The sequence below is a fragment of the Chloroflexaceae bacterium genome (genome assembly GCA_025057155.1).
Lineage (GTDB): Bacteria > Chloroflexota > Chloroflexia > Chloroflexales > Chloroflexaceae > JACAEO01.
In genome coordinates this window covers 229,917-287,367 of record JANWYD010000003.1, presented here as the reverse complement: position 1 = coordinate 287,367, position 57,451 = coordinate 229,917, and the positions used below count along the sequence as shown (strand labels likewise).

The window sequence follows — 57,451 nt, the reverse complement described above, 5'->3', positions numbered from 1 at the left end:
GCCCTGCGGGTGCAGAACGCGGCCCTGGATCTGTATGAGCAGTTGATCGCCGCTGGCAAGACCCAGCGGGCCGAGCGCCAGCGACACCTGCTCGAGGCCGATATTCGCCTGGAGCAACTACGCCTGCACTGGCGCCTGTGTCGCGCGTTCGAGCTAGTCGAGCCGGGGCGCTATGAGCACGGCGCCCGGCTGATCGACGAGGTGGGCCGGCTGCTGGGAGGGTGGCTCGAAGCGGCGGGGTGAGCGCGCGGTCGTCCTCCGCGCGCGAATGGTATAATCTGCGCAGTGGATCGGCGCGACGCCGCGGCGGTTCGTGGAACGATCAACCGATCAACCTGCGCGCGGCCTACCGCAACCACAATACGCCCGACAACTACAACGACAACGTGGGTTTTCGGCTTGCCACGCACCCGGCTTGCCCGGCCAGATGCCGCGCCGTAACCGCTCCGGCGGTGCGGGGCGGTTACGCCTGCACGAGGAGGGTGCCAGCGCCGGTCCCGGTCGCGCCTTCGGGCGCGGCCAAAGAGTCCCGCGCCGCGCCCGGGCCAGTAGGGACGACCGTGGCGGTCGTCTCGAACATCAGGGCGCGGCGCGCCCCTCGGCGGAACGAGTTCCTGGTCTGTAACCAACGTTTGTCACTCTACTCTGCCCCCTCCCAACGCTCCTCCGCCTGGGGAGGGCGCCCGGCTCCTCCCCCCCAACGGGGGGAGGTTGGGTGGGGGGCGGAAAGGCAAGGAAACTTCGTTCACAGACGAATTAGTCGTTTCCTTCCAACGCGGGCTTCCCTTGCGGAAAACGCCCCTCTCGACCGACAAACCCTGCGCCTGAGCGCGCAGCCGCTCCCCGGTTGCGCGCCGCCGGTCTTCGCGCTACCATCCCTACGCGGAGCGGGCCGTTTCGACACGGGGGCGCAGGTGGAACACGGGGAAATGGTGGCGCTGATCCGGGGCGGGGCGCCGGAGCCGGGCGGGGTGTGGGCCGACCTGGGCGCCGGGACGGGCAACTTTACCTGGGCGCTGGCCGAGGTGCTGGGACCCGCGGCGACGATCCACGCCCTTGACCGCGACGCGCGAGCGATTGCCGCCCAGCGGGCGCGCCTGCATACCGACCCGCCGGCGGCCACTATCCTGCCGCAGCAGGCCGATGTGCTGCACCCCCTTGACCTGCCGCCCCTCGACGGCATCATCTGCGCGAACCTGCTGCACTTCGTGCGCGACCAGGCCGGGCTGCTTCGCCGGCTGCGCGCGCACCTCCGGCCCGGTGGCCGGCTGCTGGTGGTGGAGTACGAGCAGTCATTGCCGATCCCCTGGGCGCCGCATCCGCTGCCCTTTGCTCGTTTCATGGCCCTGGCGCAGGAGACGGGCTTCGAGGCGCCGGCCCGCGTCGGCGCGCGGCGCTCACCCTCGTCGGGGCGGGTGATGTACGCCGCGGTGGTGCGAATGCCGTGGAGATCCGGCGGTGTACAATGAGGAGGGCGGGGAAACCAGGTTTCCCCACCCTCCTGCTGGCCCAGCCCGCACGGGCGCCCTGCAAGCTGCGCAGCGAAACCTTGCCTTTTACCAACTTCTGTTGATACAGCGTGCACGCGGATTATCGGCAGGTCTTATTGGATATACACAATCCAAAATCCAAAATCCAAAGAGGTCAACGATGATCATCCGCTCACTGCTCGTGCTGGCGCTGCTGCTGCCGTCCCTTGCGACCTCCAACCTCGCCTTCGCCTCCCCCGCCTTTCGCCGGGTGTGGGAGCGCACTGACTATCCGGTGCAGCAGGGTCGGGGCGACCATGCCTGGATCTGGGGGCCGAGTCCGTTTACCGAGGGGATCAACGAGGCGTTCCAGGGCGACGCCCAGATGTCGCGCCTGGTGCAGTACTTCGACAAGGGGCGCATGGAGATCAACGACCCCTCCGCCAATCCGCGCAACCCCTGGTTCGTCACCGGCGGCCTTTTGACCCGCGACATGATAGATGGCCGGGTGCCGATCGGCCTCGCTGAGTATGTCGCCCTGCCGCCGGCCGGCATCCCTGTGGCCGGCGACCCCGATGCCGCCTTTCCCACCTACGCCGACCTGCGGCCCTACACCCGCGCCCAACCCCGCTTCGGTCTCGGCGATGCCGTGGCCGAACGCCTCACCCCGCAGGGCCGAACGCCGGCCCCCGAGTTTGCCGATCTCCCCGCCACGCGCATCGTGCAGGTCTCGAATGGCTATGGCATTCCGCGCGCCTTCTGGGAATTCCTGACCCGGAGCGGCGTCGCCTACCGCGATGGGCGCTTTGTGCGGCAAACGCCGCTCTTCGACTGGCTCTATATCGCCGGCTACCCCATCGCCGACGCCTTCTGGGTGCGCGTGCCGGTCGCCGGTACGCCGCGCGACGTGATGGTGCAGCCCTTCGAGCGCCGGGTGCTGACCTACAACCCCGCCAATCCGCCGCGCTTCCAGGTGGAGATGGGCAATGTGGGCCGGCACTATTACCGCTGGGTCTACGAGTTGCCCTTCGCCGACGGGCGGCAGGCTCTCATCACCGCGCCCGCCCGTGACAGTGTGGTCGGGAGTCCCCTGGCGGTGCAGGGCTTCGAGCGCGGCTTCGCCTTCGAGGCGGCCATCGGCGTGCGCCTGCGCACCGCCGCCGGCCAGGTGCTGGCCAGCGCCTATACGATGGTGCAGCGGCCCGACATCGGTATTCCCGGGCCGTTCTCCGCCACCCTGGTCTTCAGCGAACCCGAAACGGCCACCCCGGGCACGGTTGAGGTGGTGGTCGAATCCGCGGCTGACGGCTCTGAGCGGATCATTGCCAGCCAGCCGGTGCTCATCGGCGGGCTGAGCGGCGATCTGGCCCGCGCCGTGGCCCTGGCCCGCGAGGATCTGGCCGCGCGCACGGAGATCTGGCCCGAACGCATTGGCGTCCGTTCTACCGAGGACGTGACGTGGCCCGATGGTTCCCTAGGTTGCCCGGCGCCGGGCCAGCTCTATCCCCAGGTGCTCACCCCCGGCTTCCGCATCATCCTCGAAGCCGCCGGACAGCCCTACGACTACCGCGCCGACCGCCGGGGCAGGTTGATCCTCTGCCGCGATCTACGCCCCCAGGGGCCGATTGGCGCGCCGTTGAGCCTGCCGGCCCGCGGCGCGGTGAGCACCCTGCCGCTGCACGTCGAGGCGCGCCTGGAGCGGCCAGGCGAACCGGTCACGCTGCGGCTGGCATTTGAAAGCGGCCAGAGCCTGAGCCGGACGGTCACACCCCTGGCGGCGCCCGATGGCGCGGGTCTGGTCCTCGATAGTCTCTGGCCGCCCGCCGAGCCGGCGCGGATCAACACCCAGCGCGCCATCGTGCAGATCCGCGACCGGCAGGACCGGCTCCTCGCCGCCAGGCTGGTGACGATCCTCGGCCCGGACGATCCGCTGGTCCGCCCGGTGGAACTCTACTGGCTGGCGGGCGAGCAACTGCGCGTCGAGCAGCGGCGCATTCCGCGAACGTTGCAGATCGGCGCCGCCACGCTGGAGCAACTGCTGTGGGGGCCGCCGCCGGGCCTGGGGCTGAGCACGGCCATCCCCACCCCCGCCGAGGTGCTGAGCTACCCCGGTCGCCAGCCCGACTGGGGCGCGCGGGTGCGCCTGCGCAGCCTGGTGATCCGCGATGGCGTGGCCACCGCCGACTTCTCGGCGGAGCTGCGGGCCTACGGCGGCGGCGCGGCGCGGGTGACGGCCATCCGCCAGCAGATCGAACGCACGTTGCGCCAGTTCTCGACTGTGCGCGACGTGCGCATTGCCATCGAGGGGCAGACTGAAGGGGTATTAGAGCCATAGGGCGCAACCTTCCAGGTTGCGCCACATTGACCATCTGGCAGGGGGAACCAGCATGGAGCCACGCTACGAACGGATCTCGCGGAGCCTGGTGGCGCGCCACCCGAACCCGATCGGGGTGGTCGAGTTTTACGGCGGCCAGTTCTTCGGCCAGCTTCCGGCAACGAGTTACGACTACTTTCTAGGCACGCTCTTTCGCGCCGGGTACACCATCATCGCCGTGCCGTTCACCTTCGGCTTCAACCACGCCGAGATCGCCGAAATCCTGCTCATCGAGCGCGATGTGGTGCGGGCGCAACTGCCGGAACTGGCCGGCGTGCCGCATTTCTGGGTCGGCCACAGCCTGGGCTGCAAGTTCATCGCCCTGCTCGAAGCCGGCACCGATCCGATCAGCGGCATGTTCGCGCCTCCCGGAATCATCACTGCCAGCGTCCGGCGCGGCATTCTCGATGAACCTTCGCTGCTCATGGCCCCCGACATCGGCGATACCGACTCGGCGCTGCCATTGCCCATTCTGCCGGCCATCCTCGATTGGCTGGGCCTGGGCGTGCGCCCCACCCGCGCCGAAATGCAACGGCTGATCGTTGAAAGCAACCTGTTCAACCTGACGGCGCTGATCTCTTTCGAGCGCGACCGCGTGGCCGGCAACGCCTCCGAGCCGCCAGAAACGAGCGATGTGGCCTGGTTCCTCGAAACCCTTGGCGCGCGTCCCGAAGGGCGGTTGCTCCACGAAGAACTGCCGGGCGGCCATCTGGTCCCCTTTGGCATTCGCTTCGGCGACGTGGTGTTCGAGTTAGACCCGCGGCCGGGATGCCCTCCGGCGGAGCCGCCAGCAGAGCTGGAAGCCGCCGCGCTGCGGCTGCTGCGCGAACTCGACCAGCGCCGCGCCGTAGCCGTACAGCAGCGCATGGGGGCCAGGGCGGTATAGGCTTCGCGGCTTTTAGCGCACCGCAGAGGTTGCAGAGAAGAGCGTCAACCGCGTCCTCCGCGGTTATAGAGGTGAACATTTCAGGAGCGCCAGGTTCTCGGACGTGTCAAGGCGGGGTGGGAGGCGGAAAGAGAGCCAGCCACCACAGCCGCCAGTTCTCGATAGGCGGCGGCGCGGCTTCGGAAGCGGGCGTTTCGGCGCTCTCGGAAGGCAAGGCCGAGGCGGGAGCTTCGCGGGCAAAGATTACGACGTCGCCCTCACGGGCGTAGCCGAGCTGTTCGCGGGCGATGCGCTCGGCGTACACGTCGGACTCGGTGAACGCCACTGCGCCCTCGAGGACCGCATTCTCCGCTTTGATGCGCGCGACCTCGGCCTCCAGTTCGGCGCGGCGGCTCTCCAGGCGGGCGCCCTGCAACGCCTGGCCCACGAAATTGACGGCCAGCAAGGCGATAAGGAGAAGCATGATCCCGCCGAGGGCCAGGGAGAGCACCGACACCTCTTGTAAGCGAAACAACCCGGTCAAATAAGGGAGAGGAGGCGGCCCCTTGCGGGCAGCCGGGCGACGCCGCGGCGGCGGACCGAAGATGCGACGGGTCGCGTGCTGCAGACGTCGTTTCATAGGCATGCCAGGGAGCCAGGAACACAGGTGTCGGTCTGTAGACAAAGTTTCCCGCCGGCTCCCGCCCCCTTCCCAACCCTCCCCCGCCGGGGTAGAGCATCCCGCGCCTTCCCCCAACAGGGGGCGGCTGAGAGGGAGGCGAAAATGCCAGGAAACCTACGTTACGGGCCGATCAGCCGCCGGGCGAGAACGAGCGTGCCAGGCGTTCTATCCGCCCTGCTGTCGCGGAAAGCGGCTCCCGGCATCACTTTCCAGTGGACGGAACGTTCGGCCTGAGGCCAGAGGAACGGCGACCGCACCCGCTTCAACTTTCGCTCGGTCGTGGCGCTTCGAGCAAGAGCGGCTCGTCAATGTTGGTCGTCATCGCGCTCTGGCCACGGAAGAGACCGCCAGGCTCGATATGCAGCGCCGCAGTGGTGATATCGCCCCACACCTTGCCGGTCGGAGAGATCTCCAGTTGTTCGACGGCGGTGATCTCACCCTTGACCGCGCCGGAGACATGGACATTCTGGGCCTTAATGGTCGCGATCACCCGGCCGGTCTCGCCGATGATCAGGTTGCCCAGCACCTCGATATCCCCCTCAACCGACCCGTCAATACGAATATTGCCATCGGACGTCAGCGTGCCCTGAAAGCGGGTGTTGGCTCCGATAATCGTCTCAGGTTTGCCATTCATCGTCGGGGGAGCAGGCTGGGATCTCTTATTGCTGCCGAACATGCTTGCGCGTCCTCCTCAGGTTGCCCCACAAATGCTTGAGTGATTATAAACCACCTGGGGGCCAGAGGCAAATGCTCAGGGCGCCAGACGTTCAATCAGCCAGCCCCCTTCCGGCGCACGCCGGTAGCGAATGCGGTCGTGGAGGCGATTGGGGCGCCCCTGCCAGAACTCAAGGCACTCCGGCTTCACGCGGTAGCCGCCCCACCAGGCCGGGCGCGGCACCGGCCCCTCGCCGAAGCGCCGGGTCACCTCCTCCAGCCGGGCCTCCAGCTCTGCGCGCCCGGCAATCACCCGACTCTGCGGCGACACCCAGGCCCCCAACTGCGCCCCCAGGGGCCGGCTGGCGAAATAGGCGTCGGATTCGCTCTCGGCCACGCGCGCGGCCATACCCTCGATGCGGATTTGTCGTTCCAGCTCCGGCCAGTAGAATACCAGCGCCGCCAGACCCGTGGCATCGAGGTCGAGGCCCTTGGGACTTTCATAGTTGGTGTAGAAGACGAACCCCTCGGCATCGAAGCCTTTGAGCAGCACCGTCCGCGCCGTGGGACGCCCGTCGCGGCTCACCGTGGCCAGGGTCATTGCATTCGGCTCTATCAGTCCCGCACTGACCGCCTCGTCGAACCAGAGCTGAAACTGCGCGAAGGGATCGGGGCTGACCTCGCGCTCATCCAGCCCGCGCAACTGGTACTCTTTCCGCAGTTCCTGGAAATCCATGGCGGCCTCCGCCTCTGTGTGACACTCGTTGAACAGGAAGATCTGAGGGGGAGCGACGCTCCTCGAAAACTCCTTTTCCCTCGTTCTATATTCTGCCATAGCTTTGCGATTACCCCGCCGTGCGACAGTCCGGCTCGTGCTACAATAGCGCGGTTTTATCCGCGGCTGCTGTGAAAATAGCCGATAGCCAATAGCTGCTCGCCTGTGTCTTAGCGCCTATCCGAATAACTCCTGCAGGAAGGCGGGGAAACCGGGTTTCCCCACACCCCTCTTCCTGTTGCATACCGCCCATGCACCGGCGTCCGATACGGCAATCCAAAATCCAAAATCCACAATCCAAAATGGTATAACGGGGGCTCGCCCACGATGGCCTACACCATCCTGATGATCGCCTCAACCAGCTTCTTCTCAGACTACGGCAACCACGTGCGGATCTGGGAAGAGGCGCGAACGCTGCAACGGCGCGGCCACCGCCTGGTGCTGGCAACGTACCACAACGGCGACGATATGCCCGACCTCGATATTCGCCGCTCCTGGGACGTACCCTGGATCAAGCGGGCAGTGGTCGGCTCGTCGCGTCACAAGCTCTACCTGGACGTGGGGCTGGCCTGGCGCGCCCTGCGGGTGGCGCTGGAGGTGCGACCGGATATTCTGCACGCCCATACCCACGAAGCGGCGGCCATCGCCCTGCCGCTGCAGCGCCTGCTCAACCGGCCCCTCATTCTCGATTATCAGGGGAGCATGACCAGCGAGATGCTCGACCATGGGTTCATCTCGGCACGCAACCCGCTCTTCCTGCCGCTGACGCGCCTGGAGCGCATGCTCAACCGCCGCGCCGACGCGGTCACAACCTCGACGCGCAACGCAGCGACGCTGCTGCGCCGCGACGGGTCGGTGGCCCCCGAACGGCTGCACGTCATCCCTGACGGGGTAGACACCGAACGCTTCCGTCCCTACGACGGCTCGCCGGCCTGGGCCGCCCAGCGGGCCGAGCTGCGCGCCCAGCTCGGCATTCCCGAAGGGCGGCGCATCATCGTCTATATCGGCCTGCTGGCCCCCTACCAGGGCACCAACCTGCTCATCGAGACCGCACGCATCCTCGCCGCCCGCCGGCCCGAGGTGCACTTTCTGATTATGGGCCACCCCGACCCCCACAGCTACCGCCGCTACGCCGAGAGCCTGGGGGTTGCCGGCCACGTGACCCTGCCCGGGCGCATCCTCTATCGCGACCTGCACGCCTACCTGGCGCTGGGCGAGGTGGCGGTGGCCCCCAAGATGAGCCTCACCGAGGGCAACGGCAAGATCGCCAACTACATGGCCATGGGGCTGCCCACCGTGGCCTTCGACACCCCCGTGGCCCGCGAGATCCTGGCCGACACGGGCCTCTACGCCCGCCGCGGCGACGCCGAGGACCTGGCGGCCAGACTGGAACTGGCCCTCGATGACGGCGACCTGGCCGCCCGGCTCGGCGCCGCCGCCCGCGCCCGGGCCGTCGCCGAACTCTCCTGGGAGAGCTCCATCCGCGCCCTGGAAGCGATCTATGCCGAGGCCCTGGAACGCCGCCAGGCCCGACATAATAGACAGAGGCTTCCAACGTGAAAACCAGGCCGGTGAGGGAGGGGCTGGGAGGGCATAGCCCTCCCAGGAAAACTTCTCTTCATCCTGTGGTTGTGCGGCGCAGCCACACGAGAGGGTTTGAGAGGGCGCAGCCCTCTCCGGAACATTTCTACGGGCGCACGATCAGCGGCACGGTAGACCTGCGCGCGCGGGGGCGCGCCGCTGTCGTTGCTGCGGTGGCTCCACTTTATCCCATCTTGAAGCCCTGTGTAAGCATTCTGTCACTTGCCAAATCCGCGAAGCGGATCTATACTTTTCCTGAGCCAGGTAGTGGCTCTTTCCGTGCGCCTGACGGCGCGACGAGCGCCTGAAGCTCGTCACTCGACCTGCGGGGCAACGTAGCCATCAAGGTCGTGGCCGCTGGCGCGTTCAGACAGGACCTATGGAAGGCAGTCATCAAGCGAATCGAGAGGGCCCGAGGCGGCGCGTGATATGCGCTCTGTCGGGTGCGCTCAAGCCGTTCGCGGCATGACCTGGCGCCTCGCTATGCAGGGCGCTTTCGCCGCGCCTTGCTTGTCGCCCCCGGCAGCCTCACCGGGGGCGTAATTATTCCCCCCTTTGCGCATCGGGCCTCGTCCATCGTCGCGGGTTCCGCGACACTCTACACAGGAGGCACCGATGATCGCAATCCGCACCGCCCCTGAAGGGATGGCGCTGCGCATGGCGCCGGTACGCCCAACGCTTCACAATCTTCCCGCTGGCGGCGAGGTGGTCTATGAGCCGGCCCTGAGCTTCCCGAAGCACGCCACGGCGCAGCAGGTGATTGACGCCCTGCGCATGATGCGCCCTGGCGATGAGAGCGTCTACTACCTCTTCGTCACCGATGAGCACGGACGGCTGGCCGGCGTCGTCAGCCTGCGGCAGATCGTCACTGCCGCGCCCGATACGCGGCTCGACGCCATCATGACCACCGACGTGGTCAGTCTTTCCGCCGCCATGCCCGCCGAGGAACAGGCGCGCATCCTTGGCGACTCGGGCTTCCTCGCTCTGCCCGTGGTAGACGAGGACGGACGCCTGGTGGGCAGCCTGGACGCCACCGAGTTGCTCGACACCGTTCAGGAGGAGGCCACCGAAGACATGTACCGTCTGGCGGGCGTGGCCGCCAACGAGGAGATCGAGCGCCCGATCACGCGCGCCGCCCGCGACCGGGTGTTCTGGCTGGTGATCAACCTGGCCACGGCATTTCTAGCCGCGGCAGTGGTCAGCCAGTTCGAGGGGGTCATCGCTCAGGCGGCCATGCTGGCCGCGTTCATGCCGGTGGTCGCCGGACAGGGCGGCAATGCCGGCACGCAGACGCTCACCTTCATCGTGCGCTCCCTGGCCCTGGGCGCGGTGAGCTTCCACAACGCCCGCCGCACCCTGCTGCGGGAACTGTTCATCGGGGTCTGCAACGGCGTTTCAATCGGCCTGCTGGTCGGGCTGGTCGGCTGGCTCTGGCAGGGCAACCCGGCCCTGGGGGTGGTGATCGGCCTGGCGATGCTCGGCAACCTGATCATGGCCTCGCTCGCCGGGGTGATTGTGCCCCTGACCCTCAAGGCGCTCAAAATTGACCCGGCCCTGGCCTCCTCCATCTTCGTCACCACGGTGACCGATGTCTGCGGCTTCGCCTTCTTCCTCGGCCTCGGCGGGTTGGCGCTGGGGATGGGGTATTTGTAAGCGGAGCTTTCGCAACCGTGTGCGGCAGGAGCGACCAGCCGGTCACCCCTCCGCTAGTTCACCCCCACGGGCGTGGGGACAACTCGTTCTTCGAGGATGGCGGCGCCACATCTTTCGGTTCACCCCCACGGGCGTGGGGACAACGCCAATGCTCGCACAAAGGAATCTCGCGCCGACGGTTCACCCCCACGGGCGTGGGGACAACTTCCTCGGCTGAGGCCTCCTCAGCCGAGGAGACGGTTCACCCCCACGGGCGTGGGGACAACTCCAGGGGGGGGATGCTCGTTCCCCCCCCCTCGGTTCACCCCCACGGGCGTGGGGACAACCCGCCCTCCAAGAGGCCGGGCTGGACAACGAGCGGTTCACCCCCACGGGCGTGGGGACAACCGCCGCATCATCCAGGAGGGGATATGCGGATCCGGTTCACCCCCACGGGCGTGGGGACAACGGCCGACTGATCCTGTTCGGAGGCCGAGAGGGCGGTTCACCCCCACGGGCGTGGGGACAACTGTGGTGACGTGACGCAAGCCTGCTGGCACCCCGGTTCACCCCCACGGGCGTGGGGACAACCACTCGTAATCCCCGCGCATCGCGTACTGTATCGGTTCACCCCCACGGGCGTGGGAACAACCCCCGTAACCGCGCGTATGAATAATGTCGCGGCGGTTCACCCCCACGGGCGTGGGGACAACTGCCGCGTCTCATATGCGTCCAGTTTGCCCGTCGGTTCACCCCCACGGGCGTGGGGACAACGTTCGGGCCGCGGAGCGATTTGATGAGCTGGTCGGTTCACCCCCACGGGCGTGGGGACAACGCGGTCGGCGGGGGGAAGGGCCAGCAACTGCCCGGTTCACCCCCACGGGCGTGGGGACAACCGCGTCACCGTTTTGACCTGGTCGGGAAACACCGGTTCACCCCCACGGGCGTGGGGACAACAGCAGGTACGTATTGCGGCGATCTCCGAATCGCGGTTCACCCCCACGGGCGTGGGGACAACCGCCGCACGTAATGGCTCCGGTGAGGGATGCGCGGTTCACCCCCACGGGCGTGGGGACAACGCGGGGGCATCCCTCCCGACGGCCCACGGCACCGGTTCACCCCCACGGGCGTGGGGACGACGAGGGAGGAGGATTGGTTAGCGCCACAGATCTCGGTTCACCCCCACGGGCGTGGGGACAACCTCTCTCCACCCCCCCTCGGCTTCGAGGGGGGCGGTTCACCCCCACGGGCGTGGGGACAACATGCGGCGCCGCCCAGGAAAAACAGCGCAAACCGGTTCACCCCCACGGGCGTGGGGACAACGCCATGTACTCGCCGAGGGCCGAGGCAAGATCCGGTTCACCCCCACGGGCGTGGGGACAACAACAATTCCGCCGGCCTGAGCCGGCGGAATTGCGGTTCACCCCCACGGGCGTGGGGACAACGGAGATAGGGCCGACGCGCCAGACGGAGGCGCCGGTTCACCCCCACGGGCGTGGGGACAACACCAGATCTCTCGGCGTAGTGATGCAATCCGTCGGTTCACCCCCACGGGCGTGGGGACAACCAGGTATGTCCAACATGTTGACCGCCGACGAACGGTTCACCCCCACGGGCGTGGGGACAACACCGGCCCCAGCGTTTTGCTTGCCGGTTTCGGCGGTTCACCCCCACGGGCGTGGGGACAACGAGGGCCGAGGCAAGTTCCATGTCCAGACCGGCGGTTCACCCCCACGGGCGTGGGGACAACTCCTGACCGCCGCCCGCGCCCGCGGCGGCCAGCGGTTCACCCCCACGGGCGTGGGGACAACGGCATCGCTCGTCCGTCTCATCGCCCGGCTACCGGTTCACCCCCACGGGCGTGGGGACAACGGACGAAACCGGCATGTAAGCCGCCCCAACGGCGGTTCACCCCCACGGGCGTGGGGACAACCCGAGCGAGGTCAACCTGCCACTCATAGATCTCGGTTCACCCCCACGGGCGTGGGGACAACCGTCTCGCCCGTCTGAGCGGCGGCGGTCTGGGCGGTTCACCCCCACGGGCGTGGGGACAACCCCATCCCCATCCCCGTCTCCTCTCGCCCCCTCGGTTCACCCCCACGGGCGTGGGGACAACGAGCGCGCCGAGGCATCCCTCGCCGCCGGCGACGGTTCACCCCCACGGGCGTGGGGACAACGACACTCAGAGCGAGCATTCTGTCGCGAACTACGGTTCACCCCCACGGGCGTGGGGACAACGTCTGGATATGCAAGGTTTGCCGCGTCTGGCCCGGTTCACCCCCACGGGCGTGGGGACAACTCCGAATGTCACCTTCGAAGGTCGGTAGGCTCCGGTTCACCCCCACGGGCGTGGGGACAACGCCGGAGATACCCGTTGGCCACAGACCAACAACGGTTCACCCCCACGGGCGTGGGGACAACCCACGGTTGTCCTCAGTCCGAGATTGGGGCGTCGGTTCACCCCCACGGGCGTGGGGACAACTGGGCGCGCTACGTGCTGTTAACGCCGAACACCGGTTCACCCCCACGGGCGTGGGGACAACCCTGTGTAAAGGTGCGCTGCTGTCCCTCCCCGCGGTTCACCCCCACGGGCGTGGGGACAACGTAGGCGCTGGCGACCGCGTGCAACAGGTGTGCGGTTCACCCCCACGGGCGTGGGGACAACCAGAGCGAGACGTTCGACGGTATGCTCTCCAACGGTTCACCCCCACGGGCGTGGGGACAACCCCTGGAATGTCCCCTCGAGGCCGCCAGTGAGCGGTTCACCCCCACGGGCGTGGGGACAACGTGGCCTCCGCCTTTGACATGACCCTGACCGACGGTTCACCCCCACGGGCGTGGGGACAACGCCCGGGCGCGGTTCGGGTTGCCCGATGATGCCGGTTCACCCCCACGGGCGTGGGGACAACGAGTTGAGCCAGCGCAATGCCATCCGAACGGCCGGTTCACCCCCACGGGCGTGGGGACAACGTCAATGGCCGTCGCGCGCAGGGCGGCCATCTCGGTTCACCCCCACGGGCGTGGGGACAACGCGTCGCCCATCAGTTTGGCAAGGAGCGCCTGCGGTTCACCCCCACGGGCGTGGGGACAACTGCTCCAGCTCCGCGCCTCGCTGCTCGGCCAGCGGTTCACCCCCACGGGCGTGGGGACAACGCGCGAGCAAGCGCAAGAGGCTATCAAGCGTGCGGTTCACCCCCACGGGCGTGGGGACAACACACGCAAGAGGAGAACCGCCATGCCATTTGGCGGTTCACCCCCACGGGCGTGGGGACAACGTATTGGTCACATCGGGCCGGAGTTGCACCGGCGGTTCACCCCCACGGGCGTGGGGACAACCATTGGCGTGGCGCAGCTCCCACGCGCCGCCACGGTTCACCCCCACGGGCGTGGGGACAACGGTGAGGCATGACTGCCCCCGACGCAACTGCCCGGTTCACCCCCACGGGCGTGGGGACAACACTGCCTTCCACCGCATTCTACTGCGATCTCGTTCGCCGAACAAGTCCCGAAGTCATGTAGCGCATCAAGACGGGATCCGGACCAGGAACAGCCCTTCGACCTGCACCAGTTTGCGACTTGTGGGGCCGCAACTCCGCAGCGCAAAGCCCTGCTCGTTGTTCGTCTGGTAGATCAGGAAGCCGGCGCCTTCACGCATCTGGTCGCAGACATGCTCCCATAGCAGGTCCCGCACCAGCGCCGAGAGGCTGCCCACGAAGACGCCGGTGTGGATCTCCAACATCCAGCGGGTGAGTTCGCCCCGGACGCTCACCGGTACGCGCTCCAGGATGATGACCGTCATGCGTTGTCGTCTTCCTCCTCGTCGCCTGCGTAGTTGATCCCCCCGGCGACTTCGCCCTCGTCAGGATCCCATAACCCTCCGGGCCGGGCATAGAAGCGATCAAACAGTTCCGCTTCCCGCCGGTCCAGGCCCTCGCTGGCGAAGAGGCGCTCCAGATCTTCGATGATCCGCCCCAGCAGCCGTTGCTCGCGGATGGTGTCACGGCAGAGATGCCGGACCCGGCTTTCCAGGCGGTTCTCGCCGGCAGCGGTGCAGCGGAAGGCGACCGGAATGGCGATCTCGGCTTTGTAGAGATCGGCGACGTCGTAGACGAAGGAGAGCATTTTGCCGGTGTGGATGAACCCTAACGCCGGTGAGTATCCAGCCGCGACGATTGCCGCATGGACGACGCCGTACAGACAACTGTTCGCCGCCGATAATGCCCGGTTGATCGGCTCGGCCCGCCGCCAGTCGTTCTGTTTGTAGAAGCGTCCCGACCACTTTACCCCTGTCTCGCGGCTCCATTTCGCGTAGGTCTCCCGCACGCGCACGCCTTCTTTGCCGCGGATCTGTTTGATGCTTAGCCCTGGATCCAGTTGCTCCGGGAAACGCAGCTCGTACATGCGCCGCACCACCCGTAACCGCAACTCCGGGTCGCTGTGCATGGCAGCCTGCCGCAGCAGATTGGCCGACGACCGGGTCTCGCCCATACCGACCGCGTAGAAGCGCACCGCTTCTTCGCCGCTCCACGCCACCAGGCAGCCGTTTTCGGCCAGGGTCTTGATGGCGCTGTGGGTGATTTTTGTGCCTGGCCCGAGCATGAGCAGGGAGAGTGCCGCGCACGGAACCGGTGTCTTGCCTTCTTTATCGAAGATGGCAATGGCTTTGTCGTCTTGTTCGATCACGGCGTGCTCAACGTAGAGGTAGCTCCAACTGTCGCGTACTTTGGGGAGAATGTGGAGATCGCGGATAGGCATGGTACGCTCCTTGGATAAAGTTTTCGCGGCGCGGCCTTGCGCCTGACCGTTTGGGGAAGGCGTGGAGGGTGCGGCCCTCCGCTGGTTCCGCCCGCGGCGGCAGACGTGCGCTGGCTGCGCCAGGGCCCGGGCCCGCCCCGGGCGCAATGAGGGTTGCAGGGAGGTGCAGCCTCCCCAACCCTCTCCAGTGACAGCCGGCCGGAGGGGCCGGCATGGCCTCGCCCTCGCTTCGGTTGTTAAGGTGCGATCGGGTGCGCCAGTTAATGATGGCCCCCCCTTATATCATTTCGGATTGCGGATTTTAGATCCCCATATCGGGCATCTCATGGCGACCTGGCGATGATGCGAGTGCACTCTGTTCAACCGGAATTGGTATTATCCGTCGCTTCCCGCGATTCGCTCCTGATACGCGGCAAGCGACAGGAGCCCGAAGCCAAACGCTTTGCCGCTGCCGATGCCGCTAATGAGCGCCCGCCGAAAGCTCTCCGCGTCGGTCACCTGAAGGCAGCCGGTAAACAGGGTGGCGCCAAAGGTGAGCGACGCGGCCTCACCACCCTCTGGCAGACGGCGCCGCCCGCGTTCGGTCGCCTGGGTCGCCGCCTGAACTGCGGGGATCTCCGGGTGCAAGGCCGTGTTGAGCAACCGGAAGCCGTGCTGCGCTCCTTTGCGCACCAGCCATGCGAGTTGCTCGTCTTCGCGCAGGAGCGCCACTCGCTTGCCCAACAGCCGATCCTCGCGCCCGGGACGGTGCGTGTGCAACCGTTTCGTCGGGTTGGCCCGCAGACGAAAGATGAACCGCATATCATTGGTGATGCGGGCGTATTCCTCGTCTACCCGCCGCATCGCCGGGTTGCCGCGCTCGTCGGGCGCCGGGCCAAACGCCCCGCCCGGCAGGCGCGACCAGTCGGGCAGTTCGGTGGACTGGACCAGCAATCTGACCAGCAATGGCGCGCGTTCCACCGCTTCGGCGCGGTAGAGGATGCCGAAGTGTTCGCGCGCTGGCGCTCCAGCCGGAGCCCGGGGAAAGGCCGCCAGGATGGCGCGGTGCAATTGATGAACATCGCCCATGCTCCGCCGTACCGCCGGATGGCGCAGATCGAGGATCAGCCGCGAGAGGTAGATGGCCATCTCATCCCTCCAGGGTGTTGATGCTGCCCGAATCGGCGTCCAGCGGCAGCCATACTTCCCGCACGTAGCGCGGGCGAAAGACCCTGCACCCCGGAACGCCGATGTTATCGTACTGACGATTGCCCTGGCCAGCCACGGTCTCGATCAGCGCCCGCAAAGCGTTCGGGCGGCCTCGCTCCCACGCCTGCAGGACCCGCCGGGAGAAGGTGCGCTCCGCCAGGGCCACCTCCAGGTCGTCAAACTGGCCCGCGCCATCGTAGACCGGCGTGGCCGGAACGCACGCCTTGCGCCCCAGAAAGAGGGGCCAGACCGGGTGTTGCACGGCGCGGGCCAGTTCGTCGATGAGGGTATCGGGGCCTTGCAGCGCCACCCGAAACGAGGCGTCGGCGAGGTAGAAGCGGGTGGACACGTCGGTCTCTGGCTCGCCCGTGTTCGCGTTGATCTTCACCTTGATGCGCCCCTGGTTGTTGACCTCGGCGGAAAGGACGCCGCCGATGTAGGGTTCATCGTGGAAGCGTGACTTGCTCGTAGCCGGCGCGTCGCTGAAGCGCCCGCCACCGGTGGTGTGGTAGTCGCGCAGCAGCGTGCCGGGCAGGTCAACGCGCACCCCCATGCGCACCTGGTCGCTCAGGTCGCGCAGGCGCGCGTCATCGCGCCGCAGGCCGAGGGCGCAGCCGAGCAAGCCGATGACGCCGGACTTGGTCGGCGCGTCGGCGGTGTCGCGTTCGCCCCAGCGCGCCCGCAATCCCCACGCTTGCAGCGGTCCTTCCAGACGGAGAAAGAGGGTTTGCATGACGCTACTCCTTCGCCGCAAGCGGCAGCCAGTTCACCAGCTCGCCGAGGTTGTTGCAGCGAGTCGCGCCTTCAAGCTCAAACGGCACGCTGCTCAGGAAGGCGCGCTGCGCCTGCAACCCGTACATGCCGTTGATGGCGGCCACGTACTCCTGCAAGGCCCTGGCCGATGCCTCGATCAGCGACAGGTTTGGCGTTGTCCGCACCGGCTTGACAAAGGCGTTTGCGTAGCTCAGGGGAACCTTGTCGGTCCGCACCTCGACCAGGGCCAGATCGGGCGGGTTGTGGGCGGCGAAACTGTTCTGCTTGCCGCTCGGAATGGCGAACATCGCCGCCTTGAGCAGGGCCTGCACGGCCGTCGCTGCGATGCCGGCCTCACCCTGCAGGTTCTTGACCAGGCCCTCCCAGTCGATTGAGAAATACTTGTAGTAGGTGGCGCTGTTGAAGGCCGTATCGCCGATGAAGCCGGCTCCGGCCTCGCCGGAGATGTCGTCAACCGCGGTGTAGAAGTCGAACTCCATCTCAACCGCGTGGGTGGAAATGGCGTGGGCCACCTGCACCGCTGCCTCAACGTCCTTGAAGGGGCTGGAGGTGGTCATGCGCCCGAACATGGCGATGTCAACCGAGTGGGGTTCGAATTCGCCAATCTCCGCGACCAGCTTGTCGCCCTTCAGGTTGTTCAGCGCCTCCGCTCCTTTATCACGCACAATCGCGCTCAGCCGTTCGACGAGACGATCCACGTCGGTGGTGGTCAGGAACATGAGCTGCGCGGTTTTTACCTTCTCTTCACCACCGCTGTCCGTGGTCTTGCCTCTGCCGCGCTTGCCCTTCTTCTCGTCCTTGGCGCCGGTCTCATCAGCGTTGGCTCCGCCCGCCGCCCGTTCGCCCTTGCCCAACCGCTCCGCCGCCTCAATGATTGCCTGCTTCTCCGCGTCCGCCAGTTCCACGTCGGCCAGACGCTCACGGACCAGTTCCGGCAACAGTTGGGTGCGCATGGCCAGCAGGTGGCTCAGGCCCCGATCTTCAAACGGCTGGCGGAAATGCTCCGACCAGCGAATGCTGCGCTTGAGGGCCTGGCTGGAGATGCGCGCCCGCCGCACGCCGCCGAAGATGGCGTCCTTAGGTTCGTTGTTGTCGTCGCGGTTCAGGTTCGAGGGAGCGTGGTTCTGGAGCAAATGGATCGCGATGAGCATGATGGTGTCCTTTCTGTGGTTGAAATGACGTGATGCCCTGTCTCTGCGCTGGCGGTTCGCAACCACGTCGCCAGAAGGCGGGGCCTGCGGCTCCCGGACAGAAATCCCTTTCGGAGGGGCTGCGCCCCTCCGAACTTCCCCGCAGAGGAGCAATGCCAGCGTCGAGTTATGACGAAACCGTCGCGGGCTGGCCGACAAAATAGTCCCGCGCCCAGCGCAATTGCACGTAGCGATCAGGGTGTTCCCAGGCCAGCAGATCGCTCAGCAGTCGCCCCCAATCAATCCGCTGCTCGCTGGCGGCCGCCAGCCGGACAGCCTGCCGGGCGCGGAAGCGTAGTTGTTCCGCGTCGCTGTCAAGCAGCGCCTGAAAGCGCCGGTCAAGGCTCTCGTTCCCGCGAAGCTGCCGCACGGCGCGCAGGGTCGCGCCCAGACTGGCGCCGTCGTCGCGGGCCTTCGCCAGCGGGTAGAGCGTGGCGACCAGAAAGTAGATCTCCTCCTCGGGACGCCCGGCGATCGCGGGAGGCAGGGCCTGGACGAAGACCCGCTGGACATCCCGCGCCTCGTGGAGGGCGCGTCCGGCGTTGCGTTTGAGCCGCGCGCGCCCGGCGTTGTCCAGCCGCTCAAGCGCAGCAATGAAAGCAGCCACCTGCTGCTGCCGCGGGGTTGGTTCACTCATACAGCCACTCCTTTCTCTTTGCGTACAGCCATCGTTCACAATCGCTTTCCGCTTCGACCCGCGCCCGCAGGGCATCGGCGCGCGCGCCAACCTGGTCCAGCGCCGCGTTGAAGCACGGCCGCACCACCTCGATCACTGCCCTGGCCCAGCCCCGTTCGGCGTTGTCGCGTTGTCGCGGGTCACGGAGGTCATTGATGAAGCGGCGAAAATGCATGCCCATGCGCTGCCAGTAATCGGCGAGCATACGTTCGCGCACGCTGTTGAAGCGGACGAAATCCTGTCGCGCCCCTCCGCGCTCGGGCCGAAAATGGCGATCGAACACCTTTCGGAGCACGGAAGCTCCCTCATGCGCCTGCTCCAGCGCCGCCTGGACGTAGCCCGCGGCGTCGGGATCGGTGAGCACGGCCGGCGGCGCCTCCAGCGCCTCGTCGAGCCACTCGAAGATCTTTGCCTTGCCATCGGTGCGAACACCAATGCAGCGGAACCGCAGTTCCTGGCGCTCGGCAAGCGTCCTCCGCTCGATTAAGAGCGAGACCTGGCGCACAACGCGGGGGCGTATCCCTGCCTCATCTTCTTCCAGCAACAGATTGGCATACTCGCGCCAGAGCGCCTTGCCCGCCTCCGGACGCACGGGCCGCGGGCCCGCGTCGCTGCTCCTGGCGCGCCCTTGCGGGTTGCGAAAGGCGACGAACGGGTCATCCCAGATGCCTGCCTCCTTGTTGAGCCAGTGTCCCATTTCAAACAGCATATGGGTCACAAAAACGGCTGCCGGCCGCCCGCAGTGGGTGCAGAGGGTCGAGCCGGTGTGCGGATACAGGCGCATGCGCCGCGCCGGAAAGGTGAGACTTTCGAGGTACCCCACCGCCTCCACCGCGTGATCCTTGTTTACCACGGGCGGATCGCTCGTCCAGATGGCCTGGTCGCCGCGCCCGGGATCGGCGGTTCGCGGCTGCAAATCCCGGCTGATGAGAGAGAGGGCCAGGGTCTCGAACAGGTTGTCGCCGGCAGGCAGGACGTAAATGGGAGGCATGCCGTTGATCGATGGGTGCATGCCGGAGCCTCCAGAAGACACGAACGCGGGCACGGTGACCAGGCCGCGCGCGCAGCACGCCGGGCACAGGCGGTGGCCCTCATCAGTGACGTGGTTGAAATGCGTTCGTTCGGTCGCCACCGGCACTTCGGCGAAGAGCCGCGCCACCGGTTGCGGATCGCCCCACGCCCGTTGTCGCCCTTTCTCCGGCTTCCGGTAGCCGTCGAGGGGCACGTCGCCGGTCTGCAGAAAGGGGGCTTCGGGGTGGAACAGGTCGAAGCGCGCGGCGTAATCGCGCTCGAATTGTCGCAGGCGGGCCTCATCGAACCGCCCGGCGCCCAACAGGGCGGCGATGTCGCCGACGTCGCCTGGTTGATAGATCGCCTGCAGGATCGCCGCCAGCAAGCGCTGCGTCCCGCCAACTACCAGCGGGGAGGGATCGCTCAGCACCGCCAGTTCGTGGGCCCGGACCAGGCAGTCGCCGATGCTGACCTCATCATCGCCCCCATCGCCGCGGATCACGCGGATCCACGGATCGGTCCAGAGATTAAATCGCGGGGAAAGGGTCATACGTCCTCCTCGAACCAGCCATCTTCGGTAGCAGCATCAGCCTGTTCAATCACCAGTCCCAACTCGTTGTCGAGCCGCAGGCGCCGTCCGTTGAGCGTGGCGCTGTGGGTCCGGGGATCCAGCGGGAGGGGGTGCAGCCCGCGCAGCGGCGCCGGGATGGCGCTCCAGGGCCAGCGCAAGGCGCGGACGCGGCGCTCATCGCGATAGGCGGCGATGACGGCCCGGTCACTCACCGGCACGGCATAGGCGATCAGGTCCTTCATCTGCTCAAGCGTCGGCGGCGCGTCGGTGGGAACGCGAAAGGTGCCGCCAGCATCAAGCGAGAGCTCACCATCAATCGCGTAGACCGGCACAAGGGTTACTTGATCGCCCAGGCGCGTCTTCGCCAGTTGCCAGCTCGCCGCCTCACCCGTCTCGTCTTCAATAAACGCGCGACCGCCGTCCTCGACGATCGGCGCGCGGCTCATCGCGTCGGGCGCCAGCGGATTGCGCGCCCTGGCGGTTTGCAGATTGATCGTCTTGCGATACGCCTGTTCGGCGGCCGCGATCGCGCCAGCATACGGCCCGGAGAGCGGCGCGTCGCCGTAGACGGCCTCGATCAGGGTCCGGTAGTCGCGGGGGAGGGTTACGAGACGCTCGTCACCGGCCATGCCGTCGCGGAGGGCCGCCAGCGTGCGCCAGAGGATGTACGGCTCGTAGATCGCCCGCCAGCGCCGCCAGTCGGGGTTGCCCTGCTCATCGTGAGGGAGCGCCACTTCCAGCGCCGGCTCGCGGTGGCGCTCGGGGCGCGAACGGCTATGGCGATGGAGCCGCCCGGCACGCTGGAGGAGCAAGTCAATCGGCGCGAAGTCGCTGATCATCACATCAACGTCGTAGTCGAGACTCTGCTCCAGTACCTGCGTGCCCACCACGATGATCGGTTGATCAGGGGCGCGCTGTGAGGTTTTCCCCAGGAGATCGCCGATGCGCCGTTCACGGCCCTGCCGCTCGTGCAGCGGAAAGCGCGCATGGAGCAGCACGCGCGCCCCGGCGGCGTCGAGCGCGCCCAGGGCCCGGTAGATGGCCTGCGCGTCGTCTACCCGGTTGCAGATGCGGGCCACGGCCCCGCCGCCGCGAACCAACTCAACCAGACGGTGCGCTTCCTCCTCAGGCGTCCCCAGGCGGCGCACGCGCAGCGTGAAGCGTTGCTCGGGGCGAAACACGTTGAACTCACGCTGCTCGCTGGCTGCACGACGATAGATCGCCAGCACTGGATACGGCGCATCTTGCGCGGGATCGGTGGCCTGCCCGCCTCCCAGACCGCTAAGAAAGGCCCGGGCCAGCGCCCGGTGGCGCGCCCGGGGCAGGGTGGCCGACAGCAGAATGACCGAACACCCCAGCGTCGCGAGCCAGGTCAGGGTATGCTCGATGATGACGCTCATGTAGGCGTCATAGGCATGCACTTCGTCAATGATCACCACCTTGCCGGCCAGACCAAACAGGCGGAGGGGATAGTGGCGAACGTTGAGACCGGCCAGTTCAACCTGGTCCACCGTACCCACGCCAAACGGCGCCAGCATGGCTCGTTTGGGGCCAACGAACCACTCCAGGAGCGCGTCGGCGCTCCGTCCCCCGGCATCGTACCGATCCGCGTCGGCGTGGAGGGCTACCTGTCGGCGCAGATCCTCCTCGACTACGATGGCCTGACCGTGGATCAGACGCACGCCGCCATCCGCGCCGTAGAGATTGCGGTAGAAGGTCTCCAGACGGGAAAACATCTGGTTGCCGGTGGCCATCGTCGGCAAGGCGAAGAAGATCTCGTCAATTCCACGTCTGGCGGCGATGCGTCGCGCGAGGGCCAGCGCCGCCTCCGTCTTGCCCTCGCCGGTAGGGGCTTCAATTACCGCCAGCAGCGGCTCGGCCAGGGCATCGTCGGCGAGGATGTCAATCAGCGCCTGCAACGGGCGGGGCGCGGTTGCGGGAAAGAGTTTCTGGAAGCCGGCGTAGCCCGGAGCGGCGCGCCGATGCGTCAGATGATGGGTCGTGAGCGCGTCCCGCGCGCGCTGGCGGCTCAGGTTGAGATAATCCTCCACACGCATCGCGGGGGTGAGCGGAAAGTCGCGTTCATTAGAGCCGATCCAGTCGCACCAGACGATCAGGCCGGTCAGCGCCACCGTCGCCGGACGGAGGGCGGCAGGCGCGCCGATTGCCGCCAGGGGGACATCCCTGGGCGCCAGCAGATTGCGCAGCAGGCGATAGGCCTCGTTGCGCCAGTCTTTCCAGCGCGGCTCGGCGCGTTCCGCATGGTGCAGGCGCTTGCGAATATCGCTCATGGCCGCTTCGGCGAAGCGCCCGTGGTGCCCGCCCATGGCATCACGAATGATCCAGAGCAGTTCATGGGCGATGCCCGGCTCTATGGCGGTGAGGCGGTCGTGGAGCCACAGGGCGCTGACCTGGGCGTGATAGAGTTCAACCTGCCGATTGTCGAAACGCACCCCCGCCCGCTCCAGACGATGGCGTTGCGCTTCGTCTTGCCCCTGGAAGACGGCGGAGATCTTGCCCAGATCGTGGATGGCGACCAGAAAAGGCAGCCATTTGAGCAGAGCTTCAATGTTCGCGCCGCGCCAGGCGTGGGCGAGCGCCTCGCGCGCCCGTGGCGGACCGTCGCGCGCGAGCGCCTCGGCGACACAGGCAACGTCGAGCATGTGGAAGATCGCCGGATGAAAGCGCTCGACCGGCAATTCCGGGCGCGGAGTCTTGCCCCAGAATTGCAGCAGGTCCAGATCAGCCATCGTGACCCTCCTCCGCTGACACGGCATACAACGCGGCTAATGCCCGCGCCTCCGCGGCTAGCTCCGCGCGCAGATCGGCAGGGGCGAGCACTTCCACGTCCGCGCCCCATTGCCGGATCCAGGGCTTCATCTCCACTGTGCTTCCGACACGCACAGTAAACAGGCACGAACCATCGGGGCAATCTTCAAGGCGCTGGCTAATGTGCCAGACACTCTCTTTGAGACGCCGAACCACCGTCGGGGCGAAGCGCAGAACCACCTCGATGCTGCCCTCATCGCGCCAGATCACGCCCCAGGCCGACCTGAGCAAGCGATCAGGATCGAAGTCGGCGGGGATGGTAAACCCCTCATCGGTCAGCGCCGCTTCGCGAATCCGCTCGACTTTAAGCGTTCGCAATTCGCCGCGCAGATCGTCAAAGCCAATTGCATAACAGGCATATCCGATCCCGGATGGTTCAATGAAATAGGGGGCAAACAGGCGCTCGGTGGTCTCATCTTTGCCATAGGAGTGGTAGCGCAACCGCACCTTGCGCCCGGTCGCCCACCCCTGGGTGAGCGCCTCCAGCGCCTCGACATAGGCGCGCCGGATTGGACGTTCACGCACGGTCGCCGCGGCGCGCGCGATATGGTCGGCGATCAGCGGTGACTTGGCTTGCAGCGCATCGCTCAGCTTGTCGAGGGCGCTCACAACGTGGGGGTTATGCTCGTCGCTGTGCCGCGACAGCAAACGGGCGGCCAGGTAGAGCGCCAGAGCTTCGTTGTTGGAAATCTTCAGCATATGCAATGCCCGCCGATGATCGATGACATAGCGCCGTCCCTGTTTGACCAACCCCGTCCCGCGGGCCTCCAGCAGATTGAGATCGCGCCGGATCGTGTCGGGGTCAACCCCGAATTCGCGGGCCAATTCGCTGGTGGTCAGGCCCTTGGGATTACGGGCCAGACGCCGCTCGATGGCATCCAGCCGTTCGTAGCGGGTTTCTGTTGTAGGCATGATCGGTCTCCTGGGCTGAGGATAGCAGGCGATGACCGCAGATCGTGCGGTTTTTTTCCCGAGATCGCATAGGTCAAAGCATAGGCAACGGTCGTATCGGGCACGGCACCAGCAAGGTTCTATCTGAATTAACGGCAAGGGCGCAAAAAAGGCCCGGAGGCTATGCCTCCGAGACCGTGGTGAAATCCAAGGGCGTGCCGGCAACCGGGCGTGACACCTTCTCAGGTGTAGGGGTTTTTCCGGCACATCCGCAGGTCACATTCGCCATCCGGGGCATTGGGACGCCTAACTCCCCCTCTCCACCTACGGTGGAGAGGGAGGCAGGGGGGTGAGGATCGCAAGCGCAGTGGAATGCCGAAAACCCCTTCGCGCTCGAAAAACCCTGCACCTGAGATGCATGACTCCCCGGTGGGCATCGGTGCGCCTATGCTTCGGATTACGAGGGGCGACATCCTACCGAACCACCCCTCGGTCGGTGGCACGGGGAAACCTCCAACCTCTCCAGCCGGCGCTGGCAGCCATCCTTCTCCACAAAAGAAACCACACATATAATTCCTGAAAAGATCTTCCGCCCATCCTCGCGCATCGCCCGCGCCGAGGCTTTGCACAGCCACTGACTCCTTTGACATTTGCGGATCGGGGCGGTATAGTTGAAGCGCCAGATATGGGCGCGAGCAAATAGGAGGATCCCCGATGACCAAGAAGTGGGTGTACCTCTTCCATGAGGGCGATGCCACCATGCGCGACTTGCTCGGCGGCAAGGGCGCGGGCATTGCCGAAATGACGCGCACCGGCGTGCCGGTGCCTCCGGGTTTTACGATCACCACCGAGGCGTGCAACGCCTACTACGCTAATGGCCAGGTGCCGCCGGAGGGAATGTGGGAGCAGGTCTTCGAGGGGCTGAAGGAAATTGAGGCCCAGACCGGCAAGAAGTTCGGCGACCCGTCCAACCCGCTGCTCGTTTCGGTACGCTCGGGCGCGAAGTTCTCGATGCCCGGCATGATGGACACCGTGCTCAACCTCGGTCTCAATCGGGAGACCCTCGAGGGCCTGGCGAAACTGACCAACAATCCCCGCTTCGCCGCCGACGCTTACCGCCGCTTCATCCAGCTTTTTGGCAAGATCGTGCTGGGCGTTGAGGGCGAACGCTTCGAGCACGTCATGGATCGCTACAAGGGCCACGGCCAGCGCCAGGATACCGACCTGACCACCGAGGAACTGCTGGCCATCGCCGATGAGTTTAAGGCGATTATCAAGCAGGACGTGGGCGTTGATTTCCCTGAGAACCCTGAGGAGCAGTTGCGCGAGGCCGTGATGGCGGTGTTCCGCTCCTGGAACGGGCGTCGCGCCCGCGATTACCGCCGTATCAATAAGATCCCCGATACCCTCGGCACCGCCGTGAACGTGCAGGCGATGGTCTTCGGGAATATGGGCAATGACTCGGCCACCGGCGTGGCCTTCACCCGCAACCCCGCCACCGGCGAGCCGGAGATCTTCGGCGAGTACCTGGTCAATGCCCAGGGCGAGGACGTGGTGGCCGGCATCCGCACGCCCCAGCCGATCAGCAAGCTTAAGGAGGAGATGCCCGAGGTCTACGAGCAGTTCCACCAGATTGCCAAGCAACTCGAGCATCACTACAAGGATGTCCAGGACGTCGAGTTTACCATCGAGCGCGGCAAGCTGTGGATGTTGCAGACCCGCGCGGGCAAGCGCACCGGCGCCGCGGCGGTGAAGATCGCCGTGGATATGTGCCGCGAGGGAGTCATTGATAAGGCTACCGCCGTGCAACGGGTGGACCCGGCGGCCCTCGACCAGTTGCTCCACCCCACGATTGACCCCGAGGCGCGCAAGAAGGCCGCGCCGCTCACCACCGGCCTGCCCGCTTCGCCGGGAGCCGCCAGCGGCAAGGCCGTGTTCGACCCCGATGAGGCCGAGCACCTTGGCAACCTGGGCGAGAAGGTCATCCTTATCCGCGTCGAAACCGCGCCCGAGGATTTCCACGGCATGGTCGCCGCCCAGGCCATTCTTACGGCCAGAGGGGGAATGACCTCGCACGCCGCCGTCGTTGCCCGTGGTATGGGCAAGCCCTGCGTGGCCGGCGCCGGCGATCTGCGCATCAACTACGCCGATCAGTCGGTGACCGTCAATGGCGTTACCATCCGCAAGGGCGACTGGGTCACCCTCGATGGCAGCACCGGCGAGGTCTTCGCCGGCCAGATGCCGACGGTGCAGCCCGAGCTGTCGGGCGATTTCGCCGAGTTAATGTCCTGGGCCGACGAGTTCCGCACCTTGCGGGTGCGCGCTAACGCCGACATTCCGCGCGATGCCGAGGTGGCGCGCCAGTTCGGCGCCGAGGGCATCGGCCTCTGCCGCACCGAGCATATGTTCTTCGAGGGCGACCGCATTGACGCGGTGCGCGAGATGATCATCGCCGATACCGAAGAGGAGCGCCGCGCCGCCCTGGCCAAGATCGAGCCGCTCCAGCAGGGCGACTTCGAGGGCCTCTTCCGGGTGATGAACGGCCTGCCCGTCACCATCCGCACCCTCGACCCGCCCCTGCACGAGTTCCTGCCCCACGAGGAGCATGAGATTGAGGCCCTGGCCAACAAGCTCGGCGTAGACCCCAGGAAGGTCAAGAGCCGCGTGGATAGCCTGCGCGAGGCTAACCCGATGCTCGGCTTCCGCGGCTGCCGCCTGGGCCTGATCTACCCTGAGATCACCGAAATGCAGGCCCGGGCGATCTTCAGGGCCGCCGCGAAGGTCAAGAAAGAGGGCATTGACGTGCACCCCGAGGTGATGATCCCCCTCGTCGGCCACGTCACCGAGTTGAAGCCCCAGGAGGAACTGGTGCGCCGCGTGGCCAGCGAGGTCTTCGCCGAGGAGGGGGTCGAGATCCCTTACCTGGTGGGGACGATGATAGAGTTGCCCCGCGCCGCCCTGACCGCCGACGAGATCGCCGAGGTGGCCGAGTTCTTCAGCTTCGGCACCAATGACCTCACCCAGACCACCCTCGGCCTCTCCCGCGACGACTCGGGCCGCTTCCTGCCGCTCTACGTCGAGCGCAAGATCCTCCGTGACGACCCCTTCCAGACCATTGACCAGCGCGGCGTAGGCGAACTGGTGCGGATAGGCACCGAGCGGGGCCGCAAGACCCGTCCCGACCTCAAGGTGGGCGTCTGCGGCGAGCACGGCGGCGACCCGGCCTCGGTGGAGTTCTTCCACAAGGTGGGTCTCAACTACGTCAGTTGCTCGCCCTTCCGCGTGCCCATCGCCCGCCTGGCGGCGGCCCAGGCCGCCCTCGGCGAGGCGAAACGGGATAAGTAGCCGGAAAGAGCCAGGGAGGGCCTCAGGCCCTCCCTGGCTCTCCTTTAAGGACGGTGAGAGGGTCAGGCCCTCTCATTATCTACCCTCACAGGGGGTGGGGAAACCAGGTTTCCCCGTATCTACCTCAATCCGCTGCGTCGGAGAAGTCCGTCCGCCGCAACGCCGCGGCGTTGGTCAGGACGGGCAGCCGGACCGTGTAGCGCACGCTGAGGCGTCCATCCACCCGTGGGTTGACGGTCTTGTTCGGCTGAGCCTCGATGTACTCCTGCACCACGTCGGCGTCAATCAAGAAGGTGTTGAAGCGGTTCCTGCCGCCGCCCACCGAGGGGTCGGCCAGATCGCCAGCAGCGGTGAAGACGCTGTAGCCGTCTCCCCCATTCCACATGAAGCTATTCGTGACCACCCGGTAGGTCCGTGCCGGATCGAGCGGCTCGAAGCGGTCGCCCACCTGCACCTCCACGCTGCGCACGCGCGTGCCTCGGCGGGCGGGGATGGCCGGCTGGGTCGAGGTGGCGGGCTGCGGCGGCTGGGCCGCGTCGCCGGAAACATCCACCACCACCCTGAGGCCCGAAACCTGCGCGAAGCGTCCCGTGCCGACAGGGTTGCGATCGGCGCCCAGCGCCGCGCCGGGCCGCAGCGCCGAGTAGCCGTTCTCCAGGGCGGCCTTGAGCTGCGCGCCGGTCAGGTCTACGTAGCACAGCGTGTTGCCGAAGGGCATCACCTCGCGCAGGCGCCCCACAGTGAGCGAGCCTGCCGGGAGGCTCGTGCGGATACCGCCGCCGTTGATAATCGCCACAATCGGCACACCCGCGGGGTTGCCCCCGGCCCTGATGATGCGCTCGCGGAAGGCATCGGCAATCAGGTTGCCCAGGGCGGTCTCGCGGGCGCGCACGTCGGCGCTGGGCAGTTCCACCAGCGAGGCGCCGAAGATCTGGTTGTTGAGCGCGTCAATGCGCGGCTTGAAGGTGCTGGTGATAGCGGTCTCGAAGGCGGCGAAGGGAGCAATGGCCGTCGGCGGCTCGCCCGGCAGCGGCGAGCGGCTGGAGGGCACGTCGTTGGCCCAGACGGGAATGACCCGGCTGGCCGAACCAACGCTGCTCACCCGCCCATCGGCATCGAAGCCGATGATCAGGTCGCCGATCCACTTGCCCCACTCCCAATCCTGCACGATTACTACATTTTCGTTATCGAGATCCCTCACGAGCTGCGGATAGGCCGCCACCGGCGTGGCGCCAGGGATCAGGCTCGCTCCTTCAGGAAGCAGCGGCGTATGCGAGTGCCCGCCAACGATGATGTTCAGCCCGCGCACAGCGGCGGCCAGGGCGCGGTCGCCTTCGTAGCCGATGTGCGACAGGCAGATCACCGTGCGACAGTTATTGGGCGCGCCGCGCAGGGTGTTGATCAGCGGCTGGATAATCGAGGCGTAATCGGCGCCAAAGGCCACGTCGCGCGAGGGGCTGGCAATGTTCGGCGTCTCGGCGGTGGTCAGACCGATGATCCCCACGCGCTCGCCGCTGGGCAGGGTGCGGACGACCGCGCGGGCCCAGCGGCCAGGGGTGCTCCAGAGATCGCCCTCAAAGAGGGGCGCCAGGGGCGAGGAACCGCTCGCGGTGATGTTCGCGCTGACAATGGGGAAGCTGGTGGTCGTCGAGTTAGGATAGCCCACTCCTCGGATGAAATCGGCCAGGGCCTGATCGCCCAGGTCAAACTCGTGGTTGCCAATGGTAACGGCGTCGTAGCCCAGGTTGTTGTAGAAATAGTGATCGGCCTCGCCGCGCCAGGCGTTAAAATACAGGGTGCCCTGGAAGATATCTCCAGCGTCAACGAAGATCTTGTCCTGCTGATAGGTGGCATTTGACGTCCAGCTCGTATCGGCGCGGATCTGGTCGAAGATCGTGCGCCGGCGCGACACGCCGCCGAGGTTACGGGCGCCGCTGGCGCTTCCGGCGCGTATGGTAATGCCGGTGGCCGGCTCGATCCGCGAGTGATGGTCGTTGGTGTGGATCAGGCGCAGTTGCCGCACTTCGGGGCCAGCGGCCAGCATGATCTTCCAGCCACCGCTGTAGCGATACAACACCGCTCCGGCCCCGAGGGCGATCGCACCCTTGAGAAATCGCCGACGTGACAACGTGGTCATCGTTCCTCCTTGCAGGCATGGCTTCGCACGCGAGGCAGGACTGGCGCGGGGATTGCCCTCGCGCGCACGAGATGCGTTGAGAGCCCGGCCAGATATGTCCTTCAGAAGCGCAACCCTCCGGGTTGCAGCAGGGAAACGTGATCTTCCCCGACCCTGACTCAAGGCGGGATCAGGCAGGGCTGCGCCCCTCTGGAACTCAATTGGATAGGCTCGCAGAACCGCGCGAGGATTGTACCGTCTGACCATCAAGAGTAAGTTAAGGGATTATCAAGCCAGGATTGGCAAACAATGAAGGAGTCGCCAATGGACCGCACGCCAGCCTCGATCCTCGCCGCTTTCGTGGAGCGCGCCCGCGCCGACCCCGGGCGGGCCTGCGCGCGTTGGGACGATCAGGTACTGACGTATGGCGCGCTGCTGCGTCTGGCCCAGGACTGGGCGGCGCGCTACGCCGCACCGGGATTGCAACGGGGCGACCGGGTGGGACTGTTCCTGCCGGGGGGCGCAGCCTTCCTCGGCGCCTATCTGGGCGCGCAGTTGCAGGGCGGGGCAACGGTGCTGATCAACACCCAGTACCGGCAGCAGGAACTGCGCCATATTCTGAGCGACAGCGAGCCGCGGGTCGTGGTCACCGATGCGAATGGCGCCGCCCTGCTCCGCCAGGTGCTCGGCGAGGCAAGCACGCCGGCCCTGCTGCTGGTCCCCGAGGGGGCGCTGCTGCCTGCTGGCCCGGCCCCGGAGGAAGCGCACCACGCCACTCTTCCCCCACTGCCCGCACCGGAAGATCTGGCCGTGCTGGCCTACACCTCTGGCACTACCGGGCGCGCTAAAGGCGCCATGCTCACCCATGGCTGCCTGACGGCTAACAGCGCCGCCGTCACCGCCGCCTGGCGCTGGACGGCAGATGATCGGCTGCTGCTCGCCCTGCCGCTGTTTCATATTCACGGGCTGGGGGTAGGCGTGCACGGCACCCTGCTCACCGGCGCAAGCCTGACCCTCTGGCCGCGCTTCGAGCCTGAAGCAGCGTTAGCGGCGCTGGCCAGCGGCGCCCACACCCTGTTCTTCGGCGTGCCGACGATGTATACCCGGCTGATCGCCGCGGCGCGGGCCGCCCCGGAGCTGGCACGCCGGGCCGGTAAGTGCGTGCGGCTCTTCGTTTCAGGCTCGGCCCCGCTGGACCCCCAGACTTTCGCCGCCTTCGAGGAACTGTTTGGTCAGCGCATCCTGGAACGCTATGGCATGACCGAAACGGGGATGAACATGACCAACCCCTACGACGGCGAGCGCCGCCCCGGGGCGGTAGGGCTGCCCTTCCCCGGCCAGGAGGCCCGGGTGGTGGATGTGCAGACGCGGCAACCTGTGCCTGACGGGGTGATCGGCGAGATTGAGGTGCGCGGTCCGCACGTCTGCGCTGGCTACTGGCGCAACCCGGAAGCCACCGCCGAGGTTTTCCACCCCGACGGCTGGTTCAGCACGGGCGACCTGGGCTGGCGCAGCGCCGACGGCTACTACACCATCACCGGGCGGGCGAAGGAGTTGATCATCAGCGGAGGCTACAACATCTACCCGCGGGAGGTGGAGGAGGCGCTGCTGGCGCATCCCGCAGTGGCCGAGTGCGCCGTCTTCGGCCTGCCCGACGCGGAGTTTGGCGAGCGTGTGGCGGCGGCGATCGTGCCGCGCGACCCGGCGGCTCCGCCTGCCCCGGAGGACCTGGAAGCCTTCTGCCGAGAACGCCTGGCGGCCTACAAGCGCCCGCGAACGATCCGCGTCGTCGCCAGTCTGCCGCGCAATGCCATGGGCAAGGTGCAGAAGCATATGTTGCGCGAACAAATGACACACGAGAGCATGTCTCAGAAAGGTTGACGCAAAGGCGCGAAGGCGCGACGTGGCCATTCCGTCCCGGCGGTCACTGGTGATCGGCAAGCCTCGGTTCGAGGTATGCGAGAACTGTTGTAGGGGAATCTGGTCTCCATTTTCCCAGGCGCATTTGCGCCCCGCCCTGGGTGTACACTGGTGGAAAGACATGGTTCCGGAAGGGTCAGGTTCATGTCTCAGTTTTATGCGGATCGGCCCCCCCTCCCACCCTCCCCTCACCGGGGCTTAGGGCGGACAGAACGAATCAGGTGTGATTCATTGGGATGCGCCGTTTCACCCTCACCCCCTGCCCCTCTCCCGCGTGCGGGAGAGAGGCGGCCAGAACTGCGCTCGGGGCCGTCCTAATGCGGTAGCGACGGTGTTCATTCGGGTGTTCTGTCCGCCCTTAAACTCGCCGGGATGAGGAGCCCTGGTCCTTTACAGCGGGGGACAGTGAAAGATTGGGTGGAAGTCCGTGAACCGTAAGGCCCTTGCGACGTGCGCCGGAGGAGCGTTTTAGCGTTGCTTGCCCGGAGACGATGGGAGGACGCGGGGAAGGCAAACTCTCCCCGCAAGGAAACCTTGTCCTGACGGAGAGAACATTTGTGAGCAAGCCTATCGAGGATGTGGCACAGCGCCAGCGGTTGCTGGAGGGCTGGCTGCCCCTGGCCCAGGAGGCCAATCAGCGCTACGGCTGGGAGCTTGACGCGCCCGCGCTGGAACGGCTGATCATCAGCGCGGCCCCCGCGCTCGGTCTGGCGCGTAGTTCGTTCGAGGCGTATGCTATACTTTGGGGAGCTTATACCCGTCTGCGACGCGATGATCTCAACCGAGGGCCATGAATCACCCCACTGGCGGCACCAAGCGCAGTTCCTGGCTGACCTTCCGGCGGCGCTTGCTGCTGGTGCGCACGCTTCTGCGCGGCCCTGCCAGCAGCGCCGAACTGGTGGCGCGCATCAACGAAGAGCTGGGCGAACAGGGCTACCCGGCAGCGGCGGCGGCAGCGCTCAAGCACGACTTCGACGCGTTGAAGGGGGAGTATGGCTGCCAGATCCGCTACGACCGCCGGATGCGCCAGTACGTGCTCCACGATCTGGGTGAACTGGCCCTGCTCGACCTGCCCGACGCCTGCATGGAGGCCCTGGCCTTCCTCGACGCCAGTTTTCCCCCTGGCAGCGGCTTACCTGAACACGTTCACGTGCGGGCGCTGCTGGAACGGGTGCAACTGCTGCTCCCGCCAGCGCGCCAGGCGCAGTTGCGCCGCCAGCGCCCGGCCCTGCGCCTGCCCTTGAACACGGGCGCGCGGCCGATTGACCCGCGGGTGCTCGAACTCGTCAAGCGCGCCTGTGAGCAGCGCCGCGAACTGGCCTTCGACTACCTGAGCACCTTTGACCTCGATACGCCGCGCCGCCACCGCGTTGCGCCATACGGCGTCGTTTTTCGCCCCGAAGGCCACGGCTACCTGGACGCCACCCTGCTTGAAGTGACCCCCCGCGGCGGTGAAACGATCCACGCCGCCATTGACTACCGCCTGGACCGGATCGTGCCGGGGACGGTGGAGATCCTGCCCGCCGTGCTGCCGCCGGAGCGCATCCCTGCCCCGCGCTACCACGTTCGTTACACGCTGGCGCCACAGATCGCCCGCCGCCGCGATGTCGCCAGTTATTTCCCCGATACCAGCATCACTTACCATCCCGATGGCAGCGCCACCGTTACCGCCACGGTCACCAACCTCTGGCAGACGCGGCAGATCCTCCTGCGCTACGGGGACGGCTGCGTCGTGCTGGAGCCGCCGGAGCTGATCGAGTTGTTCGCCCAGACCGCCCGTGGTCTGCACGCGATCTATGGCGAACGGCCCGAGCCGGAGCGGTCGGGCTGAGCACGTCTGCGCACCTTGCTTGTTTTACCGCAGAGGACGCAGAGAGACCCGGAGTCTGTTCAGGGCTACACCTCCACACCTCCACACCTCCACACCTCCACACCTCCACACCTCCACACCTCCACACCTCCACACCTCCATCCCCTACCACCCCGCAGCTTCGCGATGCACCAGGAACGCCTCGCCCTGCATCTCGCCATCGTTCATCAACTCGGTGAGAAACCCGGGGTCGCGGTTCAGTTTCGAGACGAAGGTGAGTTTCTCCCTCAGCGCGTCGCTCATCCAGATCGAGTGAATGGCCACCGGCTTCAGCCCGGAGAGTTTGCTGCGTATCAGGCTATCGGCAAGCCAGGCATTGATCTTGTTAATGACGTCAATCTCGTGGTTTAGAGAGATATTGCCAGCCAGAGCATTACGGCGATCCTCGATCTCCTCCACACTGGTGGGTTCCTCGCTGATCTCCTGGCGGTTAATGCGAATGATCCAGATCTCATCGGGCTTGAGACTCACATCAACCTTGCTCAGGAACTCGCGGATGGGTGGATTCTGCGAAAACAGCCCGTCCCAATACACCTCATCGCCAATGCGGACGCCCTGGAACAGCGTCGGCAGGGTGGTGGAGGCGAGGATCGAGTCAATTGAGATTTCGGCGGCCATCGAGTCGAAGGCCTTGAAGCGCCCGGAGAGCACCGCCACGGCGCCGATCAGCAGGCGCGGTTCGATCACCGGCTGGGGGATCTCATCGAGCTTGAGGTGCTTTTCGAGCAGCAGGCGCAGGTCGAAGAACTCCTGGCGTGGGGCCAGGCGTCTGGCCAGCTCGGTGGCAACGACCACCTCGGGCCGGTAGGGGCTGGTCTTCAGTTCAGGCAGTTTGCCCGAAGCATGTAACCGCACCAGGCTCACAGTCCAGGCGTTCCAGATTTGCTCCCAGAGAGATTGGGCCATGTTGTCGCGCCAGAAGCTGTCAAGGACGGCGATCACCTGATCGCGATCCCATTCACCGCGGGCTTGCTTCATCAGGCCGTACCAGGCCAGGGCGGCGCAGATCGCCCCGCCGGAGGTGCCGCTCAAACCAACGATCTTATACCTTCCGGCCTCCTCGGCGCGTAGCAGCGGCTTGAGAACCCCGGCGGTGAAGGCGGTGTGGCTTCCACCCCCCTGGCAGGCAATGGCGACCCGGATCGGCCCACTGGGTTTCGGCGCGAACATGGCAGAGATCCTTTCTTTGGAAAATATAAGGTATGTTCCTCACCCGTCCCCCCTGCCCTCTTTCTCTCCGCTGTAGGAGTGGAGAGGGAGAGGGTTCGAGAGAGGGTGAGTAACAGCGCCCTGCCGCTGGTTGCAAAGGGATGGCGAAACCAGGTTGCCCTTCGCCCTGCGGCTACCGCCGCAGATAATAGGCGCCGATGGCCGCCGCGAGGGTGAGGCTCAGCCCGACCCATAGCAGCGCGCCCAGACCGCCAATGCGCGGCAGGCGCATTCCCAGCACGACCAGCGCACCGGTAGAGGCGCCGGCGAGCATTGCCAGCCACAGGCTTCCCGTCTGGCCGGTACGGCGCCCCGCCAGGGCCGCGCCCAGACCCGCCCCGGCCCCGAAGCCGATGATCGCCAGGAAGACCTGCACCGTTAGCAGGCCCATGCCCAGTTGCTGGCCCAGTCCCAGGGCCAGCAGCAAGGCGCTTGCCAGGTATGCCAGCAATACTCCAGAGAGGACTCCGGCAATGATCGCGCCGATAATCTGGAAGACAAGCATTGGCAGCGACGGGGCCGAGGGACGGGAGGTTTTCTGCATGTTTAGACTTTCATGGTTGAAGGCGAAACCTATGATACTGGCTGCACAATCACCTCCACCGTGGTCGGGCGACCGCGGGTGATAACCTCATAACCCCGATTGAGGATCTCGCGCTCCTGCCGGGTAAGGGCCTCATCGGTGCACGCGGCCGGCGTCGAGGTCGGCGGGCCGAAGGTAAGCGTCTCGGCAGTGGCCCGGTAAGAGCCGCTAAGGTTGTTACAGCCGCTGAAGCCGCTCACCCGCCTGGCCTCGAAGCTCAGGGTCGCCGGGCGTTCGGGGCACACGGCTTCGGGGGCCTCGAACAGGCCAAAGCTTGCCAGGCGCCAGGCTGCGCCCCGTAGCGGGTCGGCGGCGCCCTGATAGGCGAGCACTTCGGCCCCCAGGCGACCAGCCAGAACGTTGAATGGCGGACGGTTCGCCGGGTGAAGCTCGAAGCGCGCCCGCTCGAACCATTGTACCGTATAATCCTTCCCCTCGATAGTCTCGGTCAACGGCTCCGAGATCGGCAGCCCGAAGAGTGCCAGGCTCTCCACCATAGCACATATCTTCTGGCGCGGGACCAGCCCCCGGGCGAGTGGAAAGGCCAGCGGGGTGGCTTGGCAGGGGCTGAAAACCAGCATCTGGAGCGTTCTTTAACCATTATTTGATTTTTGATTAATGCTCACTTCAACATTGATTAACAGGACAGGGCTAATATGTCCGAGCGGGTTTAGAAAGGCAACCGGTCGGGCGCCGCGGTGTGCGCGAAGGGGGCGTTGAATCCCGTCCCGCGCGTGCGCATGTCCAGATGTGCCGTTCATGCATCGGCTCGACGCAAACCACGTCTGGACACCCCTCGCCTGACAGCAATCCAGAATCTACCATGGTCAGCCTCGAACAACGTGGCAACTCAACCCCGGCGCGCCGGTGGCGCGAATGGATATTGTTTGTCTTATTGATCGGCCCGAACCTGTTCCTGTTTGCCGTTTTCACCTACTGGCCGCTGATCTACAACGCCTATCTGAGCTTCGTGCGCTGGAACTTCCTGCGCCCGGTGAAGCCCTTTGTCTGGTTCGACAATTATATAAGCGTATTCACCAGCAGGTTGTTCTGGGAGATCGTGCTGAACACGCTGGTGTTCGCCTTCTGGTCGGTGGGTCTGACGCTGACGCTTGGGCTGGTTCTGGCGCTGCTGATCAACCAGCCCCTGCGCTTTCGCAATGGCGCCCGGGCGGTTCTCTTCTCGCCGGTAGTCATGTCGGGCGCGGTGGTGGCGGTGGTGTGGAGCTACATCTTCGACCCGCGCTACGGCTTGATTGACCAGCTCCTGGGTCTGATGGGCCTGAACTCGCCCGACTGGCTAGGAACAACCCGGTGGGCTATGCCGGCAGTGATCATCGTCTACGTCTGGAAAAATCTGGGCTACGCGGTAGTGATCTACCTGGCGGGCCTGCAGGGCATCCCGCGCGAACTCTACGACGCGGCCCTGGTGGACGGGGCGGGGCCGTGGGCGCGCTTCCGTCACGTGACCCTGCCCGGATTGTCGCCGGTGGCTTTCTTTCTCTCGGTCACCAGTGTGCTGGCGACCTTTCAGGCCTTCGACATCATCAAAGTGCTGACCGAGGGCGGGCCGGTGAACGCTACGACCACCCTGGTCTTCTACCTCTATGAGCTGGGCTTCGTGACCTACGATGCGGGCAAGGCCGGCGTCGTCGCGGTGACGCTGTTTCTGATCATGCTCGTGCTGACGCTGATCCAGGTGCGCTATCTGGAGCGCCGCGTATCCTATGGATGACCGTATGGCCCTGAGCGACGAACTGGTTCTCACCCAGCCGGTGGAGAGCGCGGCGGCGCGGCGGCGCGGGCGCCGCTGGCGCGCCGTCGGTTACCTGGCCATGCTCCTGGCAGTGCTGGTGATCGGCCTGCCAGTGTACTGGACGGTGATCGCGGCCTTCAAAACCACCGAGGAGATCTACGGCCCGCCGACCTGGTTTCCGCAGACACCGACCTTTGCGAACTTCCCCGCGGCGTGGAACGCGGCCCCCTTCGGACGCTTTTACCTGAACAGCTTCATCACCACCCTGGGAGGGATGGGCCTGGAGGTGTTCTTTGCCGTCACCTCGGCTTACGCCCTGGCCTTTCTGCGTTTTCCGCGCAAGGATCTTGTCTTTCTGCTGCTCCTGGCGGCGTTGATGGTGCCGGTGGAGATTACCATCGTGCCTAACTACCTGACCATCGCCCGGCTAGGCTGGATCAACACCTATGCCGGCATCATCATTCCCGGCGCGGCCATTGCCTACGGCACCTTCCTGCTGCGCCAGGCCTTCCTGGCCCTGCCCTACGAGGTGATCGAGGCCGCGCGGGTGGACGGCGCGGGGCACCTCCGCATACTGGTAAGCATCGTCATTCCCATGGCCCAGCCGGCCATCGTGACCATGGCCCTGCTCTCGCTAGTGGCGAAGTGGAACGATTTTCTCTGGCCGCTGATCGTCACCAACACCGCCAATATGCGCACCCTGCCGGTTGGCATCTACTGGCTGAGCGAGAGCGAGGGCGCCATCAACTGGGGCGTGGTGATGGCCGGATCGCTGTTTTTGATCATCCCGGTGATAATCGTCTTCCTGTTCGTCCAGCGTTACATCGTGGAAGGCATTGCCGCTGGCGCAGTGAAGGGATAATGCGATTTTGGATTGCAGATTTTGGATTTTCGATTGTCGTATATGGCATCCGGATGAGACCTGGCAATCGAATCGCATGCGCAACCCGGAGGGTTGCGCACCCTCCTGAGTGCTGACCCCGCCTGGTCGGAAAGGGTCTTGAACGGCACCTCCGGGGGCTGAGGGACCCCCGTGTGCATACAGATGCTCGCGAGTATGGAGAAAGGAGATCCTCGCATGGAGCAGCGCAAGCTGTCTCGTCGCCAGATGCTGCGGATGCTGATTGCCGGCGGCGGCGCCACGGCTCTGGCGGCCTGCGGCGCCCAGGCGCCTGCCGCGCCGACGACGGCCCCCGCGGCCCCCGCCCCGACCACCGCCCCCGCGCCGACGACCGCGCCAGCCCCAACCACCGCGGCTCCGACTGTCGTCAGCCAGACCGGCTCGACCGTTAATATCACCTACTGGGGGTCATTCAGCGGCGTGCTTGGCGAGGCCGAGCAGGCCATGGTCAAGCGTTTCAACGAGTCGCAGAACGAAGTGCGCGTCGAGTACCAGTTCCAGGGCAGCTACGAGGAGACCGCGCAGAAGTTTACGGCGGCCCTGCAGGCCCGCACCATCCCTGACGTTATCCTGCTCTCTGATGTCTGGTGGTTCGGCTTCTACCTGGCGGGGGCTATCACCCAGCTCGACGATCTGGCAAAGCAGGTTAACCTGGATTTCGCCGACTACGAGCCGGTGCTGCTCAACGAAGGCGTGCGCCAGAACAAGCACTACTGGATCCCCTTCGCCCGCTCGACGCCGCTGTTCTACTATAATAAGCAACTCTGGGCCGAAGCCGGGCTGCCCGACCGCGCCCCCGAGACCTGGGCCGAGTTCGGCGAGTGGGCGCCGAAGCTGGTCGTCAAAGAGGGCGACAAACTGACTCGCGCCGCTTTCCTGCACCCTACCGGGGCCAGCTACATCGCCTGGCTGTTCCAGGGCGTCACCTGGCAGCACGGCGGCCAGTACTCCCTTCCTGACTTCACTATGACCATGACCGATCCGAACACCCTCCGGGCAGGGCAGTTCTACCAGGACACCGCCAACAAGCTCGGCTGGGCCACGCTGGTGCAGGATCTGAACAAGGACTTCATCAGCGGCGTCGGAGCCGCGATGCTGGCCTCTACCGGGGCGCTCAGCGGCATCACGCGCAACGCGCCCTTCGAGGTTGGCGTGGGCTTCCTGCCTAAAGAGACCTACTTCGGCTGCTGCACCGGCGGCGCGGGTCTGGCCATCCCCACCGAGACGCCCGCTGAAAAGCAGCTCGCTGCGATGAAGTACATCGCCTTCGCCACCAATCCCGAGCAGGCGGGCATCTGGGCGCGCGACACGGGCTACATGCCGGTGCGCATCAGCACCAAGCAATCGCCCGAGATGCAGGCCTTCTTCGCCAAGAACCCCAACTTCAAGACCGCCGTGGATCAACTGCCGCTAACCCGCGCCCAGGACGCTGCGCGCGTCTTCGTGCGTAACGGCGACCAGATCATCGGCAAGGGCCTGGAGCGGATCATCGTCAACGCCGAGGATACGGCCAGGGTGTTTGGCGAAGTGAACGAGGAGTTGACTGAGGCCGCCAAACCGGTGGTTGAGGATCTGAAGGCGGTCGAAGGCTAAGCGCCTGTCCGAATGCCGCGGCAGGGTGGGGAAACCAGGTTTCCCCACGCCATCTCCCCTCAGTTTTTCGGCACCTCCGCCCCCTCCCCAACCCTCCCCCGCCGGGGGAGGGAGTGCGGCGCCTCCCCCCAACGGGGGGAGGCTGGGAGGAGGGCGGAAATGCCACGCAACTTCCTTTACACACTACTCAGGGTGTGATCCCGACAAACTGCACCAATCCCCAGCGCCCGTTGGTCATCCACTGCGGATCACGCGCCGCCGCCGCTGCGACACGCGCCTGATCGAGGCCGATGGCAACTTCGGACTTACAGGTTCGCAGGAGCAGCAGCGGCGCCGGGGCATAGCCGAGGACAGCCTCCAGGGGCGTATCGGCGGGCCAGTGGCGATCGCCGAGCCAGCGACGGTAGTTGGCATCGCCCTTGCTGATCAGCAAGCCCGACATCGCCAGGGTATGATAGAGAGCCTCGGGCATCTCCCAGCCCGCCAGGGGCGAGGTCCAGAACCAGTCGTCGTACAGCGTCAGGCGACCGGTGGCCAGCGCGGCAATCAGGCGCTCAGCGGCGACGGCGACGGGGCCGGGCCGGTCCGCCAGCCAGGTGATCGTGTCGCGCACGTCGCCAGCGGTCGCGTCGGAAACGAAGGTCGGGTGGGTTTTGGCGTGCAGCCGCACTTGCAGGCCCCGGACGAGCAGCGCGTCGGCCAGGAGCAGGTCGTGAACCAGTTCGGCGCCAGCGTTGTCGAGCACCACATCAACCGTGGCCGAGCTGGCGATCAGCGCCTCGAGACGGGCCAGAGCCGCGGGGCCGTCATCGGCCAGCAGCATGGCCCCTCCCGGTCCGTCACCGGCATCCGCGGGCCAGAGGCTCAGGTCAGCCTGGTTGCCCCACAGCGCCCCGCGCAGCGCCGCGTCGAGCGGCAACGGTTCATCGCTCAGGCCGCTCAGGGAGGTCTGTTCGAGTCCCAGGCGCTTCTGGTGCGCGTAGGGGTCGCGGCCAAAGGCGCCGGAGCGGGGTCGGAAGTAGCCGACCGCCTCCAGGATGCGCCGGTAGAAGTACGTCTCGGCGAGGAACCAGGGCACGGCGAGCCAGTCCTGGCCGGTGTAAGGCGCCAGGTAGCCCTGCCAGAGAGCCAGATCAGGCGCCGCATCGTCGGCGAGAGGGCGCAGCGGCGTAGCGGGTATCTCAGCGGCCAGGGCGGCGACGGCGCGCGCCGCCTCGGGATCGAGGTCGTTCTCGGCGAGCACGCGCCCGGCGATGGCCGGCAGACGGCGCAGCACCGTATCGCGGGCGAACGAGTCCGGGTCGGCGCCGCGCAGTGGCGGCGGCAGAGGCAACGCGGGCTGGCGCATAGGCAGTTTAGCGTGGCGCCTCGACACGGGCAAGCACGCGCCCGAGGGCCGTATCGGGTGTCAGTCCTTCGATTTCGGCTTCGGGCCGCAGAATGATCCGGTGGCGGAAGACCGGACGCACCAGCGCCTTCACATCATCGGGCGTCACGAAGTTGCGCCCGTGGATGGCGGCGTAGGCCTTGGCGCTCAGCAGCAGAGCGATGCTGGCGCGGGTTGAGCCGCCCATCAGCAGGTCAGGGCTGCGCCGGCTCTCCTGGGCGATGCGCCCGATGTAGCCGAGCACACCCTCCTCGACGGTCACCTCGCGGATCTCGGCGCGGCAGGCTTGCAGATCGGCGGGCGCGATCACCGGACGCAGGCCCGCTTCCTCCAGCCGGTGGGCATCGAAGCCGTGGTGGTAGCGCCGCAGGACCTCCATTTCCACCTCGGAAGGCGGATAGTCCAGGAGCAGTTTGAAGAGAAAGCGGTCGAGCTGCGCTTCAGGGAGGGGATAGGTGCCCTCATACTCGATGGGGTTCTGAGTGGCGACCACAAAGAACGGATCGGGCAGGGGCAGCCGTTCGCCTTCGATGGTCACCTGGCGCTCCTCCATGGCCTCCAGCAGAGCGCTCTGGGTCTTGGCCGGAGCGCGGTTGATCTCATCGCCCAGGAGCAGTTGGGTAAAGATCGGCCCGCGCCGGAGCCGGAACTGGCCCGTCGCCATATCGAACACCTGGGTGCCCAGCACGTCCGAAGGCATCAGATCGGGGGTGAACTGCACGCGCTTGAACTCGGCCCGCACGAGCAGGGCCAGCGTTTTGGCCATGAGCGTCTTGGCGGTGCCGGGAGCGCCTTCAAGCAAGACATGGCCGCCGGCCAGCAGAGCAACCAGCAAGAGGGTGAACGGCTCGTCCTGACCAACCAGCACCTTGCGCGCTTCGGCGCGGATCCGTTCCGCGAGGGCCTGGGTGTGCATGAGGTTCGCTCCGCTAGAAGGTTAGCACGAGTGTTGCCGCCAGCCGGGACGCGGGACAACCTGATCGCCCCGCAGGTAACGGGCGAGTACAGCCCCCGGTTCCCCCCGCCCGGGCGGGCTGCTCCCTTCCGCCCACCGGCAGGGGCGCGGGGAAACCTGGTTCCCCGCGCCTGTAGCGTTTCTCGAAAAAGCTGATCCACAACCACGGCGGCGCGAGCGCCGCGAGCCACACGGCTCAATGTCCTCAGCGGATCAAGCATTCCGGTCAGTGCTCTCATCAACCACAAGGATCGCTACCGCAGCGGTCAGGGCCAGGGTCGTCGCCGTGGGTCGGAGGGGATCGGCGACGGGGGGCGCCACAGCGCCATCGGCGTCGCCGCCCAGACGCTGAAGCGCCACGGCCTCGGCCCGGCTCAACCCCGCGGCGCGCAGGGTCGCCTCGGCCGCCGCGGCTGCGGCGGCCGCTTCCACCGGCGCGCCTTCAAGCGCGGCGCGGGCCAGGCCGGCCAGCGCGCCTCTGGCGGGAGCGTGCGCCGCCAGCCAGCGGGCAGCACGGATGAGCTGGGGGCGAAACGCGCCCGCGTGGGCAGTGTGACCGGCCAGGGCAAACGCCAGCGCCGCCAGGGCGGTGGCCTGCTCGTCCTCGGCCCAGCTGCCATTGACCGCCTGCGTGCGCGCCAGGTAGCGCAGGGCCGCGTCGCGGCGCTCAACCGGCGCGGGGGCCGCGCGCGGCGCCGCAGGGGGCGCGCCGCGCGTGGTCCGGGGCATCGAGGGGGCGGTTTCACCCACACTCTGGGCACGCGCCAGAAATCGCCCGAGCGGCGCCCGGAAGCTCGGCATAGCGCTGGCCGCGTACATCACGCCGCCCAGAAGCGCGGGGGCTGCCGACCCTTCGAACGCCTCGCGCCGGGCGCCGGCAGGGAGATGCACCGGAACCACCACCTGCCCTTCGGCGCGCTGCCGCCCCGTGTTCGGTGGCGGCGCCTCGACGGCCACGAAAGCGGTCTGGCTGGAGAGGAGGCCATGCTCCAGGGCCAGAGCCAGAATCTCCTGCTCCAGCGCCGGGGCATGGCGCGGTTCCAGGCGGGCCGTGTCCTCCAGGGCGGCGATGCGCGCTCGCGCCCAGAGCTTCGGCAGCGCGGCCCAGACCCCGCCGCGATCAGGCGTGGAGGCTGGCAGATCGAGCACAAGGGTCTCGGCGAAACTGCCGCGCGCTGCGCGAGCCTTGAGCGTCAGCAAGGCCCGCTCATCGTGGGGAGCATTGAACCGGGCCATAACGATCAGCGGCTGACCCGCGTAGAGATCGGGCAGGGGAGTGGGCAACACCTCGCTCACGTGGGCGCCGCCCCACTCGATATGCAGGTCGCGCAGCAGGGGCAGGGCGGCGCGGCGCTGAAAGCGCTCCACGGCCAGCTCGATCGCCTCGCCGGGCAGAATGTACTCGGTCACGCCCCGACCCACCTCGGCCAGCTTATCGAGCAGGAAGCGGTTCACCGCCGATCCCACGCCGAAGGCGAACACGCGCGCCTCGCCCAGGCGCGCGGTCAGCTCCCGCAGCACCAGGTTCTCGTTGCCTACCGCCCCGTCGGTGAGGAAGACCACGACCCGCAGGCGTTTCGGATCGCGCGGTTGGGCCAGCGCCTCGGCCAGCGCGGCGACAATCTCCGTGCCGCCACGGGCCTCAATGCCGGCGATATAGCGATCCGCCGCATCAACGTTCGCCTGGGTGAAGGGCAGGGGCGTGGGGGCCAGACGTTCAACAAAATTGTCGAACGGAAAGATGTTGAAACTATCTCCGGGATTGAGCGCGCGCAGACAGGCGCGCAGGGCATTACGCGCCTGCACGATGCTTTCTCCCCCCATCGAGCCGCTGCGGTCGAAGACGAAGAGCATCTCGCGGGGCAGCACCTCTTCGAGCGCAGGAACCGCCTGCGGAGTCAGGGACAACAGCAGCGCGCCGGGACGCCCGGCCTCGCGATAGACAAAGGTCGCGGCGCGGTAGCCGGCGCCGGCTGGACGGTAGCGCAACACCAGATCGCGATCAGGAACCGCGACGGGGTCGCGCAGGGTCGCAATGTGGCGCCCACGGGCTTCGCGCACCTCGAACTGATCGTCGGGGATGTCTATCTCGGCCAGGCGGCCCACATCGAGGCTGATCTCGACCGACAGGGTATGGCCGGCAACTCCAGGCGGCAGCAGCGGGACGGCGCCCTCCTTCGGATTGGCCAGCGCACCTCCCGGCAGATAGCGGGGCAGCACAACTGTCGGCACCACCAGGGTGAACCAGCCATCATCGTAGGGGACGCGCTCGAAGTAGCCCAGGCGCACCTCCACGATCTCGTCCGGTTGCAGGTTCGCCACCTCGACGCTGAGCATATTCGGGCGTTCCTGGGCCAGCAGCGCCGCATCGTGGCCCTGCTCGGCAGCCTGGTCAAACAGGCGCCGGGCCTCGGCGCGAGGTTGCACCGTGCCGCAGATCAGCCGCTCGCCGACCCGCAGTTCCAGCGCACTGACCGCCGCCTCGGAGGGCAGCGGAAAGACGTACAGCGCGTCGAGCGCCGCATGGTGACGATTGCGAAAGCGCTGGGTTACTATCGTTTCGGCAAGCGGGCCGACTACCTCAACAGTAATGGTCGTATGCTCCAGCGGCACAGGCGGCAGGCTCGCCTCGCGCGGCAGAAGCCTCCCTCCGGAGACGGAAGCATCAGGGGCAGGCTCGGCTCGGGCCATGACGGACCTCCTTCGTACTATGCTGGCCAGCGCCAGCACCCGCTTCGCAACTGAAGCTGCGCCGGGACGGGTCTGGGAGATCAGGCCCCCCACCCCTCCCCTTCGGCAGGAGCGTGAGCAACAGGCTTCCTCTCTTCTCCCCCCAGGCCACGGAGATTACCGAAAAGTTTGACATCCTGCATTATGGCACGGCGCCGTCGCGGTTTCAAGGTAGAATAGTGGCAATGCTACCAACACCACGTTTGCTCATCCTGCTGCTGCTGGCTGCCCCGCCAATCGCCCTGTCGGCCTTTGCGCCGGCGCTGATCTGGCTCGTGCTCGCCTATCTCGTCATTGTGGCAGGGGCAACGCTGAGCGACGCCCTCCTGGCCGCCAGGCCGGCCCAGATCGAAGTGGAGCGCATTCATGAGGCGCAGCTCTCGCTGGGCGCCGCGAACCCGATCACGATCATTCTCGCCAATGCCAGCCCCCGGCCCGTGGCTTTTACCTTGCGCGACGAACACCCCCACGAGTTCCCCGCCGACGCGCAATTCTTGAGCGGCGCCATCCCGGCCTACGACATCTACGAGGCGCGCTACCACGTGCGCCCCCTGCGCAGGGGCGACTACCACTTCGGCGATGTGGTGCTGCGCTACCGCGGGCCGCTAGGGATGCTCATCCGGCAGGCGCGCTATCCGGCGGCGGCCAGTGTGCGGGTCTATCCAAACGTGCTGGAGTTGCGCAAGTATGACCTGCTTGCACGCCGGGGCATGCTGCGCGAGCTGGGGCTGCGCCCGACACGCACGCGGGGGATGGGGGGCGAGTTCGATCGCCTGCGCGACTACACTCCCGACGACGAGTTCCGGCGCATCAACTGGAAAGCCACCGCCCGGCGGGTGCGCCCGATTGCCGCAGACTACCAGGCCGAGCGCAGCCAGCACCTGATCTGCGCGATTGACTGCGGGCGGCTGATGGCCCCGCCGGTGGGCGACCTGATGCGTATAGACTATGCGGTCAACACCGCCCTGCTGCTCAGCTACGTCGCCCTGTTACGGGGCGATCACGTGGGGTTGCTCGCCTTTGCCGACGGTGTACGCACCTACGTGCCCTCCCGGCGCGGCAAGCCGCAGTTCCGGCGCCTGCTGGAAAGCCTGTACAACGTGCAGCCTGAGCCGGTGGAGGCCGACCACGGCGCGGCCCTGCGCTATCTGGCGCAGCGGCAGCGCCGCCGCGCCTTGATCGTCCTCTTCACCGACCTGGCGCTCCCCGAGGCGGCCGAGCCGCTGGCGACCCATCTGGCCCGGCTGGCGCGCCACCATCTGCCCCTGTGCGTCACCGTCAGCGACCCGTTTGTAAGCGACGCAGCCGGCCAGCCAGCGCGCGACGGCGCCAGCCTCTACCGGCGCGCTGTGGCCGAAGAGCTGCTTGACGAACGGCGCGCGCTGCTTGACCGGCTCAACCGCGCCGGGGTGCTCACCATAGACGTGCCCGCCGACCATCTCAGCGCGGGCGTGGTGAACGCCTATCTTCGCCTGAAGGCCCAGGGAAGGCTGTGATACAATTTCGGATTGTGGATTTTGGATTGCCGTATATGGCGTCCCGATGAGATCTGGCAGGAGGGAACCAGGCGCCTCCTCCCGGCGGGGGGAGACGCCTGGTTCCCTCTCTCGCCGGGAGGGCTGGGGAGAAGGTGCGGAGCTTCCCTGCGCCCATTTCGGGTCCGGTTACTTCCTCTCGTCGTGTTGCAGAGCAGCGACTTGCCGCCGCTGCAGGTCGCGGATCTCGGTGAGCAGCTTCACTTCCTCAGTTGGCTCAGGCTTAGGCGCGTATCTGGCCGCCAGATTGCCAAAGGGGCGCACGATGAAGAAATAGACCACCAGGGCTTTGAGCAGGAACGTCACCAGTGCCGAAAGGAACAGCCCGATCGGAAAACTGCCGAAGACGATCGAGGCGAGATCCTCGCCCGCGCCGCCGAGCAGTATGGCGATGAGCGGGTCAATGAAGGCTGCGATGAAACCATCAACCACCTGACCAAATGCCGCGCCGATCACCACCGCCACCGCCAGATCGACCACGTTCCCCCGCAGGATGAAATCACGGAAGCCCTTCAACATCGTGATTCCTTTCTAGCTCCTTCTCAACGGCAGCAGATATGAGCATAGGAAAATCGGGGTTCCCTATTGCCCCCGCCTGAGGAGCGTCGGAGGGCTCCGCCCGACCACGAACAGCTCGAAGCCGCTTGCGCGGACGGCGGCGTCTAGCTGCCTGAACGCCCGGCGATCCACTTGCAGCCGCACCTTGAGCCGCAGCCACAAAAGGGGCGGTCTGCCGCAAGTGGATCACGAAGCTATATCCAAGCAACTATGACGTCGCGCAACCGTACTCCGTCACTGCGGATCGCAAGCCCAGAGATCTTAACAGAGCGTTGCGATTAGTTTTCACAATCTTTGCGTTGACTTTGCTATTCTGATCATGGTTTCACAAGCGCACCACACGCGGACCATTCCGAAAGGCAAGGTTATGGCACGCCCGAAACGACCGCCGCATCCTATGCTCAGGGTGGCCCGCGAGCATCTGAACCAGCTCGATCCCGATCTGCGGAACGAGCCTATTCATCTGCGAATGCTCGACGGTCCTCCTGGCTCCCCGCGCTATGCCGTATATGTCGGCGCCTGCCGCCGCGAAGGCGCATGCCCCTACGGGGTGGAGCACATCCTCCCCTGCCCGGTGCTCGACTGCGAACTGCGGAACTCGTTGCGCTTCCTGATGGATCGGGAGGGCAACCTGGTCGAGGTGCTGCACAGCGGCGTCCGCTGGACGGCCTGAGTCGCCTGGCTGCAAAAAAGGGGGATGAGATGGATAGTGTGCGCGTCTGGATGAGCGCCCCGCCGATTGTGGCGCGCGAGACAATGACCCTGCCGCTGGCGCGGCAACTCCTGGCCGAGCAGAATATCCGGCGCCTGCCGGTGGTTAACGAGCGCAACGAACTGGTGGGGATCGTCACCGAGGGCGACATCAACCGCATCTCCGATACGCCTGAGGGCGATCAGGCCGAGTATCGACCCGGCTTGCGCGTCCGGGATCTGCCGTTGCGCGAATTTATGCGCCGGCCGGTGCTGACCGTGTCACCTTCAACCTGTCTGCGCGAGGCGGCGCAGTTGATGATCACCCATCACATCCACGGCGTGCCGGTGGTGCTTGATAAACAGGTCGTCGGCGTAATTACCGTTTCGGATCTGCTGCGCTGGATGGTCGAGTCGGAGACCGAGGACGGGATCGTGACCGTCAGCCCGCCCTCGGCGGCCCGCGATTGAGCGTCGTCGCGGGCAGGAAACCTTAATACCCTTTCCGAGAACGAAGGTCGAAGGCCCGCAGGGGCCTCGTCTTCGTTTTCGCTGCGTCCGGCAACCCTCCGCAGTTACGAAGAGGTTGCTGCAAGGAGGTTCGTATGTACCGCCACATCCTGGTTCCGCTGGACGGGTCGGCCCTCGCCGAACAGGTGCTGCCGCACGTGCGCGAACTGGCAGCCCACGGGGGCACGACGAAGATCACCCTCCTCCGCGCCGTGCCGCCTATCTTTACGTCAAGTGTAGATTACAGCGGGATGCTCGCCGCGAGCACCGCCGACGAACAGGAGAGCCTGAAGAGCGAAGCGCGCGCCTACCTCGAGCGCATCGCCGCGCCGTTCCGCAGCGAAGGATATACCGTGAACGTCGAAGTCAGCACCATGCCCGCCGCCGAGGCTATCCTCGACTACGCCGAGAGCCAGCACGCCGACCTGATCGCCATTGCCACCCACGGCCGCAGCGGGATCAGCCGCTGGGTCTTTGGCAGCGTCACCCAGAAGGTCATCCAGGCCGCCCCTGTACCGGTACTGGTGATCCGGCCCAGGGAACCGCGGTGACAGAGAGGTCGGGTCCTCACCCTCCCCCGCCGCGCTGCGCTCGGCGCCCCCTCCCTCTTCACCTGCGGTGGAGAGGGAGGGGGCCGGGGGGAGGGTGAGGAGCAGCCCCCCTTCATCCCGACGGCAATCCACCATCCACTCTGGGCGCCTGCGAGAGCACGGCACAGCCATCGGCCGTGACCAGCACCAGATCCTCGATCCGCACGCCGCCCCAGCCCTCAATGTAGATCCCCGGCTCGACGCTCGTTACCATCCCTGCCTGCAACGGGACGCCGGGCGCGTCGGGTTGCGCCCGGCGCAACCCCGGCCCCTCGTGCACCTCCAGCCCTACTCCGTGTCCCAGCCCATGACCGAAATGGTCGCCGTGGCCCATGGCCGCAATGTAGGAGCGCGCCAGGGCATCCACCTCGTGGGTCAGCGCGCCTGGACGCATGCCGGCGATCGCTCGCCGCTGGGCCTCCAGCACAATAGCATAGATCCGCCGGAAGCGCTCGTCAGGTTCGCCAAGCACCACTGTGCGCGTCAGGTCAGCGTGGTAGCCATCGACGCGGGCGCCCATATCAATGACAATCGGGCGGTTGAGACCAAGCGGCTCGTCGCCGGGACGTGCGTGGGGCAGGGCGCTATTCGGTCCGGCAGCGACGATAATCGGAAAGGAGATCGACTCGGCGCCGCCGACGCGCAGGGCCACTTCAAGCATCCACGCCGCCTCACGCTCGGTCATCTCCGGGCGCAGCCGGGGCAGCGAGGCGGCAAAGGCCGCGTCGGTGATCGCAATCGCCCGGCGCAGCGTCTGCAACTCGTCATCGTCCTTCACCTCGCGCAGGCGCTCCACCAGCCCCTCCACCGGCGCCAGCTCGGCCACGCCTTCCAGCGCCGCCGAAAGGGCGCGATGCGCGGCCACAGTGACGTGGGCCGCCTCAAAGGCGATGCGGGGCAGACCCAGTTCGGCGGCAGCGGCTTTGAGCGCGACCGGCAAGGGGCGCTCGGGGTTGATGATCTCGCGCACGGCAAAGGCGGGCGCCTCGCGGGCCGCCTGGATGAGGTAGCGGCTGTCGGTGAACAGCAGGCTCACCTCGGAGGCGATCAGCAGCGCGCCATTGCTGCCGGTGAAGCCGCTGAGGTAGCGGACATTGGCCGGGGCGGTAACCAGCAGCGCCGGCAACTCGCGCCCGACGAGGATGGCCCGTAGACGATCCAGACGAGTCTGCATGCCGTGCTCCTTCGCTCGGTCTGTGGGGGTGTGGAGATGTGGAGGTGTGGAGATGTGGAGGTGTGGAGGTGTAGCTGACACTTTCGGGCAGTTTTGAGCTATGCCTCCAGTGTCATTCAGAGTTGCGCCCTGTGGCTCGAAAGTTGCCACAGCTTCACAGCTCCACGCCTCTACACCTCCACACCTCCAAGCTGGAAGGGCTGCTCCTGAGGTCTACGGCGTATACGGCTTCGGCTCAGGAATAGTCGCCGGGTCCACATCGCCGGTCACCGCGTCAACGCCGGTGGTCAGCGTGCCATCGGCCAGGGCCTTGAAGATCTCCTCAAGACGGGCCTTCACCGCGTCAGGGACCAGATTCGCCGTCTCGTGGAACTCCGCCAGGCCGACGCCCTCGCCAGCGGCATCGAAGAGTTCGATGCCGTTCCCCTTAAAGGTGCCCTCGACGACCTTGCCGATCTCCGTGGCCACGGCCACGTCCACGCGCTTGATCGCGCTGGAAAGGATGCGGTTCGCGCCAGGGGCGGCTCCGCGAGCAAAGGTGGTCAGGTACTCGTCCTGATCGACACCGATAACAAAGACGCCCTTCTCGGCGGCGGCCTTGATCGCCCCGGAACCCGTCGGGCCGCCGGCGCCGAAGATCACATCGGCGCCCTCGCCGATCATTTGCTCGGCGCTGGAGGCGCCGAGGGCCGGGTCAATGAACGTGGGCAGATAGACCCCCAGCAGGTTGATGTCCGGGCGCACATACTTCGCGCCATTGTCGAAACCGTTCTTGAAGCGCTTCACCGGGGGGATCTCCTGCCCGGCGACGATGCCGATCGTGCCGCTCTCCGACATCATCGCCGCCAGGGCCCCGGCCAGGAAGCCGGCCTGATCCTCGCGGAACTGCAAACCGACCAGATTGTCGGTCACGCTGCCCTGCTCGTAGAACTGGTCAACGCCGATGAAGATGATGTCCGGATTGGCGGCCGCGGCAGCGACAGTCGCCTCCTGAATCAAGAACCCGACCGTCACGATGATGTCAAACTTCTCGTCCACCAGGGCCTGAATGTTGGCGGCATAGTCGGCCTGGGCAGTGGTTTCGATGTACTTGTACTCGAAGCCGTACTTCTCCTGGGCCATCAGCACGCCTTTGTGAGCGAACTCGTTAAACGTGCCGTCGTTGACCTTACCCAGGTCGGTAACCAGGCCAACACGGAGCTTTTTTGAGGAGTCTGTAGCGCCAGTAGTGGGCGCGGCAGTTGCTGCGGCAGTAGGCGCGGCAGTGGGCGGGGCCGCGGTGGGCGGGGCTGCGGTGGGCGGGGCCGCGGTGGGCGGGGCCGCAGTCGGCTGCGCGGCGCCGCCGCCGCCACAGGCGGCCAGAGCCGGCACCAGCAGCAGCACGACGGCCAGAAGGGTAGTGAGGGATTTGCGCATAGGCTGCATGCTCCTTCGTCAAAACACCGGTTCAACCAAAGAAGGACGGATGTCATATCGGGCGGATTGGCGCCGATTATAGCATATACCGCGGCCCCGGGCGCCCTGGGCGTAGAGCCGGGCCCGGCGGGCCGGCTCTATGCCCCGCCCGGCGGTTATGCGCATCACCACAACGCCGACCGCACCCATCGGCAATCCCAAATCCCAAATCCCCCTACGCCAGCGGCTGCTCGGCGACGACGACGCCATCTTCGTCGGCGTAGAGGTAGTAGCCCGGTCGCAGGGTCAACCCGGCGATATGCAGGGGCACGCCGCGCTGCCCTTCGCCGCGCTTGATGCTGCGGCGCGGCGAGGGGGCCAGCGCCATGATCCCCAGCGCGATCTGCCGCAACTGGGCCGTGTCACGCACGCAGCCGTGCAGCACCACGCCGGCCCAGCCGTTGCCCGCGGCCACTGCTGCCAGCTCGTTGCCCAGCAGCGCGCATCGCAGCGAACCGCCGCCGTCAACCACCAGGATCCGCCCGTTCCCCGGTTCTTCGAGGATGGTCTGCACCAGCGCATTGTCCTCAAAGACCCGCAACGTCTCGATCGGTCCACTGAAGCGGCTCACGCCGCCAAAGTGCCGCAGCAGCGGCTCGGCCACCTGGGCTTCGGGATGGGCATCGCTCAGGTCGGTGGTTTTGAAGCTCATCGGGGTTCTCCTCGCTTTACTATCAGGTCCTATGCGGCTGCGCTGCGCCACACCAGTTGAAAGAGCGTGCGGTTGCTCCACCATGCTACACTATTGCGAAACAGTCGCCGTTCGCGGAGCCGATAATGGCCCTCACGATCACCGAACTGGACGCGACCTGGCAGCCGGACGTGCTGGCCTTTCTGCGCCGCTCGCCCTACCGGAACGCTATTCCTCTCTCCAACGTCACGCAGTTGCGGCAGCGCTGCGCCGTGGTGCTGGCCCACAGCCAGGGCCGGGTGCAGGGGGTCATCTCGCACGACCGCGACCTGCCCTTCCCCGGTCTGTCCTTCGCGGTCGCGTTCGACGAGGCGCTTCCGCCGCTCCTTGGCGCGCTCGGCGAGCGCCTGCCCGCTCTGCGCGGGCAACTCCTGACCACCGTGGCGCCCGAGCAGCGCGCGCGCCAGTTGGCCCGCTTCACCCGCGTCGAAGCGCTGGCCCCGGAGTATCAGATGGTGGTCGAACCAGAGACCCTGCGCCTGCGCGCCGCGCCAGGGGTGCGACGCCTGCGCCACGCCGATCTGCCTGCCATGCACGCCCTCGCCGTCCAGGGCGGCCTGATGGCCTGGCGTCCGGAGGCGCTTGACCTGGGACCGGCCTTCGGCGCCTTCGACGGTGAGCGTCTGCTAGCCATGGCTACGACCCGCTTCGCCACTTCCGATGTGGTTGAGATCGGCAACATCGTCACCTGCCCCGACCACCGGCGGCGCGGACTGGCAAGCGCCTGCGTCAGCGCCCTCGTTCAGACGTGTTTCACCCTGACGCCTCGCGTCTACCTCCTGGTGATGGCCGACAACGCCGCTGCGTTCGCAGCCTGTCGTGCCCTGGGCTTCTGGCCCGCCGAACGGTTCGCCTGCGTGCGCTTCTGGTTGCGGTAGCCGCAACCAGAAGCGGTCGCGACAGGCGACGCCTCGTTTCCCCACGTCCCTGCCCAGCGGCAGGGTCCGGGAGGGCCACGCCTTCCCAGGAACATTTTCTGTGAACTAAGTTTTTTGCTTAATCCACTCCCTCCCCAATCCTCCCCCGCTGGGGAGGGTGTCTGGGTCCTCCCCCCAACGGGGGGAGGCTGGGAGGGGGGCGAAAATGCCAGGAAACTCACTTCACAGACCACACGCCCGCAGGGCGGAGGCGGTCAGATCCGCGGTCGCCGGCGCCAGAACCCGGTCGCATGTTCAAAGGCGTGGCCCAGCCTGAGCAGGCCGAGTTCATTGCGCGGGCGCGCAACGATCTGCAGGCCCACTGGCAACCCCTCGGGCGTGAAGCCCGCCGGCACAGCCAGAGCTGGCGCGCCTGTAGCGCTGATCCAGTAACACGAGCGCATCCATTCCAGGTAACTGCCCATCGCCACACCGTTGATGCTGGTGACATACGGTTGCTCGACCGGAAAGGGCGGAACCTGGCTTACCGGGAGAACCAGATAGTCATAGCGCTCGAAAAAGGCGCGCACCCGGGCCAGCAACTCGCCGTGCAGCCGCATCGCCCGCGCCACCTGGGAACCGGTAAGGCGCCGCCCCTGCTCGATGTTCCAGATTACCGTGTCCTTGAGCTGATCGCCATGGGCATCGAGCAACTCGCCGAGGTTCAGTTCGAAGCTCAATGCCCGCAGGGTGAGAAAGATCTCATCGGCATCGCGCAGATCGGGCGTAGCCTCTTCGACGATGCAGCCCAGGGTCGCAAAGGTTGCTCGCTGGCTCTCCACCACCGCGGTCACACGCGGATCGACCGGCAAGCCGCCGAGATCGGGACTCCAGGCCACGCGCGCGCCTCGGAGGGCGGACGCGCTGCAGCGCGCCCGACGTGGAGAACTCCAGGCCACGCGCGCGCCTCGGAGGTCATAGTCAAGGGGCTGCGCGAAGATGTGGCTGACTTCCTCGAAGGAGAGCGGATCGCGCGGATCGGTCCCGGCAATCGCCGCCAGCATCAAAGCCACATCGCCCACGGTGCGGGCCATAGGCCCCTCCACCGTCAGGGGCAGATAGGGCGCGCGGTTGGGCCATACTGGCACGCGCCCGGGGGTCGGGCGCAGACCCACCACGTTGCAGAAGCTCGCCGGATTGCGCAAACTGCCGCCCATATCCGAGCCGTCGGCCAGGGCGATGAAGCCGCAGGCCAGGGCCACCGCCGCGCCGCCGCTGCTTCCGCCGCAGGTCATGCCCAGATCATACGGGTTGCGCGTGGCGCCAAAAACCGGGTTAAAGGTCTGCGAACCGGCGCCGAACTCCGGCGTATTCGTCTTGCCCAGCGTAATGGCCCCCGCCGCCTTGAGACGGGCCACAATCAGCGCGTCGGCGTCGGGCGCGTGGTTGGCGAAAATCGGCGAGCCATAGGTGGTACGCACGCCACGGGTATCTAGCAGATCCTTGTGCGCGACGGGCAAGCCGTAGAGCGGCGCCGCGGCGGGAGAGGGCGCCGTTCCGTCGGCCAGGGCCGCGTCGTAGGACCGGGCGACGGCCATGGCCTGCTCGGCGGTGAGCGTAACGATGGCGTTGACCAGCGGGTTAAGGCGCTCGATGCGGCGCAGATGCGCTTGCAGCACCTCAACACAGGTCACCTGGCGCGCGCGAATCGCCGCTGCCAGCTCACGGGCCGGGCTAAAACACCACTCCTCAGACATCCGCCACCTCATCGGCCCGCCGGAGAACTCGGCTCGCTCGGCATAGCGTCCCTGGAGACAGTGTTATACTGCTTCTGGTCGGAGGACATTGCTGCGTCCGGCAAGTTCTCGAACGGGAGGGTCCGGGGGGTTGCCCTCCGCGACCCTCTCCCGGCAGGGGCGTGGACGATAGAAGGAACCATGTGAGCGCGCCCATTCTCATCTATGGAGCGAATGGCTACACGGGCAGGCTGGTCGCTCAGCAGGCTGTGGAGCGAGGGCTGCGCCCGATCCTGGCGGGTCGCAACGCCGATGCAGTGGGCGAAGTGGCCCGCCGTCTCGATCTGCCCCACCTGGCGGTCAACCTGGACGACATGGCCGGGCTCGAGGCCGCCCTCCGCGGGCGAGTAGCAGTGATCCACTGCGCCGGACCGTTCATCAGAACCAGTCGCCCTATGGCGAATGCCTGTCTGCGCATGGGGGTGCACTACATTGACATTACCGGCGAGATTGCCGTTTTTGAGGAGCTGCACGCCCGCGACGGCGAGGCCCGCGCGGCAGGGATCATGCTTCTGCCCGGCGCGGGGTTTGATGTTGTGCCGAGCGACTGTCTGGCCGTGCATTTGAAACGACGTCTTCCCGAGGCCACGCACCTGGCGCTCGCCTTCCAGGGGCTGGGCGGGATTTCGCGAGGCACGGCCCTGACGGCGCTGGAGAGCCTGGACACGATGGGCGCGGTTCGGCGCGACGGCGTGATTGTGACCTCGCCGCTGGGTGAACTCAGGCGCCAGGTGGATTTTGGGCGCGGCCCGGTAGATGTTGTGGCCATCCCCTGGGGAGATGTCAGCAGCGCCTATTATAGCACGGGCATTCCGAACATCATCGTATATGCCTACATAGGCCGGTTCGGAGCGCTGCTTGCAGGGCAGGGGCAACTGTTGGCCCCGGCTCTTGGCGCGCGCGCCACGCGCCGCTTCTTACGCTGGCTGATCCGGCGCGGGCCGGACGGCCCGAGCGATGCCGAACGGGCGCGCGGCCAGGGCCTGCTCTGGGGAGAAGTGATCGACGCGGCCGGGCGTATCGCGATCTCGCGCCTGCGCACGCCCGAAGCCTACACTCTCACCGCCGCGACCGCCGTGCTCATCGCCGAGAAGGTGCTCGCCGGCCAGGCCCCGCCCGGCTTCCAGACGCCTGCTCTGGCCTACGGCCCGGACCTGATTATGGAAATCGCCGGGGTCGAGCGCACCGACCTGGAACTCCAGGACGCTCCAGACATCACCGCGAGCCCGCCCCCGGAACCGGCGCTGCCGGTTGCCGCGCCGGTCGAGGCGGAGCAGGACGAACTGGCCATTGCCGAAGAAGCCCTGGCGCGCCTGGAAGATCGCATCGGCGCCTTTACCGCCTACACCATCGCCTCCGACTTCCTGGAACTCCAGGAGATCTACCGCGGCTCCTTTGAGCGCCTCAAGGAGGAGGACTGGAACCGGCGCATCGAGCGCCGCACTGAAGCATGGACGATGCGGCAGGCCCTGGCCCACACCCTCAGAATGACCGAGCTGTACAACCAGGTCATCCAGAGCGGCCTGGAAGGTCGCCCGACGGTCATCCCCGGCCTGGCACGCCGCGAGGACATCCTCTCCTTCAACGATGCCGCCGTTGCCACCGGCGCGGAGCGGCCGGTAGGAGAACTGATCAGCGCCTTTCTGGAGGCCCTTGGCACGGCAGCGCGGATGGCCGCGCCGCTGGGCGCCGAAAGCCTGGGGCGGCTGGTCGCCGTGCCTCTCTTCAGTCGCGCGCCCACGGTGGCCGAACTCTTCGGCTGCTCCCTGGCCAATGCTGGCATTGTCCGCGGCGCGCACCTGGCCGTCTCCCGCTCACGCCCCATCTGGATCTTCTTCAGCCCCGGCATGATGCGACGCCAGCTTACGCGCTTCTTCCACCTGCTCGGCCTGGCGTACTGGCCCGAGCGCGGGGGCGATCTCTACGCCACCATCGCCATCAATGTCGAAGGGCAAGGAGGCGGTAGCTGGCACGTCCGCATCGGCCCGGAGGGCGGCATAGGAAAAATCGGGCGCGCCCGAACCACTGATGTCACGTTTACCTTTGCCAGCGCCGATCTGCTCTGCCGCCTGCTGACGGGCCAGACGAGGCCCTGGCGACACATCGTGATGCGCCGGATGCACGTCAGCGGCAACCTCGGCCTGGCCCGGCGCGTTCCGGGCCTGTTTGCACTGCCCTAGCCGGCCCGGAGGAGGAGCGTTGCGCCCCGCCGAGAACCATTTTCCGCGGCGGCGTCCGAAGCTGCGCAGATAGCCGCCGTCCCCGGCTGTTCAAGCCCGCCGCAGAGCGCGCAGGGCCGCGCAGAGGACGAGCTTCAAATCGATCTGCAGTCAACTCTGCGTGCTTAACGGTGAGTCCATGCGTTGGAACACGTCTACTGACCAGCCGAACGCTGCAGGATTTGCTGGCGCTCCTCGGCAGTGATCAGCCCGAATTCATTCCCGCGGTTGAGATAGACCAGCTCCTCGTTTTTAACCTGAACGATCAGATCCGGCGCCGCATCACCATTCATATCGTCGAGGCGCATGGTCACCGGCGTGAGATCCTCCCCCGCTCCGATCAGGTAGGGTCCGGGGATGGCGCGCACCTTGCTCGGATCGCTGCCGGCAATCTCCACAATCAACACCTGCCGATCCAGGTTCATCGCAATCAGGTGGGTGGGGCCGTTGGACTCCTCCGGTCGCCCGACGTTGGCGGTCAGATGAAAGGTTCGTGGCCGCCCATAGGCCAGGTCGTCACGCACGGTGCGTACAAAGGCGATGGCGCTGCTCAGCACTACATAGACCGCGAGGAGGGCCAGGATGCCGGTAACCATGTAGGCCAGAGCGCCGAGGTTGCCAATCGGCACATTCACTGGAAAGCGGCGTTCACTGTGCAAATCGCGGCTCTGAACAGCCATTGTTTTCCTCCTCTCGCGGGCTATGCATGTGGTACATTTGTACTATAGCTCAGATGTTCTAAGTATAGCAATGGTTTGCCTGCACGTCAAGCCCATCGCTGCCAGTGGCGCCGCGACACGTTCCGCAGGCGCTCCGCGCGCGGCGGCTGATCTGATCAGGAGGATGTGCTCCTGGCTGCCCTGGCGGATCACGTGCGGGTCTGCGAGGCCGTGGATCGCTTCCAGCACTCCGAGGTGGTCACCTACCATGAGGTCGCCCTGCCCCCCGGGACGGGCGAAGAGGAGGAGTGGGGCAAGGGCGAGACCGCGTCGGTGACGCGGTTCCGCAGCATGCATCCCGCCACGATCACTGCCGAGCACCTGCGCGGCGTCTGGCGGCCCGACGCCGTTCACGCCGCCGCTCTGCGCGACCGG

General features: G+C 66.5%; 45 protein-coding genes and 1 CRISPR repeat array (2 of these 46 only partly in view). Of the genes, 20 read left to right on the top strand and 25 right to left on the bottom strand.

Annotation, left to right across the window (positions count from 1 at the left end):
• The 4 genes from avd to NZU74_03835 all read left to right on the top strand — a co-directional run.
• Window positions 1–243, top strand: the 3' portion of a protein-coding gene (gene avd / locus NZU74_03850; GenBank protein MCS6880444.1) for a diversity-generating retroelement protein Avd. Its footprint begins 102 nt before the window's first position; the window shows 243 of its 345 coding nt (coding positions 103–345); its start codon lies off the left edge, out of view; the stop codon is at window positions 241–243.
• A 686-nt stretch (window positions 244–929) separates the two neighbouring features.
• Entirely contained in the window at window positions 930–1,469 is a 540-nt protein-coding gene (locus NZU74_03845) for a class I SAM-dependent methyltransferase (protein MCS6880443.1), read from the top strand.
• Window positions 1,470–1,650: 181 nt separating this feature from the next.
• Complete coding sequence (locus NZU74_03840) at window positions 1,651–3,804, top strand: GerMN domain-containing protein (protein MCS6880442.1); 2,154 nt, start codon at window positions 1,651–1,653, stop codon at window positions 3,802–3,804.
• Window positions 3,805–3,856: 52 nt separating this feature from the next.
• Entirely contained in the window at window positions 3,857–4,729 is an 873-nt protein-coding gene (locus tag NZU74_03835) for a DUF1350 family protein (GenBank protein MCS6880441.1), read from the top strand.
• 106 nt (window positions 4,730–4,835) lie between these two features.
• Here the strand turns inward: NZU74_03835 and NZU74_03830 are convergent, their stop codons facing one another.
• The 3 genes from NZU74_03830 to pdxH all read right to left on the bottom strand — a co-directional run bounded on the left by NZU74_03830 (window position 4,836) and on the right by pdxH (window position 6,780).
• Window positions 4,836–5,348, bottom strand: coding sequence for a septum formation initiator family protein (locus NZU74_03830; GenBank protein MCS6880440.1), 513 nt, complete (start codon window positions 5,346–5,348; stop codon window positions 4,836–4,838).
• A 304-nt stretch (window positions 5,349–5,652) separates the two neighbouring features.
• Window positions 5,653–6,066, bottom strand: coding sequence for a polymer-forming cytoskeletal protein (locus NZU74_03825; protein ID MCS6880439.1), 414 nt, complete (start codon window positions 6,064–6,066; stop codon window positions 5,653–5,655).
• Between the two features lie 75 nt (window positions 6,067–6,141).
• Window positions 6,142–6,780, bottom strand: a complete 639-nt coding sequence (pdxH, locus tag NZU74_03820) for a pyridoxamine 5'-phosphate oxidase (protein ID MCS6880438.1) — start codon at window positions 6,778–6,780, stop codon at window positions 6,142–6,144.
• A gap of 366 nt (window positions 6,781–7,146) precedes the next feature.
• Between pdxH and NZU74_03815 the strand changes: the two genes are divergently transcribed.
• A complete protein-coding gene (locus tag NZU74_03815; protein ID MCS6880437.1) occupies window positions 7,147–8,379 on the top strand; it encodes a glycosyltransferase family 4 protein in 1,233 nt (410 codons plus the stop codon).
• A 636-nt stretch (window positions 8,380–9,015) separates the two neighbouring features.
• Window positions 9,016–10,053, top strand: coding sequence for a magnesium transporter (gene mgtE, locus NZU74_03810; protein ID MCS6880436.1), 1,038 nt, complete (start codon window positions 9,016–9,018; stop codon window positions 10,051–10,053).
• Window positions 10,054–10,107: 54 nt separating this feature from the next.
• Window positions 10,108–13,490: direct repeats of the CRISPR family, unit length 29 nt; unit sequence CGGTTCACCCCCACGGGCGTGGGGACAAC.
• A gap of 65 nt (window positions 13,491–13,555) precedes the next feature.
• Here the strand turns inward: mgtE and cas2e are convergent.
• The 9 genes from cas2e to NZU74_03765 all read right to left on the bottom strand — a co-directional run bounded on the left by cas2e (window position 13,556) and on the right by NZU74_03765 (window position 23,938).
• Complete coding sequence (cas2e, locus tag NZU74_03805) at window positions 13,556–13,831, bottom strand: type I-E CRISPR-associated endoribonuclease Cas2e (GenBank protein MCS6880435.1); 276 nt, start codon at window positions 13,829–13,831, stop codon at window positions 13,556–13,558.
• Entirely contained in the window at window positions 13,828–14,787 is a 960-nt protein-coding gene (gene cas1e, locus NZU74_03800; protein ID MCS6880434.1) for a type I-E CRISPR-associated endonuclease Cas1e, read from the bottom strand. The genes cas2e and cas1e overlap by 4 nt, the downstream gene beginning before the upstream one ends.
• 375 nt (window positions 14,788–15,162) lie before the next feature.
• Entirely contained in the window at window positions 15,163–15,915 is a 753-nt protein-coding gene (gene cas6e / locus NZU74_03795) for a type I-E CRISPR-associated protein Cas6/Cse3/CasE (protein ID MCS6880433.1), read from the bottom strand.
• 1 nt (window position 15,916) lies between these two features.
• Window positions 15,917–16,708: a type I-E CRISPR-associated protein Cas5/CasD gene (gene cas5e / locus NZU74_03790; GenBank protein MCS6880432.1), complete on the bottom strand. Its 792-nt coding sequence runs from the start codon at window positions 16,706–16,708 to the stop codon at window positions 15,917–15,919.
• A gap of 4 nt (window positions 16,709–16,712) precedes the next feature.
• Window positions 16,713–17,900: a type I-E CRISPR-associated protein Cas7/Cse4/CasC gene (gene cas7e / locus NZU74_03785; protein ID MCS6880431.1), complete on the bottom strand. Its 1,188-nt coding sequence runs from the start codon at window positions 17,898–17,900 to the stop codon at window positions 16,713–16,715.
• Window positions 17,901–18,066: 166 nt separating this feature from the next.
• Complete coding sequence (gene casB / locus NZU74_03780; protein ID MCS6880430.1) at window positions 18,067–18,576, bottom strand: type I-E CRISPR-associated protein Cse2/CasB; 510 nt, start codon at window positions 18,574–18,576, stop codon at window positions 18,067–18,069.
• The gene (gene casA / locus NZU74_03775) at window positions 18,569–20,176 is read right to left on the bottom strand and encodes a type I-E CRISPR-associated protein Cse1/CasA (protein MCS6880429.1); all 1,608 of its coding nucleotides are present in this window, start codon (window positions 20,174–20,176) and stop codon (window positions 18,569–18,571) included. Before casA ends, casB begins: the two co-directional genes overlap by 8 nt.
• The gene (gene cas3, locus NZU74_03770) at window positions 20,173–22,947 is read right to left on the bottom strand and encodes a CRISPR-associated helicase Cas3' (GenBank protein ID MCS6880428.1); all 2,775 of its coding nucleotides are present in this window, start codon (window positions 22,945–22,947) and stop codon (window positions 20,173–20,175) included. The genes casA and cas3 overlap by 4 nt, the downstream gene beginning before the upstream one ends.
• Window positions 22,940–23,938 carry a WYL domain-containing protein gene (locus tag NZU74_03765; protein ID MCS6880427.1) on the bottom strand — a complete coding sequence of 333 codons (999 nt, stop codon included), beginning with the start codon at window positions 23,936–23,938 and terminating at the stop codon, window positions 22,940–22,942. The genes cas3 and NZU74_03765 overlap by 8 nt, the downstream gene beginning before the upstream one ends.
• 693 nt (window positions 23,939–24,631) lie before the next feature.
• Between NZU74_03765 and ppdK the strand changes: the two genes are divergently transcribed.
• Window positions 24,632–27,262, top strand: coding sequence for a pyruvate, phosphate dikinase (gene ppdK / locus NZU74_03760; GenBank protein MCS6880426.1), 2,631 nt, complete (start codon window positions 24,632–24,634; stop codon window positions 27,260–27,262).
• A 124-nt stretch (window positions 27,263–27,386) separates the two neighbouring features.
• On the opposite strand, the gene NZU74_03755 is transcribed toward ppdK, so the two are convergent.
• Complete coding sequence (locus tag NZU74_03755; GenBank protein MCS6880425.1) at window positions 27,387–29,399, bottom strand: 5'-nucleotidase C-terminal domain-containing protein; 2,013 nt, start codon at window positions 29,397–29,399, stop codon at window positions 27,387–27,389.
• A gap of 303 nt (window positions 29,400–29,702) precedes the next feature.
• Between NZU74_03755 and NZU74_03750 the strand changes: the two genes are divergently transcribed.
• The 3 genes from NZU74_03750 (at window position 29,703) to NZU74_03740 (ending at window position 33,129) form a co-directional block, all read left to right on the top strand.
• The gene (locus NZU74_03750; GenBank protein ID MCS6880424.1) at window positions 29,703–31,259 is read left to right on the top strand and encodes an acyl-CoA synthetase; all 1,557 of its coding nucleotides are present in this window, start codon (window positions 29,703–29,705) and stop codon (window positions 31,257–31,259) included.
• Between the two features lie 596 nt (window positions 31,260–31,855).
• Window positions 31,856–32,092, top strand: a complete 237-nt coding sequence (locus NZU74_03745) for a hypothetical protein (GenBank protein MCS6880423.1) — start codon at window positions 31,856–31,858, stop codon at window positions 32,090–32,092.
• A complete protein-coding gene (locus tag NZU74_03740; protein MCS6880422.1) occupies window positions 32,089–33,129 on the top strand; it encodes a WYL domain-containing protein in 1,041 nt (346 codons plus the stop codon). Before NZU74_03745 ends, NZU74_03740 begins: the two co-directional genes overlap by 4 nt.
• A 144-nt stretch (window positions 33,130–33,273) precedes the next feature.
• Here NZU74_03740 and NZU74_03735 read toward each other — a convergent pair whose 3' ends face one another.
• From NZU74_03735 to NZU74_03725, 3 genes are all read right to left on the bottom strand, one after another.
• Window positions 33,274–34,338, bottom strand: coding sequence for a patatin-like phospholipase family protein (locus NZU74_03735; GenBank protein MCS6880421.1), 1,065 nt, complete (start codon window positions 34,336–34,338; stop codon window positions 33,274–33,276).
• 172 nt (window positions 34,339–34,510) lie between these two features.
• The gene (locus tag NZU74_03730) at window positions 34,511–34,921 is read right to left on the bottom strand and encodes a hypothetical protein (GenBank protein MCS6880420.1); all 411 of its coding nucleotides are present in this window, start codon (window positions 34,919–34,921) and stop codon (window positions 34,511–34,513) included.
• Window positions 34,922–34,950: 29 nt separating this feature from the next.
• The gene (locus NZU74_03725; protein MCS6880419.1) at window positions 34,951–35,541 is read right to left on the bottom strand and encodes an META domain-containing protein; all 591 of its coding nucleotides are present in this window, start codon (window positions 35,539–35,541) and stop codon (window positions 34,951–34,953) included.
• 242 nt (window positions 35,542–35,783) lie between these two features.
• Between NZU74_03725 and NZU74_03720 the strand changes: the two genes are divergently transcribed.
• From NZU74_03720 to NZU74_03710, 3 genes are all read left to right on the top strand, one after another.
• Window positions 35,784–36,695 carry a sugar ABC transporter permease gene (locus tag NZU74_03720; protein MCS6880418.1) on the top strand — a complete coding sequence of 304 codons (912 nt, stop codon included), beginning with the start codon at window positions 35,784–35,786 and terminating at the stop codon, window positions 36,693–36,695.
• Complete coding sequence (locus tag NZU74_03715) at window positions 36,688–37,578, top strand: carbohydrate ABC transporter permease (protein MCS6880417.1); 891 nt, start codon at window positions 36,688–36,690, stop codon at window positions 37,576–37,578. Before NZU74_03720 ends, NZU74_03715 begins: the two co-directional genes overlap by 8 nt.
• A 216-nt stretch (window positions 37,579–37,794) precedes the next feature.
• The gene (locus NZU74_03710; GenBank protein ID MCS6880416.1) at window positions 37,795–39,210 is read left to right on the top strand and encodes an ABC transporter substrate-binding protein; all 1,416 of its coding nucleotides are present in this window, start codon (window positions 37,795–37,797) and stop codon (window positions 39,208–39,210) included.
• A gap of 187 nt (window positions 39,211–39,397) precedes the next feature.
• Here NZU74_03710 and NZU74_03705 read toward each other — a convergent pair whose 3' ends face one another.
• From NZU74_03705 to NZU74_03695, 3 genes are all read right to left on the bottom strand, one after another.
• Window positions 39,398–40,558, bottom strand: a complete 1,161-nt coding sequence (locus NZU74_03705) for a damage-control phosphatase ARMT1 family protein (GenBank protein ID MCS6880415.1) — start codon at window positions 40,556–40,558, stop codon at window positions 39,398–39,400.
• A gap of 7 nt (window positions 40,559–40,565) precedes the next feature.
• Complete coding sequence (locus NZU74_03700; protein ID MCS6880414.1) at window positions 40,566–41,513, bottom strand: AAA family ATPase; 948 nt, start codon at window positions 41,511–41,513, stop codon at window positions 40,566–40,568.
• A gap of 252 nt (window positions 41,514–41,765) precedes the next feature.
• Complete coding sequence (locus tag NZU74_03695; GenBank protein MCS6880413.1) at window positions 41,766–44,243, bottom strand: VIT domain-containing protein; 2,478 nt, start codon at window positions 44,241–44,243, stop codon at window positions 41,766–41,768.
• 224 nt (window positions 44,244–44,467) lie between these two features.
• Between NZU74_03695 and NZU74_03690 the strand changes: the two genes are divergently transcribed.
• Window positions 44,468–45,778 (top strand): DUF58 domain-containing protein, encoded by a 1,311-nt coding sequence (locus NZU74_03690; GenBank protein ID MCS6880412.1) that lies wholly within the window; start codon window positions 44,468–44,470, stop codon window positions 45,776–45,778.
• A gap of 168 nt (window positions 45,779–45,946) precedes the next feature.
• Here the strand turns inward: NZU74_03690 and mscL are convergent, their stop codons facing one another.
• On the bottom strand, window positions 45,947–46,336 hold the full coding sequence (mscL, locus tag NZU74_03685) for a large conductance mechanosensitive channel protein MscL (GenBank protein ID MCS6880411.1): 390 nt from the start codon (window positions 46,334–46,336) through the stop codon (window positions 45,947–45,949).
• A gap of 406 nt (window positions 46,337–46,742) precedes the next feature.
• On the opposite strand from mscL, the gene NZU74_03680 reads away from it, so the two are divergent.
• The 3 genes from NZU74_03680 to NZU74_03670 all read left to right on the top strand — a co-directional run bounded on the left by NZU74_03680 (window position 46,743) and on the right by NZU74_03670 (window position 48,126).
• The gene (locus NZU74_03680; GenBank protein ID MCS6880410.1) at window positions 46,743–47,048 is read left to right on the top strand and encodes a hypothetical protein; all 306 of its coding nucleotides are present in this window, start codon (window positions 46,743–46,745) and stop codon (window positions 47,046–47,048) included.
• A gap of 29 nt (window positions 47,049–47,077) precedes the next feature.
• The gene (locus tag NZU74_03675; GenBank protein MCS6880409.1) at window positions 47,078–47,536 is read left to right on the top strand and encodes a CBS domain-containing protein; all 459 of its coding nucleotides are present in this window, start codon (window positions 47,078–47,080) and stop codon (window positions 47,534–47,536) included.
• A gap of 134 nt (window positions 47,537–47,670) precedes the next feature.
• Window positions 47,671–48,126: a universal stress protein gene (locus tag NZU74_03670; protein MCS6880408.1), complete on the top strand. Its 456-nt coding sequence runs from the start codon at window positions 47,671–47,673 to the stop codon at window positions 48,124–48,126.
• 112 nt (window positions 48,127–48,238) lie between these two features.
• Here NZU74_03670 and NZU74_03665 read toward each other — a convergent pair whose 3' ends face one another.
• From NZU74_03665 to rraA, 3 genes are all read right to left on the bottom strand, one after another.
• Entirely contained in the window at window positions 48,239–49,339 is a 1,101-nt protein-coding gene (locus NZU74_03665; GenBank protein ID MCS6880407.1) for a Xaa-Pro peptidase family protein, read from the bottom strand.
• A gap of 213 nt (window positions 49,340–49,552) precedes the next feature.
• Complete coding sequence (locus NZU74_03660) at window positions 49,553–50,755, bottom strand: BMP family ABC transporter substrate-binding protein (GenBank protein ID MCS6880406.1); 1,203 nt, start codon at window positions 50,753–50,755, stop codon at window positions 49,553–49,555.
• A gap of 214 nt (window positions 50,756–50,969) precedes the next feature.
• Window positions 50,970–51,446, bottom strand: a complete 477-nt coding sequence (rraA, locus tag NZU74_03655; protein ID MCS6880405.1) for a ribonuclease E activity regulator RraA — start codon at window positions 51,444–51,446, stop codon at window positions 50,970–50,972.
• A 125-nt stretch (window positions 51,447–51,571) separates the two neighbouring features.
• Here rraA and NZU74_03650 point away from each other — a divergent pair, with 125 nt between their 5' ends.
• On the top strand, window positions 51,572–52,363 hold the full coding sequence (locus NZU74_03650) for a GNAT family N-acetyltransferase (GenBank protein ID MCS6880404.1): 792 nt from the start codon (window positions 51,572–51,574) through the stop codon (window positions 52,361–52,363).
• 254 nt (window positions 52,364–52,617) lie between these two features.
• Here the strand turns inward: NZU74_03650 and NZU74_03645 are convergent, their stop codons facing one another.
• The gene (locus NZU74_03645) at window positions 52,618–54,099 is read right to left on the bottom strand and encodes an amidase family protein (protein MCS6880403.1); all 1,482 of its coding nucleotides are present in this window, start codon (window positions 54,097–54,099) and stop codon (window positions 52,618–52,620) included.
• 182 nt (window positions 54,100–54,281) lie between these two features.
• On the opposite strand from NZU74_03645, the gene NZU74_03640 reads away from it, so the two are divergent.
• Window positions 54,282–56,318 carry a saccharopine dehydrogenase NADP-binding domain-containing protein gene (locus tag NZU74_03640; protein ID MCS6880402.1) on the top strand — a complete coding sequence of 679 codons (2,037 nt, stop codon included), beginning with the start codon at window positions 54,282–54,284 and terminating at the stop codon, window positions 56,316–56,318.
• Window positions 56,319–56,512: 194 nt separating this feature from the next.
• On the opposite strand, the gene NZU74_03635 is transcribed toward NZU74_03640, so the two are convergent.
• Complete coding sequence (locus tag NZU74_03635; protein MCS6880401.1) at window positions 56,513–57,037, bottom strand: hypothetical protein; 525 nt, start codon at window positions 57,035–57,037, stop codon at window positions 56,513–56,515.
• 165 nt (window positions 57,038–57,202) lie between these two features.
• On the opposite strand from NZU74_03635, the gene NZU74_03630 reads away from it, so the two are divergent.
• A protein-coding gene (locus tag NZU74_03630) for a hypothetical protein (GenBank protein ID MCS6880400.1) crosses the window boundary here: on the top strand, window positions 57,203–57,451 show its 5' portion. 39 nt of this gene lie beyond the right edge of the window; 249 of the gene's 288 nt are visible here — the first part of the coding sequence; it begins with the start codon at window positions 57,203–57,205; its stop codon lies off the right edge, out of view.

What these genes read in the sequence shown, in the direction of transcription:
- NZU74_03845 (MCS6880443.1), top strand. Translation starts at nt 930, where the DNA reads ATGGTGGCGCTGATCCGGGGCGGGGCGCCGGAGCCGGGCGGGGTGTGG.
- NZU74_03840 (MCS6880442.1), top strand. Translation starts at nt 1,651, where the DNA reads ATGATCATCCGCTCACTGCTCGTGCTGGCGCTGCTGCTGCCGTCCCTT.
- NZU74_03835 (MCS6880441.1), top strand. Translation starts at nt 3,857, where the DNA reads ATGGAGCCACGCTACGAACGGATCTCGCGGAGCCTGGTGGCGCGCCAC.
- NZU74_03830 (MCS6880440.1), bottom strand. Translation starts at nt 5,348, where the DNA reads ATGAAACGACGTCTGCAGCACGCGACCCGTCGCATCTTCGGTCCGCCG.
- NZU74_03825 (MCS6880439.1), bottom strand. Translation starts at nt 6,066, where the DNA reads ATGTTCGGCAGCAATAAGAGATCCCAGCCTGCTCCCCCGACGATGAAT.
- pdxH (MCS6880438.1), bottom strand. Translation starts at nt 6,780, where the DNA reads ATGGATTTCCAGGAACTGCGGAAAGAGTACCAGTTGCGCGGGCTGGAT.
- NZU74_03815 (MCS6880437.1), top strand. Translation starts at nt 7,147, where the DNA reads ATGGCCTACACCATCCTGATGATCGCCTCAACCAGCTTCTTCTCAGAC.
- mgtE (MCS6880436.1), top strand. Translation starts at nt 9,016, where the DNA reads ATGATCGCAATCCGCACCGCCCCTGAAGGGATGGCGCTGCGCATGGCG.
- cas2e (MCS6880435.1), bottom strand. Translation starts at nt 13,831, where the DNA reads ATGACGGTCATCATCCTGGAGCGCGTACCGGTGAGCGTCCGGGGCGAA.
- cas1e (MCS6880434.1), bottom strand. Translation starts at nt 14,787, where the DNA reads ATGCCTATCCGCGATCTCCACATTCTCCCCAAAGTACGCGACAGTTGG.
- cas6e (MCS6880433.1), bottom strand. Translation starts at nt 15,915, where the DNA reads ATGGCCATCTACCTCTCGCGGCTGATCCTCGATCTGCGCCATCCGGCG.
- cas5e (MCS6880432.1), bottom strand. Translation starts at nt 16,708, where the DNA reads ATGCAAACCCTCTTTCTCCGTCTGGAAGGACCGCTGCAAGCGTGGGGA.
- cas7e (MCS6880431.1), bottom strand. Translation starts at nt 17,900, where the DNA reads ATGCTCATCGCGATCCATTTGCTCCAGAACCACGCTCCCTCGAACCTG.
- casB (MCS6880430.1), bottom strand. Translation starts at nt 18,576, where the DNA reads ATGAGTGAACCAACCCCGCGGCAGCAGCAGGTGGCTGCTTTCATTGCT.
- casA (MCS6880429.1), bottom strand. Translation starts at nt 20,176, where the DNA reads ATGACCCTTTCCCCGCGATTTAATCTCTGGACCGATCCGTGGATCCGC.
- cas3 (MCS6880428.1), bottom strand. Translation starts at nt 22,947, where the DNA reads ATGGCTGATCTGGACCTGCTGCAATTCTGGGGCAAGACTCCGCGCCCG.
- NZU74_03765 (MCS6880427.1), bottom strand. Translation starts at nt 23,938, where the DNA reads ATGCCTACAACAGAAACCCGCTACGAACGGCTGGATGCCATCGAGCGG.
- ppdK (MCS6880426.1), top strand. Translation starts at nt 24,632, where the DNA reads ATGACCAAGAAGTGGGTGTACCTCTTCCATGAGGGCGATGCCACCATG.
- NZU74_03755 (MCS6880425.1), bottom strand. Translation starts at nt 29,399, where the DNA reads ATGACCACGTTGTCACGTCGGCGATTTCTCAAGGGTGCGATCGCCCTC.
- NZU74_03750 (MCS6880424.1), top strand. Translation starts at nt 29,703, where the DNA reads ATGGACCGCACGCCAGCCTCGATCCTCGCCGCTTTCGTGGAGCGCGCC.
- NZU74_03740 (MCS6880422.1), top strand. Translation starts at nt 32,089, where the DNA reads ATGAATCACCCCACTGGCGGCACCAAGCGCAGTTCCTGGCTGACCTTC.
- NZU74_03735 (MCS6880421.1), bottom strand. Translation starts at nt 34,338, where the DNA reads ATGTTCGCGCCGAAACCCAGTGGGCCGATCCGGGTCGCCATTGCCTGC.
- NZU74_03730 (MCS6880420.1), bottom strand. Translation starts at nt 34,921, where the DNA reads ATGCAGAAAACCTCCCGTCCCTCGGCCCCGTCGCTGCCAATGCTTGTC.
- NZU74_03725 (MCS6880419.1), bottom strand. Translation starts at nt 35,541, where the DNA reads ATGCTGGTTTTCAGCCCCTGCCAAGCCACCCCGCTGGCCTTTCCACTC.
- NZU74_03720 (MCS6880418.1), top strand. Translation starts at nt 35,784, where the DNA reads ATGGTCAGCCTCGAACAACGTGGCAACTCAACCCCGGCGCGCCGGTGG.
- NZU74_03715 (MCS6880417.1), top strand. Translation starts at nt 36,688, where the DNA reads ATGGATGACCGTATGGCCCTGAGCGACGAACTGGTTCTCACCCAGCCG.
- NZU74_03710 (MCS6880416.1), top strand. Translation starts at nt 37,795, where the DNA reads ATGGAGCAGCGCAAGCTGTCTCGTCGCCAGATGCTGCGGATGCTGATT.
- NZU74_03705 (MCS6880415.1), bottom strand. Translation starts at nt 40,558, where the DNA reads ATGCGCCAGCCCGCGTTGCCTCTGCCGCCGCCACTGCGCGGCGCCGAC.
- NZU74_03700 (MCS6880414.1), bottom strand. Translation starts at nt 41,513, where the DNA reads ATGCACACCCAGGCCCTCGCGGAACGGATCCGCGCCGAAGCGCGCAAG.
- NZU74_03695 (MCS6880413.1), bottom strand. Translation starts at nt 44,243, where the DNA reads ATGGCCCGAGCCGAGCCTGCCCCTGATGCTTCCGTCTCCGGAGGGAGG.
- NZU74_03690 (MCS6880412.1), top strand. Translation starts at nt 44,468, where the DNA reads ATGCTACCAACACCACGTTTGCTCATCCTGCTGCTGCTGGCTGCCCCG.
- mscL (MCS6880411.1), bottom strand. Translation starts at nt 46,336, where the DNA reads ATGTTGAAGGGCTTCCGTGATTTCATCCTGCGGGGGAACGTGGTCGAT.
- NZU74_03680 (MCS6880410.1), top strand. Translation starts at nt 46,743, where the DNA reads ATGGCACGCCCGAAACGACCGCCGCATCCTATGCTCAGGGTGGCCCGC.
- NZU74_03675 (MCS6880409.1), top strand. Translation starts at nt 47,078, where the DNA reads ATGGATAGTGTGCGCGTCTGGATGAGCGCCCCGCCGATTGTGGCGCGC.
- NZU74_03670 (MCS6880408.1), top strand. Translation starts at nt 47,671, where the DNA reads ATGTACCGCCACATCCTGGTTCCGCTGGACGGGTCGGCCCTCGCCGAA.
- NZU74_03665 (MCS6880407.1), bottom strand. Translation starts at nt 49,339, where the DNA reads ATGCAGACTCGTCTGGATCGTCTACGGGCCATCCTCGTCGGGCGCGAG.
- NZU74_03660 (MCS6880406.1), bottom strand. Translation starts at nt 50,755, where the DNA reads ATGCGCAAATCCCTCACTACCCTTCTGGCCGTCGTGCTGCTGCTGGTG.
- rraA (MCS6880405.1), bottom strand. Translation starts at nt 51,446, where the DNA reads ATGAGCTTCAAAACCACCGACCTGAGCGATGCCCATCCCGAAGCCCAG.
- NZU74_03650 (MCS6880404.1), top strand. Translation starts at nt 51,572, where the DNA reads ATGGCCCTCACGATCACCGAACTGGACGCGACCTGGCAGCCGGACGTG.
- NZU74_03645 (MCS6880403.1), bottom strand. Translation starts at nt 54,099, where the DNA reads ATGTCTGAGGAGTGGTGTTTTAGCCCGGCCCGTGAGCTGGCAGCGGCG.
- NZU74_03635 (MCS6880401.1), bottom strand. Translation starts at nt 57,037, where the DNA reads ATGGCTGTTCAGAGCCGCGATTTGCACAGTGAACGCCGCTTTCCAGTG.